This window comes from Propioniciclava tarda (assembly GCF_900182665.1).
Lineage (GTDB): Bacteria > Actinomycetota > Actinomycetes > Propionibacteriales > Propionibacteriaceae > Propioniciclava > Propioniciclava tarda.
Genome location: NZ_FXTL01000014.1, coordinates 1 through 57541 on the forward strand (window position 1 = coordinate 1; position 57541 = coordinate 57541).

Genomic DNA, 57541 nt, shown 5'->3' on the forward strand with positions numbered 1-57541 from the left:
CACACAAACAAAACGAATCTTGTTTATAGTGCACCAAAAAATGGCATTGACCTAAGCACGCTGTTGAGTTCTCAAACTTCCGAAGCACACCACCTCCGGCCGGGGCCGTCCGTGGGGCAACTCGACCAACTTTAGTCATTGACCCGGTGGCCGTCAAATCGACCTTCGGTGACTCGTGAGCGCCGGCTGGAAGAGCTGGCGACTCGGTGGAGGAGTGCCTGACAAGGGTAGACGCAATTGGTCGACTGGACCAAATCGGCATCGTTCGACGGTCGGTGGTGGAGTTGTCCGAGGGAGCGATCCTCGAGGCACGCGCCGCGGACGTCAGTGCACAACAACCCTGGAGTGCGTGGACGTGGCTCAGGGTTTCGACGGATGGGCGCACCGCGACGGAACCCGAGACCCGTAGGCGGTGCGGAAGACCTAGGGAGCACATCCAGCCCGACATCCACGCCACTCAGGTTTCGAAGGGCCACCAGAAGGACGAAAGCCCAGACCCGTGCGACGGTGCGGAGGAACCTCGGGAGCACACCCAGCCTAGAGCCCATCCTGGCCACTCGGTTTCTGGGGGCGCGCGCCCGCAACGACAGGCGAGAGCCGTAGGACGCGTTGTGGCCCTCGATGAGGGCGATGGTGACTGGGGTGACTCTCGACGCCTGACCCGCGGGGGAAGCGGCCGACAGCTGGCCCCGGTGGACGAGGCGGAGGCGTGGCCTATAGGCAGCGGAGCGATGGCCTAGGTGAAGGAGCTCCGGGGTGGAACGCCAAGGGCCCACCCGGACATCCGGGTGGGCCCTTGCACGGCTTGCGGGACGGCTTAGCTCTCGTCCTTCGGCGTCTTCACCTTGGTGGTGTCGACAGCAACGCCGGGGCTCATCGTGGAAGCCATCGTGATCTTGCGGATGTAGCGACCCTTGGCGGCCGCCGGCTTGTGCCGGACGACCTCCTCGACCGCGGCGTAGTAGTTCTCCGCCAGCTGCTTCGTGGTGAACGAAGCCTTGCCGACGATGAAGCAGAGGTTCGCGTGCCGGTCGACACGGAACTCGATCTTGCCGCCCTTGATGTCGGTGACAGCCTTCGCGACGTCCATGGTGACGGTGCCGGTCTTCGGGTTCGGCATGAGACCGCGCGGGCCGAGGACGCGCCCGAGGCGTCCGACCTTGCCCATCATGTCCGGCGTGGCGACGACGGCGTCGAAGTCGAGGTAGCCACCGGCGATCTTGTCGACCAGTTCGTCGGCGCCGACCTCGTCGGCACCGGCATCGAGGGCAGCCTGCGCGTTCGGGCCGGTGGCGAAGACGAGGACCCGTGCCGTCTTGCCGGTGCCGTTGGGCAGGTTGACCGTGCCGCGGACCATCTGGTCGGCCTTACGGGGATCGACGCCGAGGCGAATGGCGACCTCGACCGTCTCATCGAACTTGGCGGTGGCGTTCTCCTTGACGAGAGCCAGCGCCTCCTCCGGGCTGTAAACCTGAGCGGCGTCGATGTTCTCCGACGCTGCGCGATATGCCTTGCTGCGCTTCATGACTGGTGTCTTTCTTGTCTTGACCAGGTGCGGTGTGGGCCGCGCAGGCCCTGCCGCAGAAAAGGGATGGCCAGCCCGTGAGCCGACCACCGTGTGGGCGTCAGCCCTCGATGACCACGCCCATCGAACGGGCGGTGCCGGCGACGGTCTTCATGGCCGCGTCGACATCGTTCGCGTTGAGGTCGGGCATCTTGGTCTCGGCGATCTCACGGACCTGAGCTGACGTGAGCTTGCCGACCTTGTCCTTGTTCGGCTTGGCGCTGCCGCTCTTGAGGCCAGCGGCCTGCTTGATGAGCTCCGCAGCCGGCGGCGTCTTCGTGATGAACTGGAACGTCCGGTCTTCGAAGATCGTGATCTCGACCGGGACGACCGTCCCACGCATGGCTTCCGTGCGAGCGTTGTACTGCTTGCAGAACTCCATGATGTTGACGCCGTGCGGACCGAGCGCGGTACCGACCGGCGGCGCAGGCGTAGCCGCGCCCGCCTTGAGGGCGACCTTGACGATCGCCGCCACCTTCTTCTTGGGAGGCATTCTGTTGGGTCCTTGCTTGTTCGATGGCGGAGCCGGGACACCCCGCCTGGGTTAGCGCGCGAACGCGTTCGGTCAGTCCTTCTGGACCTGGGAGAACTCGAGATCCACAGGGGTTTCCCGCCCCAGGATCTCCACCAACGCCTTGAGACGCCGGCTGTTCGCGTTGATCTCGGTGATGGACGCATGCACGCCTGCGAAGGGCCCCTGCACCACCATCACGTTGTCGCCCACCGAGAAGTCGACGACCTCAATCTTCTTCTTGCGCGGGCTCGGGCCGGACGCCGCAGCAGCCGCCTTCGCCAGCAGGGCCGGAGCGAGCATCTTCTCGACCTCGTCCAGCGACAGCGGCACGGGGGCGTTGGCGTGCGCCACGAAGCCCGTCACCGACGGGGTGTGCCGGACGGCTCCCCACGACTCGTCGTTCATCTCCATGCGGACGAGGACGTAGCCCGGTAGAACCGTCCGGGTGACCGTCTTGCGCGCCCCGTTGCGGATCTCGACCACGTCCTCGGTCGGAACGATCGACTCGAAGATGTAGTCCTCCATGCCGAGCGTCTTCACGCGCGAGTCGAGGTTCTGCTTCACGCGATTCTCCATACCCGAGTAGGTGTGGATCACGTACCAGTCCCCCGGCTCGAGGCGCAGCCGCTGACGCAGCTCGTCGATGACGGCCTCGTCCGCGGCGGCAGCGTCGGCGGAAACCTCGGCGTCCTCATCGGGAGTCTCGTCCGCGCCGCCCGTCAGGTTGGCCAGGACGTCGTCATCGGACGCCGCGTCGGCGTCGCCGAAGCCGAGATCGATGTGGATGTCGTCGGCGTCCAGATCATCGGCCACGCCGAGGTCGATCTGAATCGCGTCGTCGTCCGCCCCGTCGAAGGGGGAAGTGTTCTCTTGCGTCACAGCGTCTCCGTACTCGTGTCCGGCTAACCGAGGAACTTCAGCAGCAGGGCGCCGAAGCCCGTGTCCAGGGCGACCACGTAGGCCATGATGAACAAGACGAAGACCAGCACGACGCCGAAGTACTGACGCACCTGCTGCGGCGTCGGCCAGACGACCTTCTTGAGTTCGTCGACCGACTGCCCCACGAACTGCGCCGGCGTGGTCCGCTTCTCTGCCGCGACGGGCTTCGCCCGGTTCCGCGACGGCGTCGCAACACCCTTCTTGGCGGGCGGTTCGGCCAGCTTGCGGGTTGGGCGGTTCTGCTTGACCTGGGCGGCGAGCGAAGCGGGCTCCGAGCTCTCCGCCTCGCGGGCGCCCTCTTCAGCCTCAGCCAGTTGGTCGGGATCGTCAATCTCGACCCCGGCATCGGTGTCCGGAGCGATGTCGGTCAGCTCCTCCGCCTCGGTTTCGTCGTCGGTGATCTCGTAGGTGTCCGGATCGTCCAACTCAGCGCTGGTCAAGAACTCGCCGGGCAGGTCGTCGGGGGTCGACGGATCGCCGGTTCCGCTACCGGTCCTGGGATCCACCACGTCTACGTCCTCACCATTCATCGGGCGCCAGGCGCCCCTTTGTTGCGGAGCCGAGATGACCCGGCCCAGCAGGGCAAGAGGGACTCGAACCCCCAACCTGCGGTTTTGGAGACCGCTGCTCTGCCAGTTGAGCTATTGCCCTAAAGGCTTTCCTTGCTGCGATCGGCCGCCCTATGGGCATGGCTCGACCGTGGAAAGGTCCACCGGAAAGTCGAGTGTAGGGGGTGGGCTACGTCAAAGTCGAACCGACCGGACGCCGCGAGCCGGCCCCTCGCGCGACCGTTCGTGGGACCGTGGGCGAGTCCGGAGCCGGTCCGCTGGCGTCCGAACAGGCGCCCCACTGACTGGATCGGACGGGAATCAGTCACTGCCCCCGTGGGCGTCGGGAGGGCCGAGACGAGGCTGGCTGAGCTGGGCGCAGGCCGCAGCGCACAGGGCTTCGACAAGCTCAGCCACCGGCTACCTCGCTCGACCACGGTGAGATCGCCTTGGAGAACTGTGAGGTCGCCTCGGACAACAAGTGAGGTGCCCTGGACAACAGGCGAGATCGCCCTGCACAAGGTGATCGGCTTGGCCAGTGGGTTTCCCCGGCCGATCAGAGCCGTCTTGCTGCAGGGTCCAACTGCCTTCTCGGCCCGGGCGGGCGTTCAGTCGTCGAGGCTGACGCCGATCAGCACCGGTTCGGGCACGAGCGACACCCCGAACCGTTCCCGGACGCCGGCTCGGATCGTCCTCGCCAAGGCGACGACATCGGACGCCGACGCGCCGCCTCGATTCGTGAGAGCCAGGGTGTGCTTGGTCGACAGGGTCGCCGGCGGCTCCCCGAAGCCCTTGCCGAAACCGGCGTGCTCGATCAGCCAGGCCGCGCTCGACTTGACCCGGCCGTCGGGCTGCTCGAACCGCGGCGCCTCGCCGGGCAGCGAGGCCGCGGTGTCGGCGTCCAGAATCGGATTGGTGAAGAACGAGCCGGCGCTCCAGGTGTCGTGGTCGGCCGCGTCCAGCACCATGCCCTTGCCGCGACGGAGCCGCAGAACGGCGTCCCGGACGGCCCCCAAGGGGGCGCGACCGTCGGCGTCCACACCGAGGGTGCGGGCCAACTCTCCGAACCGGATCGAGGCCGATCGCCTGCCCTGCTCCAACTGGAAGGTGACCTCGAGGACGACGTAGCGTCCGGGCTCGGCCTTGAACCGGCTGTGCCGGTAGCCGAACCCGCAGTCCGCGTTGGCGAACGTCTTCTGCGCTCGCGCGATGCGGTCGTAGGTGCGGACGCTCCAGATCGTCTGCGAGACCTCCTGGCCGTAGGCGCCCACGTTCTGGATCGGGGTCGAGCCGACGAGCCCCGGGATGCCGGACAGCGCCTCGACGCCGACCAACTCGTTCGCGACGGCGTAGGCGACGAAGGAGTCCCAGTCCTCGCCGGCAGCGACGGTCAGGAGGTACCCACCACAGGCCGCCCCCCCACCGGTCGACAGGCCAGACGAGGCGTCCGCGTCGAACTCGCAGAACGAGCCTTCTGACGAGATGCCCTTCGTGTCCACCCGCACGACCGTGCCGGGGAACCCGTCGTCACTGACCAGCAGGTTCGAGCCGCCGGACAGGATCAGAACCGGCTCGCCGGCGTCGTCGGCCGAGCGGACGGCGTCCACCAACTGCGCTTCGGTGGTTGCCTCGATCCAGGTCTTGGCCGGACCCCCGATGCGGAAGGTGGTGTGATCGGCGAGGAGCTCAGGCAAGCGCGACCTCCGCGGTCGCGGCGGCGAGCACCTTCTCCTCGCCGCACAGCGCGTCGATCGTGACGGTCGCGACGGCGTCCGAGACCTTGGTGACGCGTCCGGCGAAGGTGACGGACGCCCCCTCGGCGTCGTCCGGCACGGGCACCGGCTTCGCGAAGCGGACGCCGTAGCTCAGCACCCGGGCCGGATCGCCGCACCAGTCCGTGACGACCCGCAGCGCCGTGCCCATCGTCAGCATGCCGTGCGCGATGCAGGTCTCCAGGCCGAGCGCCCGAGCGAAATGGTCGGAGTAGTGGATCGGGTTGAAGTCCCCGGACGCCCCGGCGTAGCGCACCAGCGATGCGCGCGTGAGGGTGACCGTGATCGGGGGCAGCTCGGTGCCCACCTCGACGCCGGCCAGCTCGCTCATGATTCGTCCTCCCAGGTGTGCAGCAGGGTCGAGGTGGCGGTGCACAGATGCTCGCCGGCGACGGTCGCCAGGGCCACCGACACCGTGATGAACGCCGTGTTGCCCCGGACGCGCACCTTCTCGATCGTGAGGGTCGCCGTGACCACGTCGCCCGCCCGCAGCGGACGCGCGTACGCGAACTTCTGGTCGTAGTGGATCGTCCGCTTCAGCTGCAGATCGAGCTCCGGATCGGTGAAGAGTCCGTCCCACGCGTCCGCGGCCAGGACGGCCGCGAAGGTCGGCGGCGCGACTGCGTCCTCGCCCGCGAAGCGCGGGTTGGCATCGCCCAGGGCGGCCGCGAACTCGCGGATCTTTCCGGCGGTCACGGAATAGGGGGCTGTGGGCGGGAAGCTGAACCCCGTCCGCTCCTCGATGGCACGCATGGCCCCAGGCTAGCGGCCGGCGGGGCCGGCGCTAAGGTGCGTCCGTGGCCCGCCTGAAGCTCCTGTTCGTCTCGATGCACACCTCCCCCGCCGAGGCCCCCGGGGCCGGGGACGCGGGCGGCATGAACGTCGTGGAGTCGGCGCAGGCACGGGCGCTCGCCGATCTCGGCCACACCGTCGAGCTGGTCACCCGGCGCACCTCGCCCGACCAGCTCGACCTCGAGGAACTCGCCGACCGGGTCTGGCTGCGCCATCTCGACGCCGGCCCAGCCCGCCCCCTCGCCAAGAGCGAGATCGACGCCCACATCGACGAGTTCGCTGCGGGGCTGGAGCGGCTGCCGCGCCCGGACCTGGTGCACTCCCACCACTGGATGAGCGGCATGGCCGCCCTGGACGCCGCCGCCGCGTGGGGCGTCCCGCACGTGCAGAGCTACCACTCGGTCGCCGCGCTGCCCGGCTCGCCCCTGTCGGACGGCGAGCCGCCTGAGTCGCCCGGACGCGTCGCGGGCGAGGCCCTGCTGGCGCGTCGTTCGGACGCCATCGTGGCGGTGAGCACGGCCGAGGCGCGCACCGTGGTCGAGCGCTGCGGCGCCGACCCTGCGCGGGTGCTGGTGATTCCGCCGGGCGTCGACCTGGACGAGTTCCGTCCAGCGGCGCCCAGCGAGGAGCGTCCGGCATGCCCGTGGTGCGGCTCGCGAGCCGGCTACGTGCTGATGGCGGCCCGCCTGCAGCCGCTCAAGGGCGCCGACCTGGCGATCCGCGCGCTCGCCCAGGTGCCGGTGGGGATGCGTCCGGACCTGATGATCGCCGGCGACATCTCCGCCGACTTCGCCGACTACCGCACCGAGGTCGAGCGTCTGATCGAGGGGCTGGGCATGCGCGACCACGTGCACTTCGTCGGTGCGCAGTCGCGTCCGGACCTGGCGCGCCTGATGCGTCACAGCCAGGCGCTGCTGGTTCCGTCCCACTCCGAGACGTTCGGTCTCGTCGCCTTGGAAGGCGCGGCGTCCGGGGTGCCGGTGCTTGCGTCCTCGACGGGCGGGCTGCGCGAGGTCGTCGTCCACGAGGAGACCGGCTACCTGATGCACGACCGGGAGCCGTCCAGTTGGGGAACGACGCTGATCCGGCTGCTCGTCGACGAGCCGCTGCGGCAGCGCATGGGCACGATCGCCCGCATCCACGCGCGCCGGTTCGCCTGGCCCGACATCGCCGCGCGGCTCGCGTCCAGCTACGAAGGTCTCATTCGGTCGGACGCCTGAGTGGTTCCGCTGGGACCGGCGGCACGGCGTCCGGTCTGGGCAGTCGACCATGACTCCTTGGGTCGGACGCCGGAGTGGTTCCGCTGGGACCGGCGGCGCGGCGTCCGGTCTGGGCAGTCGCGCCCAGCAACCGGGTGGGCCAGCCGAGTGCGACCCGGCGGCCACGGCGTCCGGCCCCGAAACGCAGAACGGGCCGACCCACCTGGGTCGGCCCGTCCGTGGTGACGTGAGGTCAGCGCGTTTCCTTGTGCGCCGTGTGCGTCTTGCACTTCGGGCAGAACTTCTTCAGCTCCATGCGATCGGGATCGTTGCGCCGGTTCTTCTTGGTGATGTAGTTGCGGTCCTTGCACTCGGTGCAGGCCATGGTGATCTTGGGGCGGATCTCGCCAGCCTTCTTGGCCATCGTCTTCTCTCTTTCAGTGCTGGACTCACTCGGTAGCGGGAACGGGACTTGAACCCGTGACACAGCGATTATGAGCCGCTTGCTCTACCGTCTGAGCTATCCCGCCCTGGCCCGCCAGGACGTCCGGCGGAACCGGACGCCATGGGCGAACACAGAGCCCCCATGCGGAATCGAACCGCAGACCTTCTCCTTACCATGGAGACGCTCTGCCGACTGAGCTATAGGGGCCGGACGTCGGATAAACATACACGCGCCGACAACGGCCCCACAAATCGCCCAGGATCAGAGGTCGATGCAGCCGCCGACGTCGCCGCAACCGCCCACATCACACCCGTCGCCGAGGCCGTCCAGGAAGTCCAGCGAGCCCATGAAGTCGCCCAGTTGGGTGGCCACCTCCCCCAGGCCCTCGACGGCTCCGCCGCCCAGTTCGACCAGGCCGTCCGCGGCGCCGAACAGGTCGAGATCGCCGTCCAGGCTGTCCCAGAAGAGGAGGTCCGAGAAGTCGACACCGGGGCCGTCGAACCACAGCAGGTCGGGTGTGAGGTCGCCCGTCCAGCCGGACGCCTGCGCGTTGCGGGCGACGTCACCGAAGACCTTCGCCCAGTGCTGCGCGACCCCGAAGACCATGGCGTACGGCAGGTAGCGGCTGAACAGGCCGGCCGCCTCCTCGAACTTGAACTGCTCGGCCTCGGCCGTGGCCAGGTACTTCTTGAACCCCAGTGCCTGGATGCGAACGGCAGAGCCCTCGGCCGTGCGAGGCGTCCGGCCGCGCAGGGCGCGGGACAGAACGATGAACGCGCCCACGACGAGCGCCGCCGCGATGAAGACCGGCCAAGTCTGCTTGACGGCGATGAAGAGCCCCGCCAGGACGACCCCGAGGCCGATCAGCAGACATCCCGCACCGCCCTTGGCTTGGGGGTGCTTGCGATACCAGCCATGCTCCACGACCTCGCGGTAGAGGCCGACCTGCGCTTCGCGCAAGGCCTGCAGGGCGGGCTGGTCGAGGTTGCCCATCCGCATGCGATCGTTGCCGTGGAACAGGCCCTTCAACAGGTCGTGCTCAAGGGGACTCAGGTGGTCCGCGGGGGGCTCGTCCGCACGCTTGAGGAGCCAGTCCGTTTTACGTTCCTCGTCCACCGGACGCCTCGCGTAGTCCTTCATCGCCTTGCTGGGCTCCCCGTACCCGGGGACGGCCTCGATGCTCAGATGTCCGCGGCGGGCGAGGTCGATCAGGGTCGCCGTCAGGTCGCGCGAGTCGACCGAACCGTCGACCACCGTGCCAACGAGACCTGGCGTGAGACCGCGAGGAGGTGAGAACGAGACCGGGATCTCCCCGTCGTACTCCTGGCTCACACCCTGGACGCGGTGCCGGGGAGCCGTGGAGGCGTCCCGAGGGATCGTGCCCGGGATGGCGTTGGTGAAGACCTCATCGCGGTGGAACGCCTTGGCCACGACGGCCACCACCCCGACCGCGATCCACGCCAGCACGGCAAGGGTCAGGAGTCCGAGTTCGACGGGTGCCATGGGTCCATTCTGCAGCCCCGCGCCAAGGCCGCGCGGGAGGCGTCCAGGAGGGCTTTGAAGGTGACCCATGGGGCATTAACGGAACAAGCCCGGACGCATCCGGGCTTGTGGTGGCAGGTGTAGGGTTCGAACCTACGTAGGCTTTGCCGACGGTTTTACAGACCGCTCCCTTTGGCCGCTCGGGCAACCTGCCAGTGCTGACTACCGCCAGCGGAGGAATACACTACCAACTCCCAACCCCAGCGCCCAATCGGATGAATCATCCGGCGATACAGGAGTGACATGGCAGGCGACAGCAGCTTCGACGTCGTGAGCAAGGTCGATCAGATGGAGGTCGACAACGCCCTCAATATGGCGGCCAAGGAGGTCGGGCAGCGCTACGACTTCAAGGGCACCGGCGCCTCCATCAAGAAGTCGGGCGAGGCGATCGAGCTGGAGGCGTCCGGCGAGGAGCGGGTCAAAGCCGTCCTCGACGTGTTCCAGACGATGCTGGTCCGCCGCAAGATCGACCTGAAGTCGCTGGACGCCGGCGAGCCCCGGCTCTCGGGCAAGGTGTGGAAGATCACCGCGTCCATGCAGCAGGGCATCTCGCAGGAGAACGCGAAGAAGATTGCCAAGCTGCTGCGCGACGAGGGCCCCAAGGCCGTCAAGACGCAGATTCAGGGCGACGAGCTGCGCGTGTCGTCCAAGTCGCGCGACGACCTGCAAAAGTGCCAGGCGCTGATCAAGGGCGCCGACTACGACTTCGCGGTCCAGTTCACGAACTACCGGTAGCCGCCGGCCGACCGGCGGCGGCCGGCTAGGGTGCTGCGGTGCTGCGCATCGCCACCCACAACGTCAACGGCATCCGGTCTGCCGTCCGGCGCGGGTTCGGCGACTGGCTGGCCGCACGCGACTGCGACGTCGTCGCCCTGCAAGAGGTGCGCTGCCCGGCGGAGTTGATCCCGGCCGAGGCGGTGGCCGGGTACCACCTGAGCTACCACGCTGGCGTGCTGGCGGGCCGCAACGGGGTCGCGTTGTTGACGCGGACGCCGCCGAGCGCCGTCAGGATCGGCTTCGGCCACCGCCCCACCGACGAGCACGGGCGCTACCTCGAGATCGACCTGGACGCCCCGGGTCACGTCCCGCTGACGCTGGGCTCGCTGTACCTGCCCAAGGGCGCCACGCACGACGGCCCGGACGCCGATCCGGCCAAGTACGCCCGGAAGGTCGCCTTCATGAGGTCCTTTCGCGCCTACCTGACGCGGGCCAGGCGTGAGGCCGGACGCCGCGGGCGGGAGTTCGCCGTCATGGGCGATTTCAACATCGCCCACGCCGAACTCGACCTGAAGAACTGGCGGACGTCGAAGCGCATGGAGGGCTTCCTTTCCCACGAGCGCGAGTGGTTCGGCTCGCTGCTCGGGCCGCGGACGCTGATCGATGTGGTGCGGCACGTGGTCCCGGGGGAACAGGGCCCGTACTCGTGGTGGAGCTGGCTCGACGGGCGCTTCGACGCCGACGTCGGCTGGCGCATCGACTACCAGCTCGCGACACCCGGGCTGGCCCGGTCGGCGGTGGCCGCCGGAACCGATCGGGAGTCGCACTCGTCGCTGCGGCTCTCCGATCACGCGCCGGTGGTCGTGGACTACGACTGCTGAGCGTCCGATGTTCCAACTCCCATGCTCGACGCGCGACACGCCTTGCGGGAGGCAGTTGGCAGGCGTCGAGCATGGGATGTCGTCCGCCCCAGGGCGGTCGCGGCGGAGTCCTCGTTGGGACGGCTCAGCCGACGACAGGCGGCTTGGATTAGACCACCGCGCGGGCCGCGCGGCGGCGTCCGAACGCCAGCAGGGCCGCGGCGATGCCGACCGCGACGGCGCCGCCCATCCCGGCCACCCAGAAGCCCTGCTGCCAGCCGCCGTGGTCGATGGCGAAGCCGACGAACGGCGGCGCGACCGCGTTGCCGAGGGTGGAGAACGTGCCCTGCCAGCCCATGGCGTCGCCGCGGCGGGCCTCCGGAACAGCGTGGCTGATGGCCTCGGCCGCGGCCGCGATCGCCGGCGCGCAGCAGAGCCCCATGACCGCCAGCAGCAGCGACAGCACCCAGGGGTCGCAGCGTTCCTGCAGCAACCTGCCCTTCTCGATTGCGGCCGCGGACGCCACCGGGTTGTAGATGCGCTTCTTGTCCGGGTCGGTGTCGAAGATGGCGATGGGTCGCTGCCTGGCCAGGTGCTCGAAGATCGAGCCGGCGTCCAGGCGGGGGGTGCCCCACTCTTCGGTGGCTTTGACACCCCAGGAGCCGTTCTCGACCGCCCGCCCCACGCCAGGAACGTGGTCGACGCGAACGCGCGGCAGATCGAGCGTGTCTCGCAGGAACTGTTGGTGATCTTCTGCCGAGATCCACACCGCGCCGATCCGTGGACTCAGGTCCCCGGCCTGCAGGTCGGCGGGCATCACCGTTTGCAGGGCGTCGATGTTGCGTTGCCAGTGTCCGGGTGTCTCCAGATCGGCGACGCGCGCTTGGTGCAGCTTCTTGCGGACGTTGCCCGACAGGTACTCGCGGGTCTGCCAGGAGTCTGTACCTGGCAGCTGGTAGATCGCATCGCCGAGCTCGGCGACGACCGTGTCGACGTCGGTGCCGGTCAGGTGACTGATGGCGTCCAGGTCGACGGCGCCCATGGTGTCGAGGACGACGGACAGCCCATCAAAAGCGTTGTCGACGCCACGGACGGGCTGGCGAGTGACGACGACCCGCTGTCGCAGCAAGGCGGCGGGCTCAGCAGTGCCTGCGGCCTCGTCGAAGACCTCCAGGCCCCACAGCAGGGCCGCTGATGGGTCGGATCGCAGAGCACGAACGGCTGCGGGGGTGATCCGGGCTTGGATCGTCTCGCCGGTGTCGGGGTCGGTGCGTCCGGTCGGGCGCAGCGTGACGCGGTTGATGGGCCCGTACTTGCCGACGTAGTCGCGCCAGCGATCCGCGAGCTGGCTTCGCATCTGGTCTAGTGCGGCGTTTCTGAGGTTGTTGAGCGTTTGGCTTTCTTGAGGATTTGGTCGGCGGTCTTGGTCCAGACGAAGGGGTGGCAGCGGTCGTTCCAGCCGGTGATGAAGGCGCGGATCTTGGCGTTGAGGTCCTTGACCGAGCCGAAGGTGCCGCGGTGGATGGCCTGACGTTCGATGATGCCGAACCAGACCTCGACCAGGTTCATCCAGGAAGCGTGTGTCGGGGTGAAGTGACACTTCACGCGCGGGTGCGCCTCCAGCCAGGCCTTCACGTTCGGGTGCTTGTGGGCGGCGTAGTTGTCCATCACCAGGTGTAGGTCCTGGTCGGGGTAGGCGCGGGCCACTTGTTTGAGGAACGCCAGGAACTCGGTGTTGCGGTGCCGCGGCTTACAGGCGCCGGTCACCCTGCCGGTGGCGATCTCCAAGGCGGCGAACAACGTTGAGGTGCCGTGCCGGACGTAGTCGTGGGTCCGCTTCTCGCACGAGCCCTCCCGTATCGGCAACAACGGCGCTGTCCGGTCCAGGGCCTGGATCTGGGACTTCTCGTCCACGCACAGCACGATGGCGTTCTCCGGCGGGTTCAAGTACAACCCGACAACGTCGTTCACCTTGCCGACCAGCTCGGGGTCGGTCGAGAACCGGAACGTCTCGGCCCGCCATGGCTGTACCCCGTACTCCCGCCATGCCACCGCGACCGTCTTGTTCCCGATCCCCAGATGCTTGCCCAGCAGCCGGCTCGACCAGTGCGTCACCCCATACTTCTTCGGCGGCGGCTTCAACGTGGTCGACACGATCTTGCGGTGATCGATCCTGCGCGGCCGACCCGAACGGGCCTGATCCTCCAAGCCCCTCAGCCCGGACTGCGCATAGCGACGGCGCCACGCCAGCACCGTGTTCCGGGCCACCCCGACCCGTTCCGCGATCGATTCGTTTGCCAGCCCCTCGGCAGCCAGAAGCACGATCCGCGACCGCAGCACCAACCCGGCCCGCTCCGCCGTCGACCGAACGATCCGGGACAACCGCTCCAGATCACCCTCACGCAGCACCAGGGCAGGGGCAGGACGATTCGCCATGCCCCATCATCCCAACCACCAAACCATCAAACACTAACGACACGCCGCACTAGCTGGGGCGAGTCGTCAAGGTCCGCCGCCTCGGCAGCGATGAGCGCTCGGGCCTCGTCACGCATCGTGATGAGTGCCGCCACCTCAGCTGCTTGGGTCTTCGGGATGGCCAACGGCGCAACCGCACCCTCAGTGACCACCGTGAAGGTGCCGTCAGCAGCGCGGTCGACCTGGCCCTCGATCGCGTGCGGGGACGCCGCCACCCAGCCTGCGGCTTGCTTGACTTGCTCGGCGGTGCGTTCGGTCATCACCAAGCCGCGTTCCCGCGCCGCAGCGATGGCACCTGTCAGGGCCTGTGCCGCATCCTGTGCGGCCAATCCTGGGTTGCCGTCCACCACGGCCGTGGAGGCCCACAGCGAGCTTCTGCGTGCCCAGCACGCGGTCAGGATGATCGAGCCAGTAGGAGTTGATCCGGGTGCTTTCCAGCCCGTTGGGGCCCTCCAGGTCGACCATGGTCGTGTTCTCCCATGACGTCGACAGCGGCGTCGCCCCAGGTTCACGCCGGCGAAAAATCAGCAGATCGGTCACCGCCTCGGTGCCAGCGGCCCGCTTGTGTGCCCCGGACGGCAACCGGATGGCGGCCACCAGGTCCGCGCGAGCGTTGAACTCGCGTCGCGCCGTAGGGTTGCCGGCGTCCATGGTGTGCCGCGACGTCAGCACCGCCACCAGGCCGCCCGAGCGGGTCAGTTCCAGCGACTTGACGATGAAGTGGTTGTGGAGCGCGAGACGCTGCGCGTTGTAGCGGGGTCGTGCAACACGATGTCGCCGAACGGCACGTTGCCGATCGCCAAATCGAAGTGGCCTGCGGGGTAGCGGGTGTCCGCGAACGACTCAGGTCGCACCGTTGCAGTCGGGTAGAGGGCCTGCGCGATCGCCGCCGTGGTGGGATCCAGTTCGACGCCGGTCATCTGGGCCGACGGGGGAGCGGCACCAATGAACGTCCCAGAGCCGCACCCTGGCTCGAGGACGGTCCCGCCCGTGAATCCGAGATCCTGCACCGCCTGCCACATCGCCTGAACGATCGAGTTGTCCGTGTAGTGGGCGTTCAGCATGGTGCGCCGCGCCGCGTCGTACTCGGCCTCCGGCAGCAGCTCGCGCAACTCGGCCCGGATCGCCTCATACTGTGGCCGGTCTTCGTCAAACACCTGGGCGACGCCGGTGGCCCCCCAGCTGCTCCACCGCGCCAACACCGCCTGCTCCGCAGGGGTAGCTGCCCGCTGCTCGGCCTGGATGCTGCGCAAGGTCCGCAGCGCCGCCAGGTTCGCGTCGATGCGCGCCTTCGGTGTCGCCGGCGCCAAATCGTCCTGGGACGAGAACGAGAACACGTCCGGCTCGGGAGTCGTGATTCCAGCGGAATCAGCCACCGTCGCCGCTGGCTTCGCGCCGCGCCGCGTCCGCTGCTGCTGCTCGTCCTCGCGCTCATGCTGAGCGCGTTGCTTCACCAGCGCGGGATCGCGGTAGGCCAAAGCATCCTGCAGCTCGCGCGACAGCGGGGGAGGCGTGTCGTCAGCCTCGATGTCGAACAGCGTCGCCGGCTGAGCCGTCCGCTGCGGACGCGCCTGCGGCGGGGCGGTCTCGGGGACGTCCAGGATGGGGGAGGAGGGTGACGGTACGGGTTCCAGTGGCAAGGGGTCAGGATCCACCCAGAACGCCTCGAGCGTGGGTTGTTCGTCGTAGCGTGCGCGGCGAGCCACCACGTCCTTCCTTCATTGGAGTCATGTCTCCATGTCTGAGCGTAAACCATGGAGCAACTTTTATGAGGGCTGATAATGTTGCGCCATGCAGGCGAGCGAAGTTCTGGACCTCATGGGGGAGGTTGCAGTCTCACAGTGGGGTTTGGTCACCACCGCTCAGGCTGTCGCGCGTGGCGTGTCAGCCGTCGACGTTGCCCGCTTGGCCGACCGCGGGCTGATCAGAAGGGTCCGTTACGGCGTGTACGCCATGTACGGCGGGGCGTCCGGGAATCATCTGGAGGACATCCAGGCGCAGTGGCTCGCCACGGCACCTGCCCGAACCGCGTTCCAGCGCCGCGAGGACCCGGACCCCGTCGTGGTGTCTGACGAGAGCGCCGCACTGGTCTACGGCATCGGAGACTTCACCACGACCGGCGTGCATCTCACGGCGTCACGTCGCCTTCGCCCCTCCGCCGCATCCTCAGTGCTGACCCACCAGCGCAAACTGCATCCCAAGGAGATCAACGACGTGGACGGGCTGCCGGTCACCAGCGTTCGTCGCACCCTTGAGGACCTGGTTGAACGATGGGAGCCTCAGCACATTCGCGACGCGGTGTCAGATGCCATCAGCCACGGCCTCATGCAGGCCTCCGAGATCGCACGCTCCAAAACGCTGCTGAGCGTGGTGCCGGAAATGGCCCCACCCGTGACCCACATCGGGCTCAAAGACAGGCTGAAGCACGCAGGGCAGGACCCAACCCAAGCGTTGAGCGAGTTCTTCCGCCTCCAGTTCCTCGGGCTCCTCGGCGAGCGACACGACTGGGTCTTGAAGGGCGGCACGAATCTGCTCTGCCGACTCAACAACGCGCGAGGAACCCGAGACCTCGACGTCTTCCTCGATGGCCCGGACACCGCTGACGAATCCGCCAGAACACTCATTGCCCAGACCAACGGGGCCACCATCGGCCGCTACCGATTCGACGTCGGGGACCCGGAATCGAGCGATCTGGGACACGTCGACATCGCGCGACTCACCGTCCAGGTCCGGGTTTCCGACACCGACGTCGCAGTTTGCGCCTTCACTGTCGATGTTGCCGGTGCGGTCACCCTCAACGACCAGCCGCAGCGACACCAGGTGCAATTGCCCGTCCCCATTCCCGGCTACCACGGCTCGGTCGGCATCACGCTCTACCCGATCGAGAACCAGCTCGCCGACAAGCTATGCGCTATGTACCAGGACTACGGCCAGGGAAGCCGATCCACCCGCTACCACGACCTATACGACGCCGCCCTCATCGTTGACCAACTGCCCTTCAACCCCGCCACCCTTCAAGCAGCCCTCACCACTCAGTACCAGCTCCGCAAGATGCGCCCCATCCCGACCGAGATGCCCGAGCCTGCGCCGGGATGGGCTGAAACCTATAACCGCACCGTGCCCACCCTCGCTGGCACCAAGCCGCCTTTCACTGACTACTCAGTCGCACTCGCCGCCGTCCAAGCCGCCGTCGCCCCGACCCTGACAAAGGCGGTAGGCGACGACGCCCGCCGCAAACTACGGACGCTCGCCGACCGGCAGGACGAAGCCCCGCAACGGGAAGAGCCCCAACGCGGCATCACCCGCAACATCGAGCGATAGCGCCCCATAGTTGAGTCCAGCAGAGTGGTGTACGAGCCGGTGATCGTGACCTTGTCGCTCCGGACGTAGGGGCGGTCACCGGGTGATTCTTCGAGAGATCTCTCACAACCAACTCGAAGGAAAGTGCACACCGATGACCGCTGTTTCCAGTATCTACGACCCTGCCCAGTTCCTGAACACCCTGCTCGGGCAGTCCTCACCTGACCTGCTCCGCGAACTCCTTGAGGGGTTCGTTAACACGATCCTGTCGGCCCAGGCCGACCAGGTGTGCGGCGCACCGCACGGGGCCCGGGACGAGGCCCGAACCAATCGCCGGAACGGTTACCGGCACCGTGACCTCGACACCCGCATCGGCACCCTCGATGTGGCCGTGCCGAAACTGCGGGAGGGTTCGTTCTATCCGGAGTGGTTGTTGGCCAGGCAACGTCGCTCCGAGCAGGCATTGGTGTCGGTGGTGGCCACCTGCTACCTGCTCGGGGTCAGCACGCGTCGGATGGACAAGCTCGTCAAAGCCCTCGGCATCACCGGCCTGTCCAAGTCGCAGGTGTCAGTGATGGCCGGCGAGCTCGACCAGCTGGTCGCAGACTTCGACGTTCCATAGATGATGCCGCCGACCAACGACCCGGCGGCCCAGGCCGTCATCGCGACGGCCAGGAGGGCGTCCGCCTTCATCGTGCGAACCGCGGCGACGATCGAGAGGTCCTGACCGGCGAGGATGAAGGTGATCGCCAGGGTCGCCAGGAACAGTCCGACCACCTCGACGCTGACCCACCGGACGCGTCCAGTGGCCACGGCCGGGGCGTCCTCGGACGCCAGCGGCGGATTCGCGCGCCACAGGCCGAAGGCGGCGGCGACCGAGGTGCAGGCGAACCCAGGGATCGCCCAGTGGGTGTCGCCGTAGACCGCCGCGACGATGCCCAACGCCGGACCGATCATGAAGGCCAGCTCGGTGGCGATGGAGTCCAGGGCCAGGGCCGTCCGGCGCTGATCGACCGGCACGGCCGCGATCACCAACTGGCGGGTCAGCGCGAACCACGGCACGGCCACGAGGCCGACGGCCGTCATCAGCGCGACCAAAGCCCAGTACGGCAGCCAGGGAGCCACGATGAACGCGGGTGGCAGGATCAGCAGGCTCGGCAGCAGGGTGCGCCGCAGCCCGACGCGATCGAGGAGGCGTCCGCGCCACGGCGACGCGGCGCCGACCGCCACCGTGAAGGCGGCCGACAGGAGCCCGGCGGCCGAATAGGACTCGCCGAGGCGTCCGACGACTTGCAGCATCAAGATCATCGTCGCGCCGAACCAGGGCGCCTTGCCGAGCGCCCCCAACAGCACGGCCTGCCTGACGGAGCGCGACCGCCAGACCGCGGCGTAGCGCTCGAAGTCCATCGGACTAGTTTCGCAACAACCCGCCCGCGCGAAAAATTGCGGCGCTACCCCCGTACCGACAAGATGAACCAGCGAACCCGATGCGTCGGGGAACGGAGGACCGATGGCGTACCACGTGGGCTCTGAAGTCGGACGACTGCGGCAGGTGATCCTGCACCGCCCCGGCGACGAAATGACCCGCCTGACCCCCACCAACAAGGACGATCTGCTGTTCGACGACGTCCTCTGGCTACACCGGGCGCAGGCCGAGCACGACCAGTTCGCGCACACGCTGTCGTCTCGGGGCGCCGAGGTGCTCTACCTCACCGAACTGCTCACCGAGACCCTCGCGGTGCCCGAGGCCCGGACGCACGTCCTGGACGCCGTCCTGGACCCCCGCTCCTTCGGCAAGGCCACAGCCGACATGCTGCACGCCTGGGCGTCCGGCCTCTCGGACGCCGACCTGGCGGGTGTCCTCGTCGCCGGCGTGACCAAGGCCGAACTGCTGGCCGCGACGGACGAGAAGCCGTCGCTGTACCTCCGGACGCTGGCCCCCAGCTCGTTCCTGCTGCCTCCGCTGCCGAACCACCTGTTCACGCGCGACACGTCCTGCTGGATCTACGACGGGGTCGCCATCAACTCGATGCGCAAGCCGGCGCGGATGAGCGAGACCGTGAACGTCGGCGCCATCTACCGGTGGCACCCGCGGTTCGCGGGTGAGCAATTTCCGACCTGGGCCGACGGTGCCGCAGAAGGTGCCGCGACGCTCGAGGGCGGCGACGTGCTGATCATCGGCAACGGGGCCGTCCTGATCGGACTGTCGGAGCGCACCTCCGCGGTCGGCGTCGAGCGGGTCGCTCAGCGGCTGTTCGCGGCGGGCGCCGCGACGTCCGTGATCGCGGTCGACATGCCGCACGTGCGCGCGCAGATGCACCTTGACACCGTGATGACGATGCTCGATCCGGAGTCGTTCGTCCGCTACGCCGGCTTCGGGCCGCGCGACACGCTGATCCTGCGTCCGGGACCGCGCGGTGGACTGAAGGTGTCCGGGCACCGGGCATCGGAGTTCGACCGTGTGCTCGCCCGCGCCCTTGGCCTGGACGCCGTCCGCGTGCTGACGCCCCCGCAGGACGCCCTCACCGCCGAGCGGGAGCAGTGGAACGACGCCTGCAACGTCCTCGCCGTGGCACCGGGTGTCGTGGTGGCCTACGAGCGCAACGTCGCCACGTCGGAGTTCCTGCGCGGGCACGGCATCGAGGTGCTGGAAGTGCCCGGCGGCGAGCTCGGACGCGGCCGTGGTGGCCCCCGGTGCATGAGCTGCCCGGTGCTGAGGGATCCGCTCTAGGCAGGAGTTCTTGATCGTCGGTGCGCTTGTCGAAGCCGGCTTCGACACGCTCAGCCAACGGCCCTCTGGTCACGGGGCTTAGACAAGCTCCGCCAACGGTCCCCACAGATTCGGCTTCGACAAGCTCAGCCAACGGCGGGCTAGGAGTCGAACGCGGCGAGAACCTCCGCGCGCGAGACGTCCTCGAGGCGGTCGTGCTGCCAGCGCGGGGCGAAGTCCTTGTCGACCACCTGCGCCCGGACGCCCTCGGCGAAATCCGGACCCGGAATGAGCGCTTTCACCAGAGCGAGGTCCTGGGCGAGGACCTCGTCCACCGCCATGGACGCCGCCCGCCGCACGGCCTCCAGCGTCACGGCGACGCTCAGCGGGCAGCGCTTACGGATCGTCTCGGCGGCGGCCCGGGCGTCCGGATCGGGGTGCTGCGCGAGGCGTCCGACGATCTCGACGGCATCGTCACCGACGTAGCACTCGCCGATCCAGGACGCCTCGGCGAGCGGCGCCGACGGCGTCCCCTCGCCCGCGAACTCATCGGCCAGACCGAGCGCGAGGGCGTCCCCCGCTCCGAAGCTGTCGCCGGTCAGCGCGACGTGCGTGCCCAGTTCGCCGGACGCGCGACCCAGGTAGTAGGCGATACCGACGTCGGGCGTGAAGCCGATGATGACCTCGGGCATCGCGAGGCGGCTGGAGGCGTCCACGATGCGCCGCGAACCGTGCGCCGAGACGCCGAGCCCGCCACCCATGACGATTCCGGACTGGCACGCGACGTACGGCTTGGGGTAGCGCGCGATGGCGGCGTCCAGGGCGTACTCGATCTCGAAGAAGCGCAGCCAGTCTTGGCCGTCGGCGACGGCCGCGCGGAGGGCACGGATGTCGGCGCCGGCGCAGAGCGCCCGGTCCCCGGCACCGCGCAGTTCGACGCGCTCGACGGCGTCGTCGGACGCCCACGCGTCCAGTTGGGCGTGCATCGCCTCGCACATCGCAACGGACAGTGCGTTGAGGGCGCGCGGCCGGTTCAAGGTGATGCGTCCGGCCCCGTCGGCGACGGTGAACAGCACCTCGTCGAACTCGCTCATGCGTTGGCCTCCCCTTCTTCGTCGTGGTAGCCAAGTCCCGCCAACGGACGATGGCCGCGCAGATAGCGCCGGTACAGCACGATCACGGCGGCGGCGACGGCCGCCAGCGCCAGGCCCACCAGGTCGTTGCGCCAGGCCATGTTGCCGGCGTCGTAGACGAGCAGCACCGATACCAGCGCGGCTGCGATGCGCCAGACCCGCGGGCTGGGCTTGGATAACGGCAGCAGCAGCCCGCCCCAGGTCAGGTACCAGGGATGCAGCGCTGGCCCGAACGAAGCGAAGGCGAGGTAGGCCCAGGCCAGGAACGACACCGGACGGGTCCGGGAACGCGTGATCGCGTACCAAACCACGAACGCGGCCGACAGCACGAGGCCCAAGGTCTGCGCGATCTTCCAGATCAGCTGGCCGTTCGGGTCGCCGGTGATCAGGTTGACCAGGTTCTGGACGCCGAACCCGATCAGGCTGAACGGCGCCATGGTGACGATCATGCCGGGCACGGTCACGGCGTTCAGCCACCCGAAGCCCAGCCCCGTCGCCACCGAGATCGCGCAGAACACCCCGATCGAGACCGCGAACGCGTACGCCAGCCGGACCACAAACCGCGCCAGGTGCCGGACGTGCCAGCCCGCCCAGCCGCTACCGATGACGGCGATGGGGTAGGCGGCGAGGATGGCGGGCTGTTTGATCGCGGTCCCCACGCCGATGAGCACCAGCGCCCAGAACATGCGTCCGCGATAGGCCGTGTAGAGGGCGGCGACCACCAGCCCCACCATCAGGGCGTCGTTGTGGGCGCCGCCCACGAAGTCGATGACCAACAGCGGGTTGATCGTCGAGAACCACGCCACGCCGCGCGGGTCGACGTTCATCAAGATGGCGATCCGCGGCAGGAAGTGCACCACCAGCGCGACGCCGACCAGCGCCGGAATGCGGTGCAGCACCGCGGAGTAGTAGGGGTTAAGGCCCGCCAGCTCGACGAGCCCGTGCGAGATCTGCAGCGCCAGCGGCCCGTACGGCGCGCTCGTGTACCGCCACACCCAGGCGACCTGATCGGCGAACGGTCCGGGCAGAAAGCTCGGGGACGCCTCGTACGGGTTCAGCCCGTTGTGCACGAGCCAGCCCTGAGCCGCGTACGAGTAGGCATCGTGCGAGAAGATCGGGGGCGCCAGCAGCAGCGGCAGCGACCACCACAGCAGCACCGCCCAGTGCTTGACGCCGACGTAGATCGTCGGACGCACGTTGAACCAGGCGATCATCAGCAGGCCGACCGCGGCGATGACCATGCCCGTGCCGAGGGCCTTGGCCCACCACGAATCGAGACCCAGCGCGCGGGCCGGCACCCAGTAGGGGCTGCTCTGCGGCAGGTACGCCGGTGTCAGCGAGCCGACGGCCAGCAGACAGGTCGCCAGGAGGCCCCCGCGGACGCCGCCGACCCGGATGGCCGCCCCCATGTCGGAGGCGAAGCGGCGCAGCAGGACGAGCGGATGGACGAGGTCCCTGGCGCTCATGCGGGGGCGCACGTGCGTCTCGCTCAACTCGCTCCCCCTTCCGGTGCCGTGGTCAGCCTAGCCGCGCCAGAGGCGTCCGATGGGGGTGGCGTCCGCCCGACATGGGGTCGGGGCCCCATGCCGGCGCGACGGCGTCCGCCGCTAGCCTGGGCCCAGCCCCAGACGCTCCCGCGCCGACGGCGTCCGCAGAAAGGAAGCCATGCCCGATCAGGACAAGCCGGCGTCCGGCGCGGTCAGCTCGGCCGCGGAGATGAAGGGACGCCCCCACCCCGACGATCCGCGTAAGCCGGACTCCCCCACTGACTTGAAGCCGATCGACTGGACGTTCACGTTCACCTCGACCGCGCGTGAGTTCGGCGAGGACGGGCTGACCGACCTCGCCGCGGCCCTGACCTACTACGCCGTCTTGTCGCTGTTCCCGGCGCTCATCGCGCTGGTGTCGATCCTGAGCATCGTGGGCCAGGGCGGCTCGGCCATCACGGACCTGATCGCCACGATGTCGACGATGGGCGTGCTGCCCGCCTCGGCGGTCGACTCGCTGCAGCCCGTGATCGCGGCCATCAGCTCGGCGCCTGCGCCCGGCCTCGGACTGCTGATCGGCCTGCTGGGAGCCGTGTGGTCGGCGTCCAACTACGTCAAGGCCTTCGGACGCGCCATGAACACGATCTACGAGGTGCAGGAGGGGCGTCCGGGTATCAAGCTGAACCTGCAGATGTACGCGCTCACGGCCGTCCTGCTGGCGCTGATCGCCCTGGTGATCGTCGGCATCGGCATCTCGGGTCCGGTGACGGCAGCCATCGCCGACACCCTTCGGCTGCCCGAATGGTTCAAGAGCGGCTTCGACTACCTGAAACTTCCGGTGCTGGCGGCGGCGATCGTTCTGGGGCTCGCGCTGCTCTACCACTACACGCCGAACGTCCGGCAGCCGAAGCTCCGCTGGATCAGCGTCGGCGCCGTGGTCGCGATCGTGATCGCGGGGCTGGCGTCCGCGGGTTTCGCGTTTTACATCGGCAGCTTCGGTGCGGCGTCCTACGACCGGACGTACGGGGCGCTGGCCGGCGTCATCATCTTCCTGTTCTGGCTGTGGATCATGAACGTCGCCCTCCTGTTCGGCGGCGAGCTGGACGCCGAACTCGAGCGGGCGCGCCAGCTGCGGGCGGGCATGAAGGCCGAAGAGCAGATCCAACTGCCACCCCGCGACACCAAGCAGGCAGAGAAGGCCGAGGCGGCCGCTCGGATACAGATCGAGCAGGCGCGACACATCCGGCTGAGCTCGGGCAGGTCCGACGAGGCGGACGCCGACGGCGAGGGCGCCGAGGGCGGTCAGGAACGAGACCGGCGCGAGCGGAAGCGGACGGCGGCCGAAGAGGAAGCCGTCCTGGCGAAGTGGGTCGGGCGCGCGGCGTCCGACGCTAGGCGAGCTCGGACTCCTGCGCTGTCGGGTCGGCGACCTGCCCCACGAACAGGGGTGTCCGGGTGGCTCGATGGACTAGTGCGTAGGCGAAAGGCCGATCGAGCCTGAGCGGGACGGGCTCGGCGGCCGCCCCGGACGCCCGCATCCCGGCCGCCGTGGCTGCGGCCGCTTCGATGCCCTTGGCGGTGACCTCGATCGTCGCCTGGTGCACGACGAAACCCACGTACAGCGGCTCGTCGGCCGTCATGGCGCTGAAGTCGGCCCGCGTCGGATCGAAGGCCGTCGGGATTCCGGCGGCGGCCAGGATCTGCTCGAGCTTGGCCCGATAGCGCAGCTTCCAGGCCGGCATGGTGAGGCTGACCAGCGCGTGCGCGGACGCCGGTCCCGACGCTGCGGCCGAGTCCGTGAGGACGGGCCACGGGCAGGCGCTCGGCGCGACGGCAGGGTCGTCGGCGAGCGCCACGACGAGGTCGAACTCGCCGTTCTGGCACGGCACCGTCGCCGCCGTCCAGCCGCCGCCGCGGTAGCCCTCGAAAGACTCGTTGCCCTGCAGGTAGGGCGTCTGCACAGTCTTGGTCGGCGTCCGGAAGTCGCCGCCGGGGGCCTCGGCGAACTCGACCTGCCAAGGCGCCTTGAAGTGGACGGCGTTGACCAGGACCATCCGCGTGCTCGCGTCGACGTCGCCGTTGAGGAGTTCTGGGATCTTCTGGGCGGTCCGGTCCGAGACCCAGGCGTTGATCTCCCGCTCGACGGTCGCCGGGCTCATGGTGAAGTCGACGACCTTGAGGGACGCCGCGAGCGCGGTCAGCTTGTCGCGGAACGGCTGCTTCCAGGTCGGGCCGGCCTGCGCCCAGACCGCGTTGCCGGCGTGGAGTGGCTCACCGGTGGCGTGAGCCATCCGGCGCCAGCCGTCGGCCAGGCGCGCATCGAACGTCGCGTCCGCGTGGAGCAGCTTGTCGAACTCGGACGCCGTCGCCCCGCCCGCGCCGTCGCGCAGCATCGCCAGCATCATCGCGACCGACCAGGGCGACCAGACGAGGTTGGTGGCCTTCGGCGCCAGGCGGCGGTTGAGGGCGTCGGCGAACGCGTCGATGGGGGTGAGCTGCGGCGCGGACGCGTCCGGGGGCGGGACGACGGCGTCCGCCAGCTGGTTCTTGGTGACCGGGGTGCCGGAACACCCGGCCAGCCAGGCGCCCGACAGGGCGGTGGCGAGGGCGAGGAGCTGCCTGCGGTTCATCACGGGCCTTTCGAGGTCGGTGCCTGTTCTACGCGGGCGCCCCCCGGCGCGTTGCGCCTACAGTGACGGCCATGGTCGCCCTTGAGATCGCCGTCACGGACGGGTCCGGGCTGGACGCCGCGGCGTCCGGAGGTGCGGACCGGGTCGAGCTGTGCGCAGCTCTCGGGACCGGCGGCCTCACGCCGTCGCTCGGCATGATCGAAGCCTGCGTCGAGCGGGGTTCGCTTCCGGTGCACGTGTTGGTGCGGTCGCGTCCGGGGGACTTCGTCGTGGACGCCGACCACGTGGCTGTCCTGGCGCGGGACGTCCGCGCGGCGGTGGCGGCCGGCGCGTCCGGGGTGGTGATCGGCGCGGCCCTGCCCGACGGGCGCCTCGATCTGGACGCCCTCGCGCGCCTCGTCGACGCGGCCGCTGGGGCCGAGGTCACGCTGCACCGGGTGTTCGACGTCGTCGCGGACCGGGCGGCAGCGCTGGACGCTGCGATCGGACTCGGATCCACCGCGTGCTCACCTCGGGCGGCGCCGGGCGGGCCGTCGCCGGGGCGGCCGAGCTGGCGGCGCTGGTGCGGCAGGCGTCCGGACGCATCGAGATCATGGCCGGCGGCGGCGTCCGGGTGGTCGACGTGCCCGCGTTGGTCGCGGCGGGCGTCGATGGGATCCACCTCTCGGCCCGGCGCACGATCGCGACCGGGCCCAGCGGACCGGGAGGTGGGGCGTCCGAACGGGACGTGACGGACGAGGAGATCGTGCGCGCGGTCCGGGCGAGCATCGGAGAATCCGCTCGGCATGAGGACGCTGGGGTCTCCCGACTGCCCCAGTTCTGACTTCCTGACTGGCAGCATCCTTCGGTCCGGCGACGCCACCGTCGCTCGGTCTCGCCGCGGATCAGGTCGTCTTGGCTGCCTCCGCGGCCGGCCTCAGCAGCGAGGTGACCAGTCCGTCCGGAACCTCCTGGGGGACGAGCGCCTGGGCGAGCTTGCCGAGCCGGTCGCCGTGTGGCGAGGCGGTGCGCCAGACCAGACCGATCTCGCGCGCCGGGGCCGGCTTGGCAAAGCGCCGGATCGCCATTCCGGACGCCGCCGCGACCGGCGCCACGACGGTCAGGGCGGGCAGCAGGGACGCCGCCGCGCCCGCGCTGATCATGCTGCGCATGGCCTCCAGGCTGGTGGCGCGGAAGTCCTCGCGTCGGCGTCCACCGACGCTGGTCAGCCAATCCGTCACCTGATCGCCGAGGCAGTGACCGTCGGCGAGGCACAGCAGCTCGGTGTCGGCCAGCGCCTTCGCCGTCAGGGGCGCCGAGCCGGACGCCAGCACGTGATCCTCGGGTAGCGCGAGCAGCAGCTCCTCGCGGAACAGCGGCTCGACGTGCAGTCCGGGAGCCGCCACGGGCAGGGCCAGGGCGACGGCGTCCAGGCGACCGGCCTCGAGCATCGCGAGCAGGTCGCTCGACTTCTCTTCGGTGAGCAGCAGCTTCAGCGACGGGAAGCGCTGCCGGACGCCCGCCACCACGTGCGGCAACAGGTAGGGGCCGAGCGTGGGGAACATGCCCAGCCGCAGGGCGCCGCCCTCGGCGTCGGCGTCCAAGGCAGCCTCGGCCCGGATCTCGCCGATCTGGTCCAGGACGGCCCGCGCCCGCGCGACGACCCGCTCCCCCACCGTGGTGAGGGCGAGCGGGGCGACGCTGCGATCGAACAGGGCGACGCCCAGATCGGTCTCCAGCTTCTTGATCTGGGCCGAGAGGGTGGGCTGCGAGACGTCGCAGTCCCGGGCGGCCTGGCGGAAGCTACGCGCGTCCGCCAGCGCCACCAGGTACTCAAGATCCCGCAGGTTCATGGCTACTCGGGGGCCGTCGTGCGGATCAGGTAGTCGAACGCGCCCAGCGCGGCGGTCGCGCCGGCACCCATCGAGATCACGATCTGCTTGTAGGGCACGGTCGTGCAGTCGCCTGCCGCGTACACGCCCGGGATGGACGTTGCGCCGCGCTCGTCGATGACGATCTCCTTCATGCGCTCGGTGAGCTGCATACCGCTGGACGCCAGCCAGGCGGTGTTCGGGACGAGGCCGATCTGGATGAACACCGCCTGGACGGGCAGTTGGTGCGGCTCGTTGGTCGTGCGATCGGTGTAGGTGAGGCCCGTGACCTGGGCGCCGTCGCCGGTGACCTCGGACGTCGCCGCGTTCAGGACGAAGTCGATGCCCATGCTGCGCGCCTTGCGGAGCAAAATCTCGTCCGCCTTGAGGTGGTCGAGGAACTCGACGACCGTGACGTGCTTGACCACGCCCGCCAGGTCGATCGCGGCCTCGACGCCGGAGTTGCCGCCGCCGATCACGGCGACGTCCTTGCCCTTGAAGAGGGGTCCGTCGCAGTGGGGGCAGAAGGTGACGCCCTTGTTGCGGTACTCCGTCTCTCCCGGGACGCCGAGGGTGCGCCAGCGCGCGCCGGTCGCCAGGATGACCGTGCGCGAGCGGAGCGTCCCACCGTTGTCGAGGGTGATCGTGATCAGGCCGTCGTCGCCGGCCGGGGTGAGCCCGGCGGCGATCTGGTTCTTCATGATGTCGACCTCGTACGCGTGCACGTGGGCGTCCAGCGCGGTGCCCAGCTCGGGGCCCTGGATCTCGAGGATCGACGGGAAGTTTTCAATCGAGTTGGTGTCGAGCACCTGACCGCCCATGCGGTCGACGACCAACCCCGTCCGGATGCCCTTGCGGGCCGCGTAGATCGCCGCCGTCGCGCCCGCCGGGCCGCCGCCGACGATGAGGACGTCGTAGGGCTCCTTCGCGGTGAGCGACTCGGCCGCCTTCGCCGCGGCGTTGACGTCGAGACGCTGGACGATCTCGTCGAGCTCCATGCGTCCGGAGCCCCAGGACTCGCCGTCCATGTAGACCGTCGGGACGGCCAGGATCTTGCGCTCGTCCACCTCGGCCTGGAAGGCGCCGCCCTCGACCGCGGTGTGCCTGATCTTGGGGTTGATGATGCTGATCGAGTTGAGCGCCTGCACCACGGTCGGGCAGTTGATGCAGCTCAGCGACATGTAGGTGACGAACTCGTGGGCGTCCAGGCCCTTGATGGCGTCGATCAGGGCGGGCTCGGCCTTGACCGGGTGCCCGCCGACCTGGACCAGCGCCAGCACCAGCGAGCTGAACTCGTGCCCGAGCGGGACGCCCGCGAATCGCACCTGGACGTCGGTGCCCGTGCGGCGGATCGCGAAGGAGGGCGTCCGCTCGTTCGCCTCGGACGTCACCGTGATCATCTCCGGGCGCAGGACGGCGATCTCGTCGAGCAGCGCCTTCGTCTGCGCCGAGACGTCGTCAGAGCCCAGGGACGCCGCGAGCTCGATCGGCTGCTTGATGAGTTGGACGAGTTGGGTCAGCTGGGCGGTGAGGCTGGCGTCGAGGATGGCCATCGGGCTTCTTTCGTTGCGTGCGGATGTGATGGTGCTGCGGGAAGAGGGCTGCCGCCCGGCCGAGCTGGGCGTCGGGGCTGGTCGTCGGGGCTGGTCGTCGGTTGGAGTGTCAGCGCAATGTTTGGTGCGCCAAGGCGTGCGGGACATTGCGCTGACCCATGGTCAACGTTCACGACATTGCGCTGACCTCGTCTTGCGGCCCTAGGCGGTCCGGTCCGTGGTGCTGCTGGTGTCGGACGCCGCCAGGCGCCGAGCCAACGGCGTCCAGTTCAGACCAGCGACGTCCAACTGAGACCAGGGGCGTCCGAGACGAGACAGCGGCGGGCGACCGAAGGGCCACCCGCCGCCGACTCGCCAGTGGCTGAACGACGTGCGTCAGATCTTGCCGACGAGGTCGATCGAGGGGGCCAGGGTCTCGGCGCCGGTCTCCCACTTGGCCGGGCAGACCTCGCCCGGGTGCGAGGCGACGTACTGGGCGGCCTTGACCTTGCGGACGAGCTCAGCCGCGTTGCGGCCGATGCCCTCGGCGGTCGTCTCGATGGACTGGATGATGCCCTTATCGTCGACGATGAAGGTCGAGCGATCGGCCAGGCCGGACGGACGCATCGTGTCGAAGTTGCGGGTGATGTCGCCGTTGGGGTCGCCGATCATCGCGTAGTTGACCTTGCCGACCTCGGCCGAGCTGTCATGCCACGCCTTGTGCACGAAGTGGGTGTCGGTCGACACCGAGAAGACCTCGACGCCCATGCTCTGCAACTCGGCGTACTTGTCGGCCAGGTCGGCGAGCTCGGTCGGGCAGACGAAGGTGAAGTCCGCCGGGTAGAACAGGAAGACGGCCCACTTGCCGGCGATGTCGTCGCTGGAAACGTCGACGAACTTGCCGTCCTTGTAGGCGGTGGCCGCGAAGGGCTTGATTTCGGTGTTGATCAGCGACATGTGCTGGGGCCTTTCCTTCGTTGGGAGTCGAGCAACTCTGATAGAGACACTATATCAATCCCGACGCCCTTGCAAGTCCCTATCTATCACCAGTGTCGCGCGCGATAGACGCCGCACACCGCCACCGGACGCCTCCGGCGAGGGTCCCGAGGGCGCCGTCACCCACCGACGCCGAGCCTGCGGCATGAGGCGTCCGAGGGCGGACGATCCCTAGTCGGGAAGGGCGGCGAGGCGTCCGACAATGAGGGCCTTGAGGGCGTCAACGTCGTTGTCCAGGTCGATCACGTGCCGCGGCAGGCTCTCCAGCCCCGCGAACTGGGCGGGCAGCTCGACGTCGCGTCCGAGGGCCTCCCGGATGGTCTCGGCGAACTTCACGGGGAGCGCCGTTTCGAGACACACGATCGGACGCGCGGCGTCCAGCCCGTCGGCGAGCAGGTCGGACGCCACCTTGATGCCGTCGGCGGTGTGCGGATCGACCAGGACGCCTCGCGCGTCGAGCGCGCGGATCGTCGCCAGCCGGTCGGCGTGCGTGGACGCCCCCGAGACGAACCCGAAGCGTTCCCGCAGTCCGGCGAACTCGGGCGTCCCCGAGACGTCGAACACGCCCTCGCTGGCGACCTGGCCGAACAGCGAACGGACGCGTGCGGCGTCCCGACCGAAGAGGTCGAAGACGAAGCGTTCGACGTTGGACGCCTTCGAGATGTCCATGGACGGCGACGACGTCGCCTCGGTCTCGGACGCCGCCCGGACGCGGTAGACGCCCGTGCGGAAGAACTCGTCCAGGACGTCGTTCTCGTTCGTCGCCAGGATCAGGGTGTCGATCGGGACGCCCATCTCGCGCGCGATGTGCCCGGCGAGGATGTTGCCGAAGTTGCCCGTCGGCACGGCGAAGCTCATCCGCTGCCCCGGTGCGCTGGTCGTGCGCAGATAAAGGGCGATGTAGTAGACGACCTGCGCTACCACGCGCGCCCAGTTGATCGAGTTGACCGCGCCGATGGCGTGGGCGGCCTTGAACTCGAGGTCGGACGCCACGGCCTTGACCAGGTCCTGGCAGTCGTCGAACACCCCGTCGACGGCGACGTTGACGATGCGGGGGTCGTCCAGGGAGAACATCTGCGCTTGCTGGAAGGGGGTCATCCTGCCGCGCGGGGTCAGCATGACGACGCTGACGCGGTGCTTGCCGAGCATCGCGTACTCCGCCGAGCTGCCGGTGTCACCGGAGGTCGCGCCCAGGATGTTGAGGCGGGCGTCGCGCCGCTCCAACTCGTACTCGAACAGCTGGCCCAGCAGCTGCATGGCCATGTCCTTGAACGCCGCCGTCGGACCGTTCGAGATGCGTCCCAGGACCAGCCCCTCGCCCAGGTCGACCAGGTCAACGACGTCGGTCGAGCCGAACGTGGACGCCGCATACGCGCGTTCACACAGCCGCCGCAGGTCGGCGTCGCCGATGTCGTCGATGTAGAGCTTCAAGACCTCGGACGCCAGCGCGCCGTAGCCCTCGTCCGCCAGGAGCGTGCGCCAGGACGCCAGCGTCGCGGCGTCCACGTGGGGGTAGCCGGCGGGCAGGAAGAGCCCGCCGTCCGGGGCGAGGCCCTCGAGGATGATGTCGGTGAACCCCAACTGGGCGTCGCGTCCATAGCCGCGGGTGGAGACGTACTTCACGCGCCGAAGCCTACCGACCCTTCGACGAGCTCAGGGACCGCCCTTCGACGAGCTCAGGGACCGCCCGTCGACCCTTCGACAAGCTCAGGGACCGCCCATCGACCCGCTCGGGGCAAACAGGGTCGGCTAACCCCTCCAGTGAACGACCCGTTGGCTGAGCTTGTCGAAGCGCCTCCGTCCCTTCGGCGAACTCGGGGACGAGACCTCAGATGGACCGAGAGACGACCTGGTCGCACAGCGCCGCGAGGGCGTCCTTGGCGACGCCGTCCGGCAGGGGGTCCAATTCGGCGCGGGCGGCCTCGGCACGGCGTCCGACCTCGTCGCGGGCCTCCTGCAGCAGCGGATGCGCCCGCAACAGGGCGAGCGCCTCGGCGACCTCGGCCTCGTCCGTCAGTGGACGCGACACCAGGTCGCGCAGACGGGCATCACCGGGGTCCTCGGACGCCGCCACCATCAGCGTCGGCAGCGTCAGGACGCCTTCGCGCAGGTCGGTTCCGGGCGTCTTGCCGGAGGTGTCCGAGGCGATGTCGATGATGTCGTCGGACAGCTGAAACACCACGCCGATCTGCTCGCCGTAGCGGCCGAGGGCGTCCAGGATCTCGTCGGACGCGCCGCAGACCATGCCACCGAATCGTGCGGACGCCGCGATCAGCGAGCCCGTCTTGTCGGCCACGACGTCGAGGTAATGCTGCAGGCGATCGACCCCCGGCAAGGGTCCGCGGGTCTCGGCGATCTGCCCCTGCACCAGGCGCGCGAACGTCTCGGCCTGCAGGGCCACGTACTCGGTGCCCAGGGTCGCGACCGTCGAGGACGCCCGGCTGAACAGGTAGTCGCCGACCAGGATCGCGACCGTGTTGTCCCAGCGCGCGTTGGCGGAATCGACGCTGCGGCGCACGGCTGCCTCGTCCATGACGTCGTCGTGATAGAGGCTCGCGACGTGCGTCAGCTCCATCACGATGGCGGCCCGGTCGATCCGGTCAGACGCCGCCCCCGGCAGCAGCTGGGACGCCAACACCACCAGCAGCGGACGGAACCTCTTGCCGCCCGCCGAGATGATGTGGGACGCCGCCTCGGTGACGAACGGGGTGTCGGCCCTGGCGGCGTCCAGAAGGCGTGCCTCGATGGACTCCAGACGCTCGGAGACGAGCGCGGAGAACGCAGGGTCGAACTCGTTCACCTGAACCGACAAGCGACGTCCTTTCTTCGCGGGCGAAGACTAACGGAGGAACGCCCCGAGCGACGACACCATCGACAGCACGGCGTCCGGCAGGATGCCCAGGATGATCGTCGCGGCGGCGCCGATCGCCACCGGGACCCAGGTCCAGCCGCTGGCCTCGCCCACGTAGCTCTTCGCCGCCGGCTCGCCGGCGAACATGACGCCGATGAGTCGCAGGTAGAAGTAGGCGGCCACCAGGCTCGCCAGCACAGCCACGACGACCAGCCAGCCGTAGCCACCGCGCCAGGCGGACGCGAAGACGGTCCACTTGCCGATGAAGCCTGCGGTCAGCGGGATGCCGGCGAAGCTCAGCAGGAAGACCGTCATGATGCCGGCCACCCACGGGCTCTTCTTGGCCAGGCCGGACCACGCGGCGAACGAGTTGTCCTCGCCCGCCTCGTTGCGGACCATCGTGACCAGGGCGAAGGCGCCGATCGTCGCGAAGCCGTACGCGATCATGTAGAAGAGGATCGACGCGACCGAGCTGGGCGTCCGGCCGAGGTCGGTCTGGTTCGCACCGACGACGGCGGTCAGCAGGAAGCCCGCGTGGGCGATCGAGCTGTAGGCCAGCATGCGCTTGACGTCGCGCTGCGTGAGGCCCGCGACGGCGCCCAGCACCATGGTGGCCACGGCGAGCGTCGCGAAGACCGGCTGCCAGCTCCAGCGCTCGGCGCCCAGGGCGACGTAGAAGACGCGCAGGGTGGCGAGGACGGCGGCCAGCTTGGTGCAGATCGCCATGAAGCCGGTCACCGGGGTCGGGGCGCCCATGTAGACGTCCGGCGTCCAGTTGTGGAACGGCACGACGCCGACCTTGAACAGCAGCCCGGACGCCAGCAGGATCAGGCCCGTGTAGAGGAGCCCACTGCCGTAGGTCGGGGACGCCATCTTGGTGGCGATGTCGCCCAGCTTGAACGAGCCCGCGTAGGCGTACACCAGGGCGACGCCGAACAGGAAGAACGCCGACGAGAGCGCGCCCAACAGGAAGTACTTCAGGGACGCCTCCTGCGACACCAGGCGGCGCCGGCGGGCCATGCCACACATGAGGTACAGCGGCAGGGAGAACACCTCAAGGCCCACAAAGAGCGTCAGCAGGTCGTTCGCCGAGGCGAAGACCATCATGCCGACGATCGAGAACAGGGCCAGCGGGAAGATCTCGGTCTGCTGCAGGCGGTAGCGGTCGGCCTCCACTTCCTCGGCGCTGCCGGGAACCGTCGCGGCGGAACTGGCGAACGCGGTGACCCCGCCGTTCACCTTGGTCTCGCGGAACACCATGATCGCCAGCAGGCCGAAGACGAGCAGCGCCCCCCAGGCGACGTAGGTCGGGCCGTCCAGCATGATCGAGCCCATGGCCAGCGGTCCCTTGACGCCCTTGCGGGCGTTCCAGACCACGTAGGCGAAGGCGCCGAGCGTGCTGCCGATGACCAGGCCCATCTGGACCTCGTCGCGCCAGCCCCGCAGCCTGCCGATCATGATGGCGTCCACCAGGACGCCGATGCAGGCCGCCCCGAACACGATCAGGATCGGCGCCAGGGCGCTGAACTCGATCGTGGGCGCGGTGAACAGCGGCATGAGCATCGTGTTCATCACTTGACTCCCTCCACCACGGGCGCCGGATCTGCGACAGCCAGGCGTTGCATGGCCGCAGTGGCGGTCGGCTCAACCAGCTTCACGGCCGGCTGAGGATAGAAACCGAGGAACAGCAGGACGCCGAGGATCGGCACCATGACCGCCTTCTCAAGCAGGTTCAGGTCGCGTCCGCGGAACTCGGACGCCGCGGTGTCCGACACCGGACCGGTCATCACCGCGCGGTAGGCCCGCAGCGAGTAGACCGCGCTGAGGATCACGCCGACGGCGGCGATCGCGGCGTACCAGGGCTCGCGGGCGAACGTGCCGGCCAGCACCATGAACTCGCTGACGAAGCTCGACAGGCCCGGCAGCCCGAGGGCCGAGAGCCAGGCCAGCAGGAACACGCCCGAGAACACGGGGACGTACTTCTGGACGCCGCCGAAGGCCGCGATGTCGGCCGTGCCGGACCGCTTGATCAGGTAGCCCACCACCAAGAACAGGGCCGCAGTCGAGAAGCCGTGGTTCAGCATGTAGAAGACCGTGCCGCTGATGCTCTGCGTCGTGAACGCGTAGATGCCGAGCACCATGAAGCCGAAGTGGCTCACCGAGGTGTAGGCCACCAGGCGCATGAGGTTGCGCGAGCCGATCGCGCCCAGGGCGCCGTAGAGGATCGAGATCAGCGCGAGGACGAGCATCACGGGCGCGACCCAGCGGGAGGCGTCCGGGAAGATCCCCAGGCAGAACTTGATCATGCCGAAGGTGCCGATCTTGTCCAGGATGCCGACCAGCATCGTGGCCGTGCCGGGCGTCGAGTGCTCGGCGGCGTCGGGCAGCCAGGTGTGCACCGGGACCATCGGGGCCTTGATCACGAACGCGATCAGGAAGCCGATCATCAGCAGCCGTCCGAGGTCGTTGTTGAAGTCCAGCTTGGCCAGGTCCGAGATCAGGTAGCTGGGGGCCCCGGACTTCGCCGAGACGGCGTAGAGGCCGATGACGGACGCCAGCATGATCAGGCCGCCGGCCAGGCTGAACAGCAGGAACTTCAGCGCCGCGTACGAGCGGCGGGCGCCGCCGAAGCCGACGATCAGGAAGTACATCGGGACGAGCGTGGCCTCGAAGAAGAGGTAGAAGAGCAAGACGTCGTTCGCGGTGAACACGAAGATCGACAGGCCCTCGAGGATGAGGACCAGCGCGACGAACGCCTCGGGGCTCCACTTGCCGCCCTCGAGCGGCAGCTTCCACTCGGCGAGCAGGACCAGCGGCGTCAGCACGACGGTCATCAGGACCATCGCCAGCCCCATGCCGTCTGCGCCGAGCGCCCAGTAGGTGCCGATGGAGGTGATCCAGGACGCCTTGACGTCCAGCGCCGCCGCTCCGGACGCGGAGTACACGCCCGCGACCGTGAAGCCGAGCAGGGCCGTGAGCAGCGCGAAGAACATGCCGAGCCAGCGTCCGGCGCCCTTGACGGGCAGGAAGAGCGCGAGGCCTCCCGCGATCGGCAGCAGGCCCAGGATGGTGAGCCAGGGGAATGTCATCTCATGTCCTCCCTCAGGCCAGGTGGGCCAGGATCAGGACCACGGCTGTCACTACGACACCCGCGGTCATCGTCAGCGCGTACGACCGCGCGTAGCCCGTCTGGAGCTTGCGGACCTGCGTGGACAGGCCACCGAACCCGTGCGCCAGCCCGTCGAACAGACCGTCGATCGCGTGGCGATCGGTCGCATCGGACGCCGCGGCGAGCGCGTAGGTCGGCTGCACGATGACCGCGTCGTTGAGCTGGTCGCCGTACAGGACGTTGCGTCCGACGAGCGTGAACGGATTCTTGGACGCCGGCGCGACCTTGGGGATGTCGCCCCGTCCGAAGAAGTACCAGCCCGTCGCGACGCCAGCCGCGACGACCGCGATCGCCAACAGCCCAATCGGGGTCGGGATGAGGCTGACCTCGTGCGGGTGGTTGCCCGCCGCAGGCTCGAGCCAGGTCTGGATCCACCAGTTCATCAGGGCACCGGCGACGATCGACAGAGCCGCGAGGACGACGAGCGGCAGCGTCATCACCTTGGGCGACTCGTGCGGGTGGACGCCGGGCTGCCAGCGCTGTTTGCCCCAGAAGGTCATGAACATCAGGCGCGTCATGTAGAAGGCGGTGACGCCCGCGCCGATCAGGGCGCACAGGCCGATGACCACGTTGTAGTGGAACGCCGCCTCGATGATGTGGTCCTTGCTGAAGTAGCCGGCGGTCAGCGGGAACCCGATGATCGCGATGTAGCCGCAGAAGAAGGTCCAGTAGGTGTAGCGCATGACCTTGGCCAGCGCGCCGTAGTTCCGCATGTTCACGTCGTCGTGCATGCCGTGCATGACGGAGCCGGCGCCGAGGAACATGTTGGCCTTGAAGAAGCCGTGCGTGAGCAGGTGGAAGATCGCGAAGGCATAACCTGCCGGGCCGATGCCCGCCGCGAGCATCATGTAGCCGATCTGGCTCATCGTGGAGCCGGCCAGCACCTTCTTGATGTCGTCCTGGCTTGTGCCGATCCAGGCGCCCGCCAGCAGCGTCACCGTGCCGACCACGACGACCGCGGTCTGGGCGATCATGCTGTGCTCGTAGACGACGTGGCTGCGGACGACGAGGTAGACGCCCGCGGTGACCATCGTGGCCGCGTGGATCAGGGCCGACACCGGGGTGGGGCCCTCCATGGCGTCCAACAACCAGGCCTGCAGCGGGACCTGCGCCGACTTGCCACACGCGCCCAGCAGCAGGAAGACGCCGAGGAGCGTGGCCCAGATCGCCGGCATCTCGGGCACGCCCGCGTTGACGACTGAGAACTTGGACGAGCCGAACATCGCCAGCATCGTGAAGATCGCGAGCAGCATGCCGAAGTCGCCGACGCGGTTCATGACGAAGGCCTTGACGCCGGCGTCCGCCGCTGACTTCTTGTGCTGGAAGAAGCTGATCAGCAGGTAGGACGCCAAGCCGACGCCCTCCCAGCCGACGAACAGGATGAGGTAGTTGTTCGCCAGGACCAGCGTCAGCATCGCGGCGACGAACAGGTTCAGGTAGGCGAAGAAGCGACGACGACGCTCATCGTGCGCCATGTAGCCGATCGAGTAGATGTGGATCAGGCTGCCGACGCCCGTGATGAGCATGGCGAACAGGATCGACAGCTGGTCGATCTGCAGGCCGACGTCGAACGTCCACGTGCCGACGCTGAACCAGGTGTACAGCGTTGACTCGACGGCGCGTTCCTCGGCGCCGCGGCCGAGCATCTCGCCAAAGAGGCACGCCGCGATCGAGAACGAGAACACCACCGCAGCGACGGCCACGAAGTGGCCCCAGGCGTCCGCCACGCGGCCGGCGAGCAGCAGGAACGCGGCGACGAGCAGCGGCGCGGCGATCATCCACCAGGCGTTGGCGAACATGCCCGTGGCGGGCACGGTGTGGGAGAGGGTCTCCAGGAGGTTCACGGTCTACTCCTCAGAGCTTCAGCAGGTTGGCGTCGTCGACCGAGGTCGTCCGCCGCGTGCGGTAGATGGTCATGATGATCGCGAGGCCCACGACGACTTCGGCGGCGGCCACGACCATGACGAAGAAGCTGGCGACCTGGCCGTCCAGCCCGCCGTTCATCGTGGACCCCGTGACCAACGCCAGGTTGGCCGCGTTGAGCATCAGCTCGATACACATGAACGCGACCAGGGCGTTGCGGCGCAGCATCACGCCCAGGGCCCCGATGGTGAACAGGACGCCCGCCAGCATCAGGACGTTCTCCGGATTGGTCACTCGTCCCCCTCCTCTTCCTTGACGCCCTCGATCGCGGCGAAGCGATCCGCCGTCATCGAGCGCAGGTCCTCGGGATCGAGCGCCGCGCCACGCAGGACGAGCGTCCGGCTCACCGAAGACTCGGCGACGGAGCCGTCCGGCAGGAGCGCCGGGACCGCGATCGAGTTGTGGCCGGCGAACACACCGGACGCCGGCAGCGGGCCCGGGTGGGCGCCGGTCTCGGCGTAGTCACGCATGCGCTGGGCCGCCTGGAGGCGCTGGCCGATCTTCTCGGTGACGCGCGTCCGATGGGCCAGGACCATGGCGGCCAGGGCCGCGGTGATCAGCAGTGCGGACGTCAGCTCGAAGATGAACACGTAGCGTCCGAACACCAGGCTCGCGATGCCCTCGACGTTGCCGATCGCGTTGGCCTCGGTCAGGCCCGCGAACGGCCCGCTGCGGACCGAGCCACCGATGCCGAAGAACAGCAAGCCGACGGTTCCGAGCGCCGCGAGGGCAGCCAGCCAGCGCTGACCGCGCAGGGTCTCGATGACCGAGTCCGGGGTGTCGATGCCGACCAGCATCAGCACGAACAAGAACAGCATCATGATCGCGCCGGTGTAGACGATGATCTGCACGAAGACGAGGAACGGGGCGTCCATCGTTCCGTAGAGCACCGCCAGGTTCAGCATGACGAACGCCATCGACAAGGCCGAATAGACGGCCTTGCGGAACAGCACCAGGCCGAGGGCGCCGAGCACCGCGAGCGGAGCGCAGATCCAGAAGGTGAGGCTGGCGCCCGTCACCATCGGGATGAGAGCGGGGATCATCGCTTTCCTTCCTGGGGATCAGCCACGGGCGTGCGGGCGTCCACCTCGCCGGTGGGCGGCAGGCCGAGGAAGTAGGACTGCTCGTCCGGGCCGAGCCGACGCGGGTGCGGGGCTTCCTCCATGCCGGGCATGAGGGGGGCCAGCAGGCGGTCCTTGGTGTAGATCATCTTCTCGCGCGTCGTATCGGCGAGCTTGAAGTCGTTCGTCATCGTGAGGGCGCGCGTCGGGCACGCCTCGATGCACATGCCGCACAGGATGCAGCGCAGGTAGTTGATCTGGTAGACGCGGCCGTAGCGCTCGCCGGGGCTGAAGCGCTCCTCCTCGGTGTTGGACGCGCCTTCGACGTAGATGGCGTCCGCGGGGCAGGCCCAGGCGCACAGCTCACAGCCGACGCACTTCTCCAGCCCGTCCGGCCAGCGGTTGAGCTGGTGGCGTCCGTGGAAGCGCGGCGCGGTGACCTTCTCCTTGCCCTTCTCCGGGTAGCTCTGCGTGAAGGTCTTGCGACCGATCGTCTCCAGGGTGATGCCGAAGCCCTTCCAGGCTGCGGGGAACAGATCCCTGATGAGGCCCATGGTCAGTTCTCCCGTCCGGACGCCGCGCCGACGGCGTCCTCGATCAGCTCGGGCTCGAGATCGGGCTCGCTGGACCCGGCGACGACGTCGGCGAGTTCTGGCAGCGTCTGCCCGGGCATGGGGGGCACCGGGTAGCCGCCGGCGAAGGCATCGAAGACCTCAGGGAGGGGCTCGGCGACGGGCTCGGGCTTGCCGCCCAGATACATCCACGCGAGCGCGGCCAATGCCAGCACCGCGAAGCCGATCAGCAGCACAGGCAGCGTCAACAGGTTGGCGTTGCGCAGCCCCTTGACCGTCGCGATGGCCATGAGCCAGACGAGGCTGAACGGGATCATCACCTTCCAGCCGAGATCCATGAACTGGTCGTAGCGCAGGCGGGGCAGGGTGCCACGTAGCCACACGAAGAACGAGATCAGCAACTGCACCTTGAGGATGAACCAGATGATGCCGAGGTAGCCGGCGTCCAGCACGCCCGGCAGGATCGGCGAGTGGTAGCCGCCCAAGAACAGCGTCGCGCACACGGCCGACACGGTCGCCATGTTGATGTACTCGGCCAGGAAGAACACCGCGTAGCGGAAGCCGGAGTACTCGGTCAGGTGACCCGACACCAGCTCCGACTCGCACTCAGGCAGGTCGAAGGGTGCGCGGTTGGTCTCGCCGACCATCGAGATCACGTAGACCACGAACGACGGGAACAGCACCAGCCAGTACCAGTTCTGGATGCCGATGCCCTGGAAGCCGGCGAAGCCGAGGAACGGCTGCGCCTGCAAATCGACGATGTCGGACGTTGCCATCGTCCCGGCGTAGAGGAAGACGGCGACGAAGCTCAGGCCCATCGAGATCTCGTACGAGATCATCTGGGCCGACGACCGCAGGGCGCCGAGCAGCGAGTACGGCGAGTTGGACGACCAGCCGGCGAGCACGAAGCCGTAGACCGCGACCGACGACATCGCCAAGATCACCAGCGTGCCGACCGGGAGGTCGGTGACCTGCAGGCGCGTCATGACGCCGAACATGTTCACCTCGCCACCGAGCGGGATGACCGACCAGGCCGTGAAGGCGCACACGCCGACGATGAGCGGGGCGATCGTGTACAGGACGCGGTCGACCATGCCGGGCGCGAAGTCCTCCTTGACCAGGAGCTTCATGCCGTCGGCGAGCGCCTGACCCAGACCGAACGGACCGTTCATGATCGGGCCGAGGCGGTGCTGCATCTTGCCGACCAGGCGGCGCTCGTACCAGACGTTGACGATCGTCCAGGTCAGCAGCAGGACGACGACGCCGATGCACTTGATGGCGACGATCCACCACGGATCGTTGAAGAAGATCTTCGTGTCGAGCGCGATCACTTGACACCTCCTCGGGTCACGGTGACGGAGGCACCGGGGCTCACGGCCAGTTCGCCGATCGATCCGGTGAAGTAGTTGCCGGGCAGCCAGGCGACACCGTCGACCATGGTCGGCTCGATGACCAACGGCAGCGTGACGTGCTTGCCTCCGGCCGACAGGACGACCGGGTCACCGTTGGCCGCCTCGACCTTCGCCGCGGACGCCGGGCTGAGCCGGACGACCGGTGCGTGGGCCGTGGCCAGCAGCGCGTCCGAGCCGGCGTTGGACGCAGACCCGTCGATCAGCTGACGCCAGCTGGCGAGGACCAGTCCGGAGGCCTTCGCCGGGGCCTTGGCGGCCGGGTACTTCGCGGTCGGACGATCCGTCCAGGCGCCGAGCTCGTCGAGCTCGGCCAGCGCCTGCCCCGTCTGCCGGACGCCGAGGTCGCGGCCCATGGCGTCCGCGAGCGCCGCAAGCACCCGCAGATCGGTCATGGCGACCCGGTTGTCGCGGATGACGCGGTTCACGCGGCCGCGGCGACCCTCCCAGTTGACGTAGGTGCCGGCTTGGCTCTCGACGAGCACGACGGGGAACACCACGTCGGCGCGCTCGGTGACCTCGCTGACCCGCGTCTCCAGGCTGATGACGAACGGTGCGCCTTCCAGCGCGGATCGGACGGCCTCGGCGTCCGCGAAATCGGTCGGCTGCACGCCGCCCACGATCGCGGCCTTGAGCGAGCCGGACGCGAGCCCGGCGATGATGCCGTCGGCGTCCAGGCCGGGCTTTTCGGGCAGGGAGCCGACGCCCCAGGCGGCCTGAAGGTCGACGCGCGCGCCGGCGTCCAACGTGCGGCCGCCGGGCAGGACGGTCGGCAGGCAGCCGGCCTGGATGGCGCCGACCTCGCCGGCGCGACGCGGGATCCAGGCGAGCTTGGCGCCGGAGGCCTTCGCCAGCCCGGTGCAGGCAGCCAGGGTGCCGGGCGACGTCGCCGCCCGCTCCCCCACCAGGATCACGGTGTCGGCATCCGTCTCGAGGGACGCCAGCGCCGCGGCCTCGCCGCCGGGGGCGACCCCGACCAGCTCGGCGGACAGCTTGGCGTTGCCGTTCGTCAGGTAGGGCGCCAGGGCGACAACCTTGAGGCCCTTCTTCCGCATGGCCTTGCGCAGGCGCAGGAAGACGATCGGGCTCTCTTCCTCGGGCTCGAAGCAGACCAGCACGACCTTCTTCGCGGCTTCGAGGTCGGCGTAGGACACCGACGTACCACCCGCGACCTCGGACGCCAGGAACGCGAGCTCCTCGGCCGAGCCCGGACGCGAGCGGTGGTCGATGTTGTTGGTGCCGAGCACGGTGCGCGCGAACTTGGCGTAGCCGTAGGCGTTTTCGAGGGTGAGGCGTCCGCCGGGCAGGACACCGACGGCCGAACCGGCGGCCTTCAGGCCGGCGACGGCCACGTCGATGGCCTCCGGCCAGGACGCCGCGCGCAGGACCCCGTCCTCGCGGACTAGGGGCGTCGTGATGCGGTCGTCGCCGCGGCCGTACAGGAACGCGAAGCGTCCGCGGTCGCAGTTCCACTCCTCGTTGACCTCGGGGAGGTCACCCGCGAGGCGACGCTTGACCTGGAAGTGCCGCTGGTCGGTGCGCAGCTGGCAGCCGGACGCGCAGTGCTCGCACGTCGTGACCGTGCTGACCAGGTCGAACGGACGGCTCTGGAAGCGGTAGTCGGCGCTGGTGAGCGCACCCACCGGGCAGATCTGGACGACGTTGCCCGAGAAGTACGAGTCGTACGGGTGCTCCTCGTAGATGCCGACCTGCTGCAGCGCGCCACGCTCGACGAGCGCGATGAACGGGTCGCCGGCGATCTGCTCGGAGAAGCGGGTGCAGCGAGCGCAGAGCACGCAACGCTCGCGGTCCAGCAGGATCTGGGAGCTGATCGAGACGGGCTTCGGGAAGGTGCGCTTCACGCCGCCGTAGCGGGACTCGCCCGGCCCGTTCGCCATGGCCTGGTTCTGCAGCGGGCACTCGCCGCCCTTATCGCAGATGGGGCAGTCGAGCGGGTGGTTGATGAGCAGCAGCTCGATCATGCCCTGCTGTGCCTTCGCCGCGACCGGCGACGTGAGCTGGGTGTCGATCTTCATACCCGGGGCCACCTCGAGCGTGCAGGACGCCTGCGGCTTCGGGAAGCCGCGGCCGTTTCCGGCGTCCGGAACCTCGACGAGGCACTGGCGGCAGGCGCCCATGGGGTCGAGCAGCGGATGATCGCAGAACCGCGGGATCGCGATCCCGATCAGCTCGGCGGCCCGAATCGCCATGGTGCCCTTGGGCACCTTGACCTCGGTGCCGTCGATGAAGACCGAGACCAGGTCCGACTTCTCGACAGCCGCAGCGGGCTTGGCGTCCACGCTCATGCCCGGCCTCCTTCGTCGTTGGTCTTCGGCTCGAAGACCTCGTTCAACTGCGTCGGGATGTCACCGGCGGCCTCGGCCTCGGCGACGACGACCTCATCGGCGTCCCGGGCGTTCAGCAGCGGCGGGGGTGCCGTCACCTTGGCGTCCTCCTCGGCTCCCTCGCCCGCCTCGGAGGTCGACAGCGAGGTGTGACTGGCCGCAACGGCGGTGCGCTCGGACGCCGCGAACAGCGCCGACTTCTCGTACGGGAACAGCTCCCAGGCGGGGGTGTGCGTGCCGGCCTCGAACTCGGAGCGGAACTCCTTCACCGCGCTCTGCAGGCAGGCGACGGCGCCGTCGGCCAGGGCGCAGAAGGACCGTCCGCCGATGTTGGACGCCACGTCGAGCATCTTGTCCAGGTCGCCTTCGGACGCGTGCCCGGCCTCGAACTTCTTCAACATCTGGACGAGCCACCAGTTGCCCTCGCGGCAGGGGGTGCACTTGCCGCAGGACTCGTGCTTGTAGAACTCGATCCAGCGCAGGGTCGTCCGGACGACCGAGGTCGTCTCGTCGAAGATCTGCAGCGCCCGCGTGCCCAGCAGCGAGCCGGCCGCAGCGACCGAGTCGAAGTCGAGGGGCAGATCCAGGTGTTCCTTGGTCAGGATCTGCGTCGAGCTACCGCCCGGGGTGAAGAACTTCAGCTCGTGGCCGTTGCGCATGCCGCCGGCCAGCTTGATCAGCTCGCGCAGCGTGATGCCCAGCGGCGCCTCGTACTGACCCGGGTTGGTCACGTGGCCCGACAGCGAGTAGATGCCGTAGCCCTTGGACTTCTCGGTGCCCATGGACGCGAACCAGGCCGGCCCGTTGGCGATGATGCTCGGCACGGACGCGATCGACTCGACGTTGTTGACGACCGTCGGCGAGGCGTACAGGCCGGCGACGGCCGGGAACGGCGGACGCAGGCGCGGCTGGCCGCGGCGCCCCTCCAACGAATCCAACAACGCGGTCTCTTCGCCGCAGATGTAAGCGCCGGCGCCGGCGTGGACGACGACGTCCAGGTCGTAGCCCGAGCCCAGGATGTTCTTGCCCAGGTAGCCCTTGGCGTAGGCGTCCCGAACGGCCTGTTGCATGCGGCGATGCACGTGCAGCACCTCGCCGCGGATGTAGATGAAGGCGTGATGCGCGCGGATGGCGTAGCTCGCGATGATGACGCCCTCGACCAGCGTGTGCGGCGTGGCCATCATGAGCGGGATGTCCTTGCAGGTGCCCGGCTCCGACTCGTCACCGTTGACGACGAGGTACTTCGGGTTGGGGTTCGACTGCGGAACGAAGCTCCACTTCATGCCCGTCGGGAAGCCGGCGCCGCCGCGTCCGCGAAGGCCGGAGTCCTTGACGGCGTTCATGACCTCGTCCTGGGTCATCGTCAGCGCCTTGCGCAGGGCGTCGTAGCCACCCTGCTTCTCGTATTCGGCGATCTTCCACGGCGCCTTGTCGCCCCAGTTGGCGGTCAGGACGGGCGTGAGGGTGTCGGTCATTTCGTCGCCTCCGGCTTCGGAGCGGACCACTTCTGATCCTGGGCGATCTGCAGGCCCACCAGGGACGCCGGACCGGCGGCCGGGCCCTCGTCGGCGCGTCCGTCGTCGAAGCCCGCCAGGACGCGCTCGGCCTCGGCCAGGCTCGTGATCGTCGCGCCGCGCGTGGACCGGACCTCGCGTCCGGCGGCCAGCTTGTCGAGAATGTCGGACGCCTTCGCCGGGGTCATGTTGTCCATGAACTCCCAGTTGACCATCATGATCGGAGCGAAGTCGCAGGCGGCGTTGCACTCGACGCGCTCGAGGGAGAACATGCCGTCCGGCGTGGTCTCGCCCTCGTTGATGCCGAGCTTCTTGCCGACCTCGTCGAGCAGGATGTCGCCGCCCATGACGGCGCACAGCGCCGTCGTGCAGACCCCGATGTGGTGCTTTCCGGCCGGACGCCGGTGGTACATCGTGTAGAAGGTCGCGACGCCGGAGACCTGGGCGGTCGAGATGCCCAAGATGTCGGCGCAGACCTCGATGCCCTTCGGCGAGATGCGTCCGTCAACGCTCTGCACCAGGTGCAGCATCGGCAGCAGCGCCGACCGCGCCTGCGGGTACCGGGACGCCAGCTCGCGCAACTCACCGATCGTCAACTCGTCGATGTTCGTCGAGGTGTCGGCGTAGTCGACGCCGCCCGACTCGGGGAAATAGGACTCGAACTCGTGACCGCTCACCGGTCGACACCTCCCATAACCGGGTCCAAGGACCCGACAGCCACGACGACGTCGGAGATCATGCCGCCTTCACACTGGATCGGAACGGACTGCAGATGGTTGAACCCTGGGTCACGCATGTGGGCCCGGTACGGACGCGTGCCGCCGTCGGAGACGACGTGACAGGCGATCTCGCCCTTGGGCGACTCGATCGGCACGTAGGCCTGACCCGCCGGGACGCGGAAGCCCTCGGTGACCACCTTGAAGTGGTGGATCAGCGCCTCCATCGACTGGCCCATGATGTGCTTCACGTGCTCGTTGGAGTTGCCCTGGCCGTCCGGACCGACGGCGAGATCGGCCGGGGAGCCGATCTTCGGGTCGGTGTACATGACCGGCTGGCCGGCGCTCGCCTCGAGGCGCTCGGCGACCTGCTTGACGATCTTGAGGCTCTCCCACATCTCCTGCAGTCGGACGCGGAACCGTCCGTAGGCGTCGGAGGAGTCCCAGACCGGGACGTCGAAGTCGTAGGTCTCGTAGCCGCAGTAGGGCTGGGTCTTGCGCAGGTCCCAGCCGTACCCGGTCGAGCGCAGGACGGGTCCGGTGACGCCAAGGGCCATGCAAGCCGTCAGGTCTTGGATGCCGACGCCCATCATGCGGCGCTTGAAGATCGGGTTCTCGTTGCAGAAGTCGGCGTACTCGCCCAGGTGGCCCTCGAGCCACGTGATGACCTCGGCCAGCTGCGCCAGCCCGTTTTCCGGCAGGTCGTTTTGGACGCCGCCGGGCCGCACGTAGGCGTGGTTCATGCGCAGGCCGGTGACGGCCTCGAAGAAGTCAAGGATGACCTCGCGCTCACGGAAGCCGATCGTCATGACGGTGAGGGCGCCGATCTCCATGCCGCCGGTGCCGATGCACACCAGGTGGGACGCGATGCGGTTCAGCTCCATCATCAGGACGCGGATCTCGGTGGCGCGCTGCGGGATCTTGTCCTCGATGCCCAGCAGCCGCTCGACCGCGAGGCAGTAGGCGACCTCGTTGAAGATCGGGGCCACGTAGTCCATGCGGGTGACGAACGTGGAGCCCTGTGCCCAGGTGCGGTACTCCATGTTCTTCTCGATGCCGGTGTGCAGGAAGCCGATGCCCGGACGGATCGAGCGGACGGTCTCGCCGTCGCACTCCAGGATCAGGCGCAGGACGCCGTGCGTGGACGGGTGCTGCGGGCCCATGTTGATGACGAGGGTCTCGTCGGCGCGCTCGGCCTGCTCGCGTGCGATGTCGTCCCAGTCGCCGCCCATGGCGGTGTAGACGCGATCGGCCGGCGACTCGCCGGGGCCGGCGTACAGGTCTTGGGTGGAAGCGGTCACCGGTAGTTCCTCCGCTCGTCCGGGGGCGGCACGACCGCGCCCTTGTACTCGATCGGGATGCCCCCGAGGGGGTAGTCCTTGCGCTGCGGGTGCCCGACCCAGTCGTCCGGCATGAGGATGCGGGTCAGCGCCGGGTGGCCGTCGAAGATGATGCCGAACATGTCCCAGGCCTCGCGCTCGTGCCAGTCGGCGGCCGGGTACGTCGCGACCACGGACGGGACGTGCGCGTCGGCGTCCGGACATGTCGTCTCGATGCGGAGGCGACGGTTATGCGTGAACGACTGCAGGTGGTAGACGACGTGCAGTTCGGCACCGGCGTCGCTCGGGTAATGGACGCCGGACACCGACGCGCAGAACTCGAAGCGCAACTGGGCGTCGTCGCGCAGCGCCTTGACCACGTCGATGAGCCGCTCCCGGGGGACGAACCAGGTGAGCTCGCCGCGGTCCCAGACGGCCTTGCTGATGCTGCCCGGGACGAGCGTGTTGAGGCGCTCGGCCGCGGCCACCATCCAGGAGCCCTCGGGGATCGGCTGGCCGGCCGGCTGGGCAACCTCGGTGGTGAGGCGTCCGTAGCCAGAAACATCCGGGACGCCGTCGGTCCACATGCCGCCGCGGGTCGGGACGGGCTGGGCGTCACGCTGCGGCTGACCGTCGGCCTGCTCCGGCAGGGCCGGATCGGGGTTCTCCGCGCTCGGCGCGGCGGGAACGGGGTTCGGGGCCTGCGGCACGGCCGGGGGGACCTGCGCGGCGGCGTCCGCGATCTTCTTCTCTGTCATCGCATGAGGCCCTTCATCTCAAGCGTGGACGGGGCGATCAGCGCGGCCTGCTCGGCCTCTTCGAGGAGCTTGGCGCGGTGGGCACCCATCGGGTCGGCGGCGACGATCTTGCGCAGCTTGAACATGCCGTCGATGAGCATGTCCGGACGCGGCGGGCAGCCGGGAACGTAGATGTCGACCGGGACGATGTGGTCGCCGCCCTGGACGATCGCGTAGTTGTTGAACATACCGCCGGAGCTGGCGCAGACGCCCATCGCCATGACCCACTTCGGGTTGGGCATCTGGTCGTAGACCGTGCGCATGACGGGGGCCATCTTCTGGCTGACGCGTCCGGAGATGATCATCAGGTCGGCCTGACGCGGCGAGGCGCGGAAGACCTCCTGGCCCCAGCGGCCGGCGTCAAAGCGCGGCGTCCCGAAGGCCATCATCTCGATGGCGCAGCAGGCCAGGCCGAAGGTGGCAGGCCAGAACGAGGCCTGGCGCATCCAGCCGGCCACCGCCTCGACGGTCGTCAGCAGGACGCCCTCGGGAACCTTGTCTTCCAGTCCCATGTGTTCAGCCCTTCCTGATCATTCCCAGTCGAGTCCGCCGCGGCGGAAGACGTAGATGTAAGCGATGAAGACGGTGACGACGAACAGCAGCATCTCGACCAGCGCAAAGAGGCCGAGCCTGTCGAAGCTGACCGCCCACGGGTAGAGGAACACCATCTCGATGTCGAAGACGATGAACAACATGGCCGTGATGTAGAACTTCACCGGGAAGCGTCCGCCACCGACCGGCTGAGGGGTGGGGTCGATGCCGCACTCGTAGCTTGAGTACTTGGTCTTGTTGTAGCGGCGCGGACCGATGACCAGCGACGCCAGGACCATCACCCCCAGCAAGGCGGCGGCGAAGAACAGGACGCCGAGGATCGGAATGTAGGGGCTCATCGGGCGGCCCGTCCCTTCTGGAAACCGTTCAAACCGTGCTTGCGAGTCATGCCGAGGGCACCACCTTGGTGGCGGCGGTGATCACCTTGTCCATCCAATCACCATCGCGCGTGTCATACAGGTGTGCGAGCAGCTTATGGACGAAACGCATCAACGTTGGCCGCGGCAGGCCATACGTGGTGCACAAGTTCATGATCTGGGGGTTGTTGATGAGCTTGACGAAGGTGTTCCCGAGGCGGAAGTAGCCGCCGAGTTCGGCCTTCACCCGGTTCTGGTAGCCCTGCAGGGCGCGCTCGGCGCTGGACGTGCCGTGGCCGCGGTAGTGGGCCTCAGCGATGGCGTCCGCGGCGAGTTCGCCGGCCTCGAGCGCGTAGGCGATGCCCTCGCCGTTGAACGGGCTGATCATGCCGCCGGAGTCGCCGACCAAGAGGAGTCCGTCGGCGTAGGCGGGCTGGCGGTTGAAGCTCATGGGCAGCGCGGCGCCCTTGATGGGCTCTTGGACGCCGTCCCAGGAGATGCCCCACTCGTCCGGGGCACCCTTGAGCCAGGTTTCGAGCATCGCGCGGTAGTCGGTCTTGCCGAGAGCGGCGGCGTTGGGGGCGACCGTCCCCAGACCGACGTTCATCGTGCCGTCGCCGAGCGGGAACGCCCAGCCGTAGCCGGGCAGCAGGTTGGACTTGCCGGGGGTGCCGTCCCAGAGCTGAAGCCACGACTCCATGTAGTCGGTGTCGTGCCGGGGCGAGGCGACGTAGGTGCGGACGGCGACGCCCATCGGGCGGTCCTGGCGCTTCTCGCGCCCCATCGCGAGGGCGAGCCGGGACGAGTTGCCGTCTGCGGCGACGACGACGGGGGCGTTGAAGAGGCGTCCGTCTTTGGTTCGGACGCCGACGATGCGGTTGCCGCTGAGGACGGGTTCGGTGACGTTCGCGCCCGTATAGAGGTGCGCGCCGCCGGCGACCGCGTGGTCGGCGAGGAGGTGGTCGAACTCGGTACGGCGCCGGGCGAGACCGAAGGTCGGGAAGGTCTCGAGCTCGGGCCACGGGAAGACGAACGGCTCGACGCGTCCGCCGTAGACGCGGAGGCCCTGGTTATGAATCCAGCCGGCCTCGGTGGAGACGTCGATGCCCATCCGGATCAGGGCGCGGGTGCAACGGGGGGTGAGTCCGTCGCCGCACACCTTGTCGCGGGGGAACTCGGCCTTATCGAGGAGGCTGACGTTCAGGCCGCGGGTGGCCAGGTAGCGGGCGGTCGTGGAACCGGCCGGGCCGGCGCCGACGACGATGACGTCGGAGTCGACGACGAGATTCCAGGAGTGGCTTGGACCACCGTTGGTCATCGTCACTTCCCCTCGCGTCTGGGCTTCGTTGCTCCCACGCCTTGTGGGCGCGGGAGATCGGCGTCAGTCTAGGCAGCCCGCACAGGGTTGGCCATTCGAGCGTCACAGGGCGGAACCTCAGGGGGTTCCTAGCTTCGCGTCCAGCCCGGAAGGCGGCCCTTGGTCATATCGTGAGGATCGTTGCGCTGGCTTTCCCGGCTCTTCACACCTGCGGTGGGGGGACTGCCAGCCCGCCAGCGATGAGGAGCATGCGTAGGCGGTAGTTGTCGGGGTTGCGGTAGCCGCGGGCGATGCGGCGGTGGAGTTCGATCAGTCCATTGATGGGGCCGCCAGCGCAGCATCGGGCTGCAACCAACCCATCCCGATCGCAACAGCAAAGGCCAACACCGCAGAAAGCACACGACGCGGGATGAACACGGGAGCCCCCCAAGGCGCCGGCGATGGGGAAACCCGACGCTTCGGCACTGACGACATGACCAAGTTGGCCACGACGCTGCCCGATCGCCAAAGCCACGGAGCCGGAACCCACCAGGAACACGAATGTGCCCCATCGCCCGCACGGGCCTATCCTCGTCGTCCGTGACCGTCGATCCCGCGCTGCCCCGGTTGCGCGCCTGCACCGTCGCGATCGACGACCCCGGCGACTTGCTCGACTACCTCGCCGAGGCGTCCGATGTGGCCTGGATCCGCCGCGGCGACGGCCTCGTCGGCCTCGGCGTCGCCGCCCGCGTCGACGTCGCCTCGCTCGACGACGGCGCCGAATGGTGGAAGGCGCTCTCGGCCCGCATCGAGCACTCCACCGAACTCCCCGGCGCCTGGGGCGTCGGACCCCTCGCCTTCGGCTCGTTCGCCTTCGACGCCGGACACACGGCGTCCACCTCAGTTCTGATCGTGCCCGAGTTGATCATCGGACGCCGCTCCGGCCAGTCATGGCTGACGGCGATCTCAGCCGATGGCCACTCCCCCGTGCTGCCTGCGAAGGCTCCGGACTCCGACGGTCCCGGACGCGTCGAGGTGCGTCCGGTCGGCCTGGACGCGGCGGGCTACGCCCGCGAGGTCGGACGCCTCGTCGAGCGGATCAACGACCCCGACAGCGAGCTCGCCAAGGTCGTCCTCGCGAGGGCGCTGCGCGCGATGGGCGAGCGTCCCGTCGAGGCCCGCTGGCTGGCCAAGCGGCTGGCGTCCGCGTACCCCAGCTGCTGGACCTTCCACGTGGACGGACTCGTCGGGGCGTCCCCGGAGATGCTGATCCGCGCCGAGGGCGGGCTGGCGACGTCACGCGTGCTGGCCGGGACGATCCGCCGCAGCGACGCGTCGCAGGACGAGGCGCTGGCCGATGCGCTGTCCGGCTCCGGCAAGGACCTGGAAGAGCACGAGTTCGCCGTCGCGTCCGTGGCGAACGCGCTGCGTCCGTTCTGCTCGGGCATGAACGTCCCCGATGCGCCGTTCGTGCTGCAACTGCCCAACGTCATGCATCTGGCGTCCGATGTGACGGGCGTCATGGCCGGGGCGTTCTCCGCACTGCACCTGGCCGGACGCCTCCACCCGTCCGCGGCCGTCTGCGGGACGCCCACCGCGGCCGCCCTCGCCGCGATCGCCGAGCATGAGCACCTCGACCGCGGCCGCTACGCCGGACCCGTCGGCTGGATCGACACCCACGGCGACGGCGAATGGGCGATCGCCCTGCGCTGCGGGCAGATCGCGCAGGACGCGGCGTCCATCACGTTGTACGCGGGCTGCGGCATCGTCGGGCGCTCGCGTCCGGACGCCGAGGTCGCCGAGACCGAAGCCAAGCTGGCGCCCATGCTGGGCGCTCTCGGCGTGAGCCCGGGCGCGGCGCTGGGTCGGTCGTAGGAGAGCTCCCGTCCGGCCGTCAGAGTTCCCACAGGGCCGCGACAGGCAATGCCCACAGCCGCTCGCCCATGTTCCAGGCTCGCTCGCCGAGGTGTAGCACCACGCCGGCTACAAAGTCGTCTCCGAGTCGATCGCGGAGCCTCATGAGCCCGGTCGCATGATCCGGACGCGCTGTCGAACTGGCTTTCACTTCCAGCCCTAAGACCTTGCCCCCGCGCAGTTCCACGAGCAGATCAACTTCTGCACCGCCTGCTTCGCGATAGTGCGATAGGTCAAAGCGGGTGCTGCTCCACGACGACTGACGCAGAAGCTCATTGCTGACAAAACCCTCCAGCAGTCCGCCGAGGTGGTTGACGCCCAGATGGCTCAGAAGATCGTCCGCCTCGAGATTCGACAGCATCGCAGCCAGCCCGGAATCTGCGACATGCGCCTTGGCCCGCGCAACGACACGTCGGGTCCTGCTGCGACTCCAACCTGGGACCGAGTCGACCAGGTAGAGATCCGAAAGCCGCTGAACGTCGCCCCTTGCGGTCCCCTCGGCGACACCCACGTCGCGGGCGATCCTTGCCGGAACCAACTCACCGGTCTGGGCTCCGGCAAGCAGCGCCAGCACCTTCCTCAGGCGAGCGGGACTCGCTGTCGTGAGGTCTCGGAGATCGCCGCGCATCAGCCGATCGACGTAGTCAGCGAGCCACACCCTCCGGCGCTCTCCGTTGCGGGCGAGGGCGGTGGGATAGCCACCCGCGCAGATGGCGTCGACGTAGCGCTCCCTCGACCAGGAACTGCTCCAACCCGACAGGTCCGGCTCTGCCAGAAACCGGGCGACGAAGTCATCTTGTCGGCGTCCGACTTCTCCCTGCGAGAGCGGACGCAGCCGGATCGTTTCTGCGCGGCCCGCGAGAGAGTCCTCCGCTCCAGGGACACGCATGAGGTCGGCGGAGCCGGTGAGGAGGAAGCGTCCCGGCTGCCGATCGCGGTCGACGGCGGCTTTGATCGGAAGGATCAGCTGCGGGGCACGCTGGATCTCGTCCAAGACGACCGGGCCACCGCCAAAGCCTGCGATGAAGGACTCCGGGTCCGCTTCGGCGGCCAGTCGCGCCTCAGGGTCGTCGAGTGTCACGACGGTGGCGCCCGACTCCTTCGCCAGCTCCGCCGTCAGGGTGCTCTTGCCGGTCTGACGGGCTCCTTGGACGACGACGACAGGAGTGTCGGCGAGCGCTTCGCGAACTCGCCCAACGATCCACCGCGGATACTGCTCCTGCATACGGCTCAGACTAGCAGGGATGCAACTCGACTGCGGATTTATCAGCCCTTGGATTGCGGATTTATCAGGCTCCGGATTGAGGATTTATCACCTCTCCGACTGCGGGTTTAGCCACACTCACCGCTGCGGACGGGCGATCTTGATCTTCTCGGTGTTGCCCGCCGCGCGGGCGGCCTTCTCTTCGGCGAGCTTGCGTTGCTGCTCCTTGCTCTCCTCCTGCAACTCGGCCATGTCGATGCCCAGGAAGAAGTAGACGACGGCCGCGATTGCCAGGCTGACCCAGATCGGCGCGCCGAGCATCAGCGGCGCCGTCACGATGGCGCACACATCGATGCCGCGGAACAGGTTGAAGATCAGCGACGGCGGCAGCGCGCCGGCGTTGGTCGCCATCATCGGGGTGTTGAAGTCGGTCTGCTTGGCCGTCTGCCAGCGGACGGCACCCAGCAGGCCCGCGATGCCGATGACGCCGGCCGTCATGAGGGCGTCCGGCAGCGACCGGGTCGCGCCGCCCACGATGCCCATCACGGACGGCGTCACGACGATCACCCAGATCAGGGCCAAGACGGTGGGGACGATCATCGCCGCGTTGCGCAACTGCCGCGTCGAGAAGGGGAAGGTGCGGGCCAGACCACCGGTCCGGCTCAGCACGCGCAGGCTGCCGAAGAACGGGACCAGCGCCGCGACCAGGGCCAACGCCGCCAGGAACGGCATCACGAAGGCGACGCCGAGGGCGTCCGCGGCGTAGGGCACGAGGGCCGACGCGATGAGCGCCACGAACGGCTTCGGGAAGCGGATCAGCCGCTGAACGTCGCGGAACACCAGCGCCTGGACGCCCGTGCCGCGACCCGGCGTCGGACGCACGTAGCCACGCGCCACCGCCTCGCGCTCGACCAGGATGTCACGGGCCAGCCCGAGGTCGAGGGCGTACATCGCGCCCTGCATGCCCGAGACCAGCGATCCGCCTGAGAGCAACCGAGCCCGTCGGATCTGGTTCAGCCGTCCCCGCGCTAGGCCAGCGAACGCCACGGTCAGCGCCGCGCCCACCGCCGCGATCGCCCACGGCGCGAGGGCCGGCGAGGCCGGAATGAGCGTCGTCTGACCCGCGGCGATCAGGACCATCCACAGCACCGTCGCCGTCGCGGCCACCGAGAACAGCACCTGCAACGCTCTGAGAACGAACTGCCGGTCGTGCGTCTGCTCGAACGCAGCCAAGGCGATCAGGGCGGACGCCGTCGCTCCGGCCGCCAGGCCCCAGGCCAGAATCGAGAGCGGGGCCGTCCCGGTGAGCAGAGCCAACAGGCCGCCCATCACGGTCGCGACGCCCAGCGCCACGAACACCGCTGCCCAGAGGCGTCCGCCCAAGAGGCGCGTCCGCGAGATCGGGGCGTCCATCAGCCACGAGCCCTCGGCCGCGGACGCCAACACCGGCCCGAAGATGCGCGCGGCCGACAGCGTCACGGTCGCGGCCGCGAACACCACAGCCCACGGCAGCAGCGAGCGTCCGGTGAGGCAGCCGGACGAGGTGCACCCCGCCGCGGTCTGGTTCGAGTTGACCAGCAGGTTCACGATCATCGCGCCGATCAACGCGAGGCTGAAGAGCATGAAGTAGGCGTCGCCCAGCACCTGGCCGATGGTCCGGGACGCGCGTCCGTGCCGCCAGTCCTTCATGAGGCCGTGCAGGGCCTTTTCGTCGACGACGTGCGCGTCGGCGTCCGGCAAGAAGGCGAAGGTCCAGTCGCGGTCGGCGTAGGCGGCGTACGGGTCCTCGGACTCGACCTCGACGCCGGGCCCGGCGACGGCGTCCGGCTGGGACACCCCCGACCGGATCAGCTTCTTCGACTTCTTGCTCACGGCGCGACCTCAGCCTCGGCCGGCTCGGCCTCGGGCTCGGCGTCCACGGTCGGACGCCGCGGGCCGACGAGCTTCACGGTCCGGGTCGCCACCTGCTGGACCAGGTAGGGCTCGTGCGAGGCCATCACGATCGCGAGGCCGCGCTCACGCTCGGCGACGAGCCGGGCGGCCAGCCAGGCCACGCCCTCGACGTCGAGGCGCTGCTCGGGCTCGTCCAGGATCAGCAGCTTGCGCGGACGCACGAAAGCCGTAGCCAGCGCGAGACGACGCCGCTGGCCGGAGCTCAGCGTGCCCGGCAACTGCCCGGACTGCGGCACCAGCTGGACCTCGTCCAGGACGGCGTCCACGGCGGCGTCCGGATCAGGGACGCCGTGGGCGCGGGCCAGGAGGTCCAGGTGCTCGACGACGCTGAGGTCGGGGAAGAAGTCGAGGTCGTCGATGACCGTCGCCACGCCGCGGCGGATCTCGGGATTCGTCTCGCTCATGCGGATGCCCTCGAACTCGACCGTGCCCTCATCCGGGATCGTCGCCCCGATCAGCATGCGCAGAATGGTCGACTTGCCGACGCCGTTGCGTCCGGTCAGCGCGATCGCCTCGCCGGGAAAGACGTCGAGTGAGAAGTTCTCGACGATCGTCACGGGCCCGAAAGCCTTCTTCACCTTGGACGCCGTGAGCACCGGTACGCGTTTGGCCATGGTCCCGATTCTCTCGCACGCGCAAGGGTGCTGGCGCCACCGGCCCGCCTGGCTTGTGGTGGGCACTCTCTCCCCAGTACTGAGTGCTCGACCTTCCGGAAAACCGAAAGGCCCAGCACTCAAACACGCGAACAAGTTGGGGGGGTGGGCGGCCGATCGACGGGCTGTCGGCGGGACGTGACAAGATGTCGTCCCGTGGTGACCAAGTCCGACGCGCGCGCGACCCTGGCCAAGAGGCGCGCAGACGTCGCCGGCATGTTCGACGGGGTGGCGTCCCGCTACGACCTGATGAACGGCATCATGAGCGGCGGCCAGCACCTGTATTGGCGCCACCAGGTCGTCAAAGCGATCGATCCGAAGCCGGGCATGCGCATCCTCGACCTGGCCGCCGGCACCGGCACGTCGTCGCGTCCCCTGGCGGACGCCGGCGCGCTCGTCGTGCCCGCCGACCTGTCGTTCGGCATGCTCGCCGAGGGTAAGAAGCGCTGGCCGGACCTCGGCTTCGTGAACGCGGACGCCTGCGACCTGCCCTTCGCCGACGCCACCTTCGACGCCGTCACGATCAGCTACGGCCTGCGCAACGTCGAGCACACCGACGTCGCGCTGCGCGAGCTACGGCGCGTGACGCGTCCCGGTGGGATCGTCGTCATCAACGAGTTCTCGACGCCCCTGTTCGGGCCCTTCCGGCGCCTGTACCGCGACGTCATGCTGCCCAAGGTGATCCCCGCGGCGGCGGGCCTGCTGTCGTCCAACCCGGGCGCCTACGACTACCTCGCCGAGTCGATCCTGGCCTGGCCGGACCAGCCCGCCCTCGCGCAGCTGATGGTCGACGCCGGCTGGCACGACGTCGCGTGGAAGAACCTCTCCGGCGGGGTCGTTGCGCTCCACCGCGGCCGGGCATGACCCAGCCGTTCGTCCTGGACGCCTACGCCGCCCGGTCCTGCGAGCTCAAGACGCTGCACGCCTTCACCCCCGGGCTGGAGGCGCCCCGCCGCGAGGCGCCGCTGCCCGCGTTCTTCCACGATCCGGACGCCGTCGAGGCCGACGTCTTCGGGCGGCTGCTCGCCTCGGGGGCGTCCGCGATCGACCTGCGTCCGCTGCGGGGCACGCCGTCCGACGAGCAGGAGGCCGCCGCCCTCCGCGCCCTCGACGAGGGCTACGACCTCATCATCGGCGCGCTGCTGCCCCGCGACTGGGACGCCCACCGCGCGGGGCGTCCGTCGGTGCTGTTGAAGGTCGCGGACGGGTACGTGCCGGTCCTGGTGAAGTTCCACCGCGTCCAGGAGGCGTGCTCGCCGGACGCCGCGCCGTTGAGCTACTCCCTGCTGGACGACCCGCTGACGCGTCGAGAGTTCCCCGGGCGCCGCTTCCGGATGAGCCGCAGCAAGGCCGCCCTCCAGGTCGCACATCAGTGGCGGCTGCTGCAGGCGACGGGCCGCGCGGCGTCCGAACCGATCGTCGGCCTGATCGGCACCGAGCGACTGACGCCGCCGGACGCCGAGGACCGGCACCAGCACCTCGTCATCACGTGGATCGACCTGAACGCCGACGGGCTACTCGAGCGCTACGACGTCGAGCATGCTGAGCGGGTGCGGCTCGCGTCCGGGGCGCTGGACGGGACGGACGTCGCCCCGGATCCGGTGATCCATCGCGAGTGCCCCTACTGCGTCTGGCTCGACCGCTGCTCGGCGCTGCTGCCCGCCGATGACCTGTCGCTGCGCATCGGCAAGGCGCCGCTCGACCCCCAGGAAGTGCGGGCCCTGCGCTCCCTCGGAGTGCGGAGCGTCGGCGATCTGGCGGACGCGGACCTGGACGCGCTGCTGCTCGACTTCCTGCCCCGCGTCACCCGCGACGGCGCCGAGGACCGGCTGCGGCTGATCCAGCGTCGGGCGCGGCTGATCGCGTCCGGGGCCGAGCTGGAGCGGACGACCGCCGGCTCGGTCGAGTTGGGCGAGCACGAGTTGGAGATCGACCTCGACATCGAGACCTCGGCCAAGGACCACGCCTATCTGTGGGGCTTCCACGTCGACGACCGCGCGTCCGGACGCCGCGAGTACCGCGCGTTCGCGCGCTTCGAACCGATGGACGCCGCAGCCGAGCGTGAGCTCGCGGCCGAGGCGTTCGCCTGGCTGCGGGAGGTGACGGCCGGGCGCGACGCGGCGGTCTATCACTACAGCGAGTACGAGATGCTGCGGCTGCACCGGCTGGCGTCCGGGCTGCGGGAGCGGGGCCAAGGCGAGCTGGCCGACTGGGCCGAAGGCTTCGCCGAGGAGCACTTCGTCGACCTGTTCGGCGTTGTCAGGCAGCACTTCTTCGGGGCGAACGGCCTCGGGCTGAAAGTGGTGGCGTCCGCGGGGGCGGGGTTCGGCTGGCGCGACGAGTCGCCCGGCGGGCTGGCGTCCCAAGGGTGGTTCGACGACGCGGTCGGCGCCGCGAGCGACGCCGCGCGGGCGGCCGCCCGGACGCGTGTCCTGGAGTACAACGAGGATGACGTCCTGGCCACCTGGCACCTGCGGCGCTGGGTGCGCTCGCTCGACTGAGCGGTCCTCCGGGCGGCCGGGCTGCGACAAGCTCAGGCAACGCGGCCATTCCGTGACCAGCCGACGGGCTTCGAGAAACTCAACCAACGGGGCTACTCGGTAAGAGCCGATGGGACGGTTGAGCCAGTCTGGTGGCGGAGTTGTGGTGGCCTGGCAACAGCGACTCCGCCACGAACGTGCGGGGAGCGGTCAGCCCAGCAGCGCCTGCGACAACTGCCGTCGATTGGAGCGGTCGAGTTTCACGATCACGACGTCCACCCCCTTGATCGGACGCCCCAGCGCGACGGCCAGGTCGGCGTCCGTCTCGACGATCGTCACCGGCACGCCGTAGGACGCCGCCAGCACGGCCAGGTCGACCCCAGACGGCGTCGCGAAGGCACGCTCGAAGACGCCGGCGAAGCGGTCCTCGCCGTACTCGAGCGTCGCGAAG

The 57541-nt window shown here is 68.9% G+C and carries 48 protein-coding genes, 4 tRNA genes and 4 pseudogenes (1 of these 56 cut by a window edge); 11 read left to right on the plus strand and 45 right to left on the minus strand.

Features of this window, described 5'->3' with window-relative positions:
- Positions 1-817: 817 nt before the first annotated feature.
- The 8 genes from rplA to FN821_RS10585 all read right to left on the minus strand — a co-directional run bounded on the left by rplA (position 818) and on the right by FN821_RS10585 (position 6090).
- Complete coding sequence (gene rplA, locus FN821_RS10550; protein WP_131172575.1) at positions 818-1525, minus strand: 50S ribosomal protein L1; 708 nt, start codon at positions 1523-1525, stop codon at positions 818-820.
- A 100-nt stretch (positions 1526-1625) separates the two neighbouring features.
- A complete protein-coding gene (gene rplK, locus FN821_RS10555; RefSeq protein WP_131172576.1) occupies positions 1626-2057 on the minus strand; it encodes a 50S ribosomal protein L11 in 432 nt (143 codons plus the stop codon).
- Positions 2058-2129: 72 nt separating this feature from the next.
- Positions 2130-2957, minus strand: a complete 828-nt coding sequence (gene nusG / locus FN821_RS10560; RefSeq protein ID WP_131172577.1) for a transcription termination/antitermination protein NusG — start codon at positions 2955-2957, stop codon at positions 2130-2132.
- 23 nt (positions 2958-2980) lie between these two features.
- Positions 2981-3526 (minus strand): preprotein translocase subunit SecE, encoded by a 546-nt coding sequence (gene secE / locus FN821_RS10565; protein WP_241660217.1) that lies wholly within the window; start codon positions 3524-3526, stop codon positions 2981-2983.
- A gap of 69 nt (positions 3527-3595) precedes the next feature.
- Positions 3596-3668, minus strand: a tRNA-Trp gene (locus FN821_RS10570).
- A gap of 505 nt (positions 3669-4173) precedes the next feature.
- On the minus strand, positions 4174-5259 hold the full coding sequence (locus tag FN821_RS10575) for a UDP-N-acetylmuramate dehydrogenase (RefSeq protein WP_131172579.1): 1086 nt from the start codon (positions 5257-5259) through the stop codon (positions 4174-4176).
- On the minus strand, positions 5252-5668 hold the full coding sequence (locus FN821_RS10580) for a MaoC/PaaZ C-terminal domain-containing protein (protein ID WP_131172580.1): 417 nt from the start codon (positions 5666-5668) through the stop codon (positions 5252-5254). Before FN821_RS10580 ends, FN821_RS10575 begins: the two co-directional genes overlap by 8 nt.
- The gene (locus FN821_RS10585) at positions 5665-6090 is read right to left on the minus strand and encodes an FAS1-like dehydratase domain-containing protein (RefSeq protein ID WP_131172581.1); all 426 of its coding nucleotides are present in this window, start codon (positions 6088-6090) and stop codon (positions 5665-5667) included. The genes FN821_RS10580 and FN821_RS10585 overlap by 4 nt, the downstream gene beginning before the upstream one ends.
- Before the next feature lie 44 nt (positions 6091-6134).
- Between FN821_RS10585 and FN821_RS10590 the strand changes: the two genes are divergently transcribed.
- Positions 6135-7349, plus strand: a complete 1215-nt coding sequence (locus FN821_RS10590) for a glycosyltransferase (protein WP_206662091.1) — start codon at positions 6135-6137, stop codon at positions 7347-7349.
- Positions 7350-7581: 232 nt separating this feature from the next.
- On the opposite strand, the gene rpmG is transcribed toward FN821_RS10590, so the two are convergent.
- The 5 genes from rpmG to FN821_RS10615 form a co-directional block, all read right to left on the minus strand.
- Entirely contained in the window at positions 7582-7752 is a 171-nt protein-coding gene (gene rpmG, locus FN821_RS10595) for a 50S ribosomal protein L33 (RefSeq protein WP_131172582.1), read from the minus strand.
- Between the two features lie 33 nt (positions 7753-7785).
- Positions 7786-7858, minus strand: a tRNA-Met gene (locus FN821_RS10600).
- 49 nt (positions 7859-7907) lie between these two features.
- A tRNA-Thr gene (locus tag FN821_RS10605) sits at positions 7908-7980 on the minus strand.
- A gap of 54 nt (positions 7981-8034) precedes the next feature.
- The gene (locus tag FN821_RS10610; RefSeq protein ID WP_165489337.1) at positions 8035-9276 is read right to left on the minus strand and encodes a DUF2207 domain-containing protein; all 1242 of its coding nucleotides are present in this window, start codon (positions 9274-9276) and stop codon (positions 8035-8037) included.
- Positions 9277-9384: 108 nt separating this feature from the next.
- Positions 9385-9469: transfer RNA gene (locus tag FN821_RS10615), tRNA-Tyr, on the minus strand.
- Positions 9470-9558: 89 nt separating this feature from the next.
- On the opposite strand from FN821_RS10615, the gene FN821_RS10620 reads away from it, so the two are divergent.
- On the plus strand, positions 9559-10050 hold the full coding sequence (locus tag FN821_RS10620; protein ID WP_131172584.1) for a YajQ family cyclic di-GMP-binding protein: 492 nt from the start codon (positions 9559-9561) through the stop codon (positions 10048-10050).
- A gap of 41 nt (positions 10051-10091) precedes the next feature.
- The gene (locus FN821_RS10625) at positions 10092-10913 is read left to right on the plus strand and encodes an exodeoxyribonuclease III (RefSeq protein WP_165489341.1); all 822 of its coding nucleotides are present in this window, start codon (positions 10092-10094) and stop codon (positions 10911-10913) included.
- A 148-nt stretch (positions 10914-11061) separates the two neighbouring features.
- Here FN821_RS10625 and FN821_RS10630 read toward each other — a convergent pair whose 3' ends face one another.
- The 4 genes from FN821_RS10630 to FN821_RS10645 all read right to left on the minus strand — a co-directional run bounded on the left by FN821_RS10630 (position 11062) and on the right by FN821_RS10645 (position 15073).
- Positions 11062-12249 (minus strand): MFS transporter, encoded by a 1188-nt coding sequence (locus FN821_RS10630; RefSeq protein ID WP_131172586.1) that lies wholly within the window; start codon positions 12247-12249, stop codon positions 11062-11064.
- Positions 12250-12254: 5 nt separating this feature from the next.
- Entirely contained in the window at positions 12255-13328 is a 1074-nt protein-coding gene (locus FN821_RS10635; RefSeq protein WP_131172587.1) for an IS630 family transposase, read from the minus strand.
- Between the two features lie 26 nt (positions 13329-13354).
- Entirely contained in the window at positions 13355-13627 is a 273-nt protein-coding gene (locus tag FN821_RS10640; RefSeq protein WP_131172588.1) for a hypothetical protein, read from the minus strand.
- Between the two features lie 435 nt (positions 13628-14062).
- Positions 14063-15073 (minus strand): class I SAM-dependent methyltransferase, encoded by a 1011-nt coding sequence (locus FN821_RS10645; protein WP_131172589.1) that lies wholly within the window; start codon positions 15071-15073, stop codon positions 14063-14065.
- 85 nt (positions 15074-15158) lie between these two features.
- On the opposite strand from FN821_RS10645, the gene FN821_RS10650 reads away from it, so the two are divergent.
- Both FN821_RS10650 and FN821_RS14750 read left to right on the plus strand, forming a co-directional pair.
- Complete coding sequence (locus FN821_RS10650) at positions 15159-16688, plus strand: nucleotidyl transferase AbiEii/AbiGii toxin family protein (RefSeq protein WP_131172590.1); 1530 nt, start codon at positions 15159-15161, stop codon at positions 16686-16688.
- Positions 16689-16821: 133 nt separating this feature from the next.
- Positions 16822-17277: pseudogene (locus FN821_RS14750) on the plus strand (transposase); the annotation flags it as partial.
- Between the two features lie 23 nt (positions 17278-17300).
- On the opposite strand, the pseudogene FN821_RS10660 reads toward FN821_RS14750, so the two are convergent.
- Positions 17301-18074, minus strand: a pseudogene (locus FN821_RS10660) (MFS transporter); the annotation flags it as partial.
- 103 nt (positions 18075-18177) lie between these two features.
- Between FN821_RS10660 and FN821_RS10665 the strand changes: the two are divergent.
- Positions 18178-19398 (plus strand): arginine deiminase, encoded by a 1221-nt coding sequence (locus FN821_RS10665; protein WP_131172592.1) that lies wholly within the window; start codon positions 18178-18180, stop codon positions 19396-19398.
- A 140-nt stretch (positions 19399-19538) separates the two neighbouring features.
- On the opposite strand, the gene FN821_RS10670 is transcribed toward FN821_RS10665, so the two are convergent.
- Both FN821_RS10670 and mptB read right to left on the minus strand, forming a co-directional pair.
- Positions 19539-20471, minus strand: coding sequence for an enoyl-CoA hydratase/isomerase family protein (locus FN821_RS10670; protein ID WP_131172593.1), 933 nt, complete (start codon positions 20469-20471; stop codon positions 19539-19541).
- Positions 20468-22003, minus strand: a complete 1536-nt coding sequence (mptB, locus tag FN821_RS10675) for a polyprenol phosphomannose-dependent alpha 1,6 mannosyltransferase MptB (protein ID WP_241660218.1) — start codon at positions 22001-22003, stop codon at positions 20468-20470. The genes FN821_RS10670 and mptB overlap by 4 nt, the downstream gene beginning before the upstream one ends.
- A 172-nt stretch (positions 22004-22175) precedes the next feature.
- Here mptB and FN821_RS10680 point away from each other — a divergent pair, with 172 nt between their 5' ends.
- Positions 22176-23498, plus strand: a complete 1323-nt coding sequence (locus FN821_RS10680; RefSeq protein ID WP_131172594.1) for a YihY/virulence factor BrkB family protein — start codon at positions 22176-22178, stop codon at positions 23496-23498.
- Here the strand turns inward: FN821_RS10680 and FN821_RS10685 are convergent.
- Positions 23389-24627, minus strand: coding sequence for a serpin family protein (locus FN821_RS10685; protein WP_131172595.1), 1239 nt, complete (start codon positions 24625-24627; stop codon positions 23389-23391). The two genes, FN821_RS10680 and FN821_RS10685, sit on opposite strands and share 110 nt — an antisense overlap.
- A 71-nt stretch (positions 24628-24698) precedes the next feature.
- On the opposite strand from FN821_RS10685, the pseudogene FN821_RS10690 reads away from it, so the two are divergent.
- Positions 24699-25450, plus strand: a pseudogene (locus FN821_RS10690) (copper homeostasis protein CutC).
- A gap of 61 nt (positions 25451-25511) precedes the next feature.
- On the opposite strand, the gene FN821_RS10695 reads toward FN821_RS10690, so the two are convergent.
- The 20 genes and pseudogenes from FN821_RS10695 to FN821_RS10790 form a co-directional block, all read right to left on the minus strand.
- Complete coding sequence (locus tag FN821_RS10695; RefSeq protein WP_131172596.1) at positions 25512-26459, minus strand: LysR substrate-binding domain-containing protein; 948 nt, start codon at positions 26457-26459, stop codon at positions 25512-25514.
- 2 nt (positions 26460-26461) lie between these two features.
- Positions 26462-28024, minus strand: coding sequence for an alkyl hydroperoxide reductase subunit F (ahpF, locus tag FN821_RS10700; protein WP_131172636.1), 1563 nt, complete (start codon positions 28022-28024; stop codon positions 26462-26464).
- Positions 28025-28405: 381 nt separating this feature from the next.
- Positions 28406-28966, minus strand: a complete 561-nt coding sequence (gene ahpC / locus FN821_RS10705; protein ID WP_131172597.1) for an alkyl hydroperoxide reductase subunit C — start codon at positions 28964-28966, stop codon at positions 28406-28408.
- Between the two features lie 210 nt (positions 28967-29176).
- Positions 29177-30628, minus strand: coding sequence for a threonine synthase (gene thrC / locus FN821_RS10710; protein ID WP_131172598.1), 1452 nt, complete (start codon positions 30626-30628; stop codon positions 29177-29179).
- A gap of 205 nt (positions 30629-30833) precedes the next feature.
- A complete protein-coding gene (locus FN821_RS10715) occupies positions 30834-31805 on the minus strand; it encodes a polyprenyl synthetase family protein (RefSeq protein ID WP_131172637.1) in 972 nt (323 codons plus the stop codon).
- A 39-nt stretch (positions 31806-31844) separates the two neighbouring features.
- Positions 31845-33428 carry an NADH-quinone oxidoreductase subunit NuoN gene (nuoN, locus tag FN821_RS10720; RefSeq protein ID WP_241660220.1) on the minus strand — a complete coding sequence of 528 codons (1584 nt, stop codon included), beginning with the start codon at positions 33426-33428 and terminating at the stop codon, positions 31845-31847.
- The gene (locus FN821_RS10725) at positions 33428-34945 is read right to left on the minus strand and encodes an NADH-quinone oxidoreductase subunit M (RefSeq protein ID WP_131172599.1); all 1518 of its coding nucleotides are present in this window, start codon (positions 34943-34945) and stop codon (positions 33428-33430) included. Before FN821_RS10725 ends, nuoN begins: the two co-directional genes overlap by 1 nt.
- Before the next feature lie 13 nt (positions 34946-34958).
- Entirely contained in the window at positions 34959-36824 is a 1866-nt protein-coding gene (nuoL, locus tag FN821_RS10730) for an NADH-quinone oxidoreductase subunit L (protein WP_131172639.1), read from the minus strand.
- A gap of 55 nt (positions 36825-36879) precedes the next feature.
- On the minus strand, positions 36880-37182 hold the full coding sequence (gene nuoK / locus FN821_RS10735) for an NADH-quinone oxidoreductase subunit NuoK (RefSeq protein ID WP_277751026.1): 303 nt from the start codon (positions 37180-37182) through the stop codon (positions 36880-36882).
- The gene (locus FN821_RS10740; RefSeq protein WP_241660221.1) at positions 37179-37991 is read right to left on the minus strand and encodes an NADH-quinone oxidoreductase subunit J; all 813 of its coding nucleotides are present in this window, start codon (positions 37989-37991) and stop codon (positions 37179-37181) included. Before FN821_RS10740 ends, nuoK begins: the two co-directional genes overlap by 4 nt.
- A complete protein-coding gene (nuoI, locus tag FN821_RS10745; protein ID WP_131172600.1) occupies positions 37988-38563 on the minus strand; it encodes an NADH-quinone oxidoreductase subunit NuoI in 576 nt (191 codons plus the stop codon). The genes FN821_RS10740 and nuoI overlap by 4 nt, the downstream gene beginning before the upstream one ends.
- A 2-nt stretch (positions 38564-38565) precedes the next feature.
- A complete protein-coding gene (nuoH, locus tag FN821_RS10750) occupies positions 38566-39912 on the minus strand; it encodes an NADH-quinone oxidoreductase subunit NuoH (protein WP_241660222.1) in 1347 nt (448 codons plus the stop codon).
- Entirely contained in the window at positions 39909-42296 is a 2388-nt protein-coding gene (locus FN821_RS10755) for an NADH-quinone oxidoreductase subunit G (protein WP_131172601.1), read from the minus strand. The genes nuoH and FN821_RS10755 overlap by 4 nt, the downstream gene beginning before the upstream one ends.
- Positions 42297-42505: 209 nt before the next feature.
- Positions 42506-43810: pseudogene (nuoF, locus tag FN821_RS10760) on the minus strand (NADH-quinone oxidoreductase subunit NuoF); the annotation flags it as partial.
- A complete protein-coding gene (gene nuoE / locus FN821_RS10765) occupies positions 43807-44526 on the minus strand; it encodes an NADH-quinone oxidoreductase subunit NuoE (RefSeq protein ID WP_131172602.1) in 720 nt (239 codons plus the stop codon). The gene nuoE and the pseudogene nuoF, both read right to left, overlap by 4 nt.
- The gene (locus tag FN821_RS10770; RefSeq protein ID WP_421958053.1) at positions 44523-45866 is read right to left on the minus strand and encodes an NADH-quinone oxidoreductase subunit D; all 1344 of its coding nucleotides are present in this window, start codon (positions 45864-45866) and stop codon (positions 44523-44525) included. Before FN821_RS10770 ends, nuoE begins: the two co-directional genes overlap by 4 nt.
- A complete protein-coding gene (locus FN821_RS10775; protein ID WP_131172603.1) occupies positions 45863-46642 on the minus strand; it encodes an NADH-quinone oxidoreductase subunit C in 780 nt (259 codons plus the stop codon). Before FN821_RS10775 ends, FN821_RS10770 begins: the two co-directional genes overlap by 4 nt.
- On the minus strand, positions 46639-47193 hold the full coding sequence (locus FN821_RS10780; protein ID WP_131172604.1) for an NADH-quinone oxidoreductase subunit B: 555 nt from the start codon (positions 47191-47193) through the stop codon (positions 46639-46641). The genes FN821_RS10775 and FN821_RS10780 overlap by 4 nt, the downstream gene beginning before the upstream one ends.
- Before the next feature lie 18 nt (positions 47194-47211).
- Positions 47212-47571: an NADH-quinone oxidoreductase subunit A gene (locus FN821_RS10785; protein WP_131172605.1), complete on the minus strand. Its 360-nt coding sequence runs from the start codon at positions 47569-47571 to the stop codon at positions 47212-47214.
- 46 nt (positions 47572-47617) lie between these two features.
- Positions 47618-48907 carry a geranylgeranyl reductase family protein gene (locus FN821_RS10790; protein WP_131172606.1) on the minus strand — a complete coding sequence of 430 codons (1290 nt, stop codon included), beginning with the start codon at positions 48905-48907 and terminating at the stop codon, positions 47618-47620.
- Between the two features lie 579 nt (positions 48908-49486).
- Here FN821_RS10790 and FN821_RS10800 point away from each other — a divergent pair.
- Entirely contained in the window at positions 49487-50761 is a 1275-nt protein-coding gene (locus FN821_RS10800; protein ID WP_241660223.1) for an isochorismate synthase, read from the plus strand.
- Between the two features lie 19 nt (positions 50762-50780).
- Here the strand turns inward: FN821_RS10800 and FN821_RS10805 are convergent, their stop codons facing one another.
- From FN821_RS10805 to FN821_RS10815, 3 genes are all read right to left on the minus strand, one after another.
- Positions 50781-52025 (minus strand): ATP-binding protein, encoded by a 1245-nt coding sequence (locus FN821_RS10805; protein WP_131172608.1) that lies wholly within the window; start codon positions 52023-52025, stop codon positions 50781-50783.
- Positions 52026-52142: 117 nt separating this feature from the next.
- Complete coding sequence (locus FN821_RS10810) at positions 52143-53876, minus strand: DUF6297 family protein (RefSeq protein WP_131172609.1); 1734 nt, start codon at positions 53874-53876, stop codon at positions 52143-52145.
- Positions 53873-54571 carry an ABC transporter ATP-binding protein gene (locus tag FN821_RS10815; RefSeq protein WP_131172610.1) on the minus strand — a complete coding sequence of 233 codons (699 nt, stop codon included), beginning with the start codon at positions 54569-54571 and terminating at the stop codon, positions 53873-53875. The genes FN821_RS10810 and FN821_RS10815 overlap by 4 nt, the downstream gene beginning before the upstream one ends.
- 177 nt (positions 54572-54748) lie before the next feature.
- On the opposite strand from FN821_RS10815, the gene FN821_RS10820 reads away from it, so the two are divergent.
- Together FN821_RS10820 and FN821_RS10825 are read left to right on the plus strand one after the other, a co-directional pair.
- Complete coding sequence (locus tag FN821_RS10820; protein ID WP_277751027.1) at positions 54749-55474, plus strand: demethylmenaquinone methyltransferase; 726 nt, start codon at positions 54749-54751, stop codon at positions 55472-55474.
- Entirely contained in the window at positions 55471-57111 is a 1641-nt protein-coding gene (locus FN821_RS10825) for a TM0106 family RecB-like putative nuclease (RefSeq protein ID WP_131172611.1), read from the plus strand. Before FN821_RS10820 ends, FN821_RS10825 begins: the two co-directional genes overlap by 4 nt.
- 189 nt (positions 57112-57300) lie before the next feature.
- Here FN821_RS10825 and menD read toward each other — a convergent pair whose 3' ends face one another.
- Positions 57301-57541, minus strand: the final stretch of a protein-coding gene (menD, locus tag FN821_RS10830; protein ID WP_241660224.1) for a 2-succinyl-5-enolpyruvyl-6-hydroxy-3-cyclohexene-1-carboxylic-acid synthase. The gene runs 1412 nt beyond the window's last position; only the last 241 of its 1653 coding nucleotides appear in the window; its start codon lies beyond the right edge, outside the window — the gene reads right to left on this strand; it ends in the stop codon at positions 57301-57303.

What these genes read in the sequence shown, in the direction of transcription:
- nuoI (WP_131172600.1), bottom strand. Translation starts at nt 38,563, where the DNA reads ATGGGCCTCATCAGGGATCTGTTCCCCGCAGCCTGGAAGGGCTTCGGC.
- FN821_RS10695 (WP_131172596.1), bottom strand. Translation starts at nt 26,459, where the DNA reads ATGAACCTGCGGGATCTTGAGTACCTGGTGGCGCTGGCGGACGCGCGT.
- FN821_RS10685 (WP_131172595.1), bottom strand. Translation starts at nt 24,627, where the DNA reads ATGAACCGCAGGCAGCTCCTCGCCCTCGCCACCGCCCTGTCGGGCGCC.
- FN821_RS10640 (WP_131172588.1), bottom strand. Translation starts at nt 13,627, where the DNA reads ATGACCGAACGCACCGCCGAGCAAGTCAAGCAAGCCGCAGGCTGGGTG.
- FN821_RS10740 (WP_241660221.1), bottom strand. Translation starts at nt 37,991, where the DNA reads ATGATCCCCGCTCTCATCCCGATGGTGACGGGCGCCAGCCTCACCTTC.
- FN821_RS10780 (WP_131172604.1), bottom strand. Translation starts at nt 47,193, where the DNA reads ATGGGACTGGAAGACAAGGTTCCCGAGGGCGTCCTGCTGACGACCGTC.
- FN821_RS10635 (WP_131172587.1), bottom strand. Translation starts at nt 13,328, where the DNA reads ATGGCGAATCGTCCTGCCCCTGCCCTGGTGCTGCGTGAGGGTGATCTG.
- FN821_RS10805 (WP_131172608.1), bottom strand. Translation starts at nt 52,025, where the DNA reads ATGCAGGAGCAGTATCCGCGGTGGATCGTTGGGCGAGTTCGCGAAGCG.
- ahpC (WP_131172597.1), bottom strand. Translation starts at nt 28,966, where the DNA reads ATGTCGCTGATCAACACCGAAATCAAGCCCTTCGCGGCCACCGCCTAC.
- FN821_RS10815 (WP_131172610.1), bottom strand. Translation starts at nt 54,571, where the DNA reads ATGGCCAAACGCGTACCGGTGCTCACGGCGTCCAAGGTGAAGAAGGCT.
- rplA (WP_131172575.1), bottom strand. Translation starts at nt 1,525, where the DNA reads ATGAAGCGCAGCAAGGCATATCGCGCAGCGTCGGAGAACATCGACGCC.
- FN821_RS10630 (WP_131172586.1), bottom strand. Translation starts at nt 12,249, where the DNA reads ATGCGAAGCCAGCTCGCGGATCGCTGGCGCGACTACGTCGGCAAGTAC.
- FN821_RS10725 (WP_131172599.1), bottom strand. Translation starts at nt 34,945, where the DNA reads ATGACATTCCCCTGGCTCACCATCCTGGGCCTGCTGCCGATCGCGGGA.
- FN821_RS10620 (WP_131172584.1), top strand. Translation starts at nt 9,559, where the DNA reads ATGGCAGGCGACAGCAGCTTCGACGTCGTGAGCAAGGTCGATCAGATG.
- FN821_RS10670 (WP_131172593.1), bottom strand. Translation starts at nt 20,471, where the DNA reads ATGAGCGAGTTCGACGAGGTGCTGTTCACCGTCGCCGACGGGGCCGGA.
- nuoL (WP_131172639.1), bottom strand. Translation starts at nt 36,824, where the DNA reads ATGTTCGCCAACGCCTGGTGGATGATCGCCGCGCCGCTGCTCGTCGCC.
- FN821_RS10650 (WP_131172590.1), top strand. Translation starts at nt 15,159, where the DNA reads ATGCAGGCGAGCGAAGTTCTGGACCTCATGGGGGAGGTTGCAGTCTCA.
- FN821_RS10825 (WP_131172611.1), top strand. Translation starts at nt 55,471, where the DNA reads ATGACCCAGCCGTTCGTCCTGGACGCCTACGCCGCCCGGTCCTGCGAG.
- FN821_RS10580 (WP_131172580.1), bottom strand. Translation starts at nt 5,668, where the DNA reads ATGAGCGAGCTGGCCGGCGTCGAGGTGGGCACCGAGCTGCCCCCGATC.
- rpmG (WP_131172582.1), bottom strand. Translation starts at nt 7,752, where the DNA reads ATGGCCAAGAAGGCTGGCGAGATCCGCCCCAAGATCACCATGGCCTGC.
- FN821_RS10785 (WP_131172605.1), bottom strand. Translation starts at nt 47,571, where the DNA reads ATGAGCCCCTACATTCCGATCCTCGGCGTCCTGTTCTTCGCCGCCGCC.
- FN821_RS10585 (WP_131172581.1), bottom strand. Translation starts at nt 6,090, where the DNA reads ATGCGTGCCATCGAGGAGCGGACGGGGTTCAGCTTCCCGCCCACAGCC.
- FN821_RS10680 (WP_131172594.1), top strand. Translation starts at nt 22,176, where the DNA reads ATGCCCGATCAGGACAAGCCGGCGTCCGGCGCGGTCAGCTCGGCCGCG.
- rplK (WP_131172576.1), bottom strand. Translation starts at nt 2,057, where the DNA reads ATGCCTCCCAAGAAGAAGGTGGCGGCGATCGTCAAGGTCGCCCTCAAG.
- FN821_RS10790 (WP_131172606.1), bottom strand. Translation starts at nt 48,907, where the DNA reads ATGACCAACGGTGGTCCAAGCCACTCCTGGAATCTCGTCGTCGACTCC.
- nuoN (WP_241660220.1), bottom strand. Translation starts at nt 33,428, where the DNA reads ATGAACACGATGCTCATGCCGCTGTTCACCGCGCCCACGATCGAGTTC.
- FN821_RS10775 (WP_131172603.1), bottom strand. Translation starts at nt 46,642, where the DNA reads ATGACAGAGAAGAAGATCGCGGACGCCGCCGCGCAGGTCCCCCCGGCC.
- FN821_RS10610 (WP_165489337.1), bottom strand. Translation starts at nt 9,276, where the DNA reads ATGGCACCCGTCGAACTCGGACTCCTGACCCTTGCCGTGCTGGCGTGG.
- FN821_RS10665 (WP_131172592.1), top strand. Translation starts at nt 18,178, where the DNA reads ATGGCGTACCACGTGGGCTCTGAAGTCGGACGACTGCGGCAGGTGATC.
- FN821_RS10755 (WP_131172601.1), bottom strand. Translation starts at nt 42,296, where the DNA reads ATGAGCGTGGACGCCAAGCCCGCTGCGGCTGTCGAGAAGTCGGACCTG.